Origin of the sequence: Corynebacterium hindlerae, from assembly GCF_014117265.1 — a bacterium.
GTDB lineage: Bacteria > Actinomycetota > Actinomycetes > Mycobacteriales > Mycobacteriaceae > Corynebacterium > Corynebacterium hindlerae.
Window position 1 is genome coordinate 1,032,531 of sequence record NZ_CP059833.1, and the last position, 57,671, is coordinate 1,090,201.

At 58.6% G+C, this 57,671-nt stretch carries 53 protein-coding genes, 1 pseudogene and 1 riboswitch (2 of these 55 cut by a window edge); of the genes and pseudogenes, 12 read left to right on the plus strand and 42 right to left on the minus strand.

The features are described from left to right. From HW450_RS05010 to HW450_RS05025, 4 genes are all read left to right on the plus strand, one after another. Nucleotides 1-1,178, plus strand: partial view of a DEAD/DEAH box helicase gene (locus HW450_RS05010; RefSeq protein WP_182386893.1) — the 3' portion only. Its footprint begins 793 nt before the window's first position; only the last 1,178 of its 1,971 coding nucleotides appear in the window; the start codon falls outside the window, past its left edge; its stop codon occupies nucleotides 1,176-1,178. Nucleotides 1,179-1,181: 3 nt separating this feature from the next. Next, complete coding sequence (locus HW450_RS05015; protein ID WP_182386894.1) at nucleotides 1,182-2,342, plus strand: GIY-YIG nuclease family protein; 1,161 nt, start codon at nucleotides 1,182-1,184, stop codon at nucleotides 2,340-2,342. Between the two features lie 72 nt (nucleotides 2,343-2,414). Continuing rightward, entirely contained in the window at nucleotides 2,415-4,160 is a 1,746-nt protein-coding gene (locus HW450_RS05020) for an RNA-binding domain-containing protein (protein ID WP_182386895.1), read from the plus strand. Then, nucleotides 4,157-4,408, plus strand: coding sequence for a globin family protein (locus tag HW450_RS05025; protein WP_182386896.1), 252 nt, complete (start codon nucleotides 4,157-4,159; stop codon nucleotides 4,406-4,408). Before HW450_RS05020 ends, HW450_RS05025 begins: the two co-directional genes overlap by 4 nt. A gap of 18 nt (nucleotides 4,409-4,426) precedes the next feature. Here HW450_RS05025 and tsaE read toward each other — a convergent pair whose 3' ends face one another. From tsaE to HW450_RS05040, 3 genes are read right to left on the minus strand one after another with little or no spacing between them, the layout of a single operon-like run. Next, nucleotides 4,427-4,909, minus strand: a complete 483-nt coding sequence (tsaE, locus tag HW450_RS05030) for a tRNA (adenosine(37)-N6)-threonylcarbamoyltransferase complex ATPase subunit type 1 TsaE (protein ID WP_182386897.1) — start codon at nucleotides 4,907-4,909, stop codon at nucleotides 4,427-4,429. Then, on the minus strand, nucleotides 4,899-5,990 hold the full coding sequence (gene alr, locus HW450_RS05035; protein WP_182386898.1) for an alanine racemase: 1,092 nt from the start codon (nucleotides 5,988-5,990) through the stop codon (nucleotides 4,899-4,901). The genes tsaE and alr overlap by 11 nt, the downstream gene beginning before the upstream one ends. Then, entirely contained in the window at nucleotides 5,977-7,329 is a 1,353-nt protein-coding gene (locus tag HW450_RS05040) for an NAD(P)H-hydrate epimerase (protein ID WP_182386899.1), read from the minus strand. Before HW450_RS05040 ends, alr begins: the two co-directional genes overlap by 14 nt. A gap of 246 nt (nucleotides 7,330-7,575) precedes the next feature. Here HW450_RS05040 and HW450_RS13230 point away from each other — a divergent pair. Beyond that, a pseudogene (locus tag HW450_RS13230) lies at nucleotides 7,576-8,753 on the plus strand (ATP-binding protein). A 156-nt stretch (nucleotides 8,754-8,909) separates the two neighbouring features. On the opposite strand, the gene glmS reads toward HW450_RS13230, so the two are convergent. Continuing rightward, the gene (gene glmS / locus HW450_RS05050; RefSeq protein WP_182386900.1) at nucleotides 8,910-10,775 is read right to left on the minus strand and encodes a glutamine--fructose-6-phosphate transaminase (isomerizing); all 1,866 of its coding nucleotides are present in this window, start codon (nucleotides 10,773-10,775) and stop codon (nucleotides 8,910-8,912) included. 136 nt (nucleotides 10,776-10,911) lie between these two features. On the opposite strand from glmS, the gene HW450_RS05055 reads away from it, so the two are divergent. Next, nucleotides 10,912-11,751, plus strand: coding sequence for a dienelactone hydrolase family protein (locus HW450_RS05055; RefSeq protein ID WP_182386901.1), 840 nt, complete (start codon nucleotides 10,912-10,914; stop codon nucleotides 11,749-11,751). Here the strand turns inward: HW450_RS05055 and HW450_RS05060 are convergent. The 4 genes from HW450_RS05060 to glmM form a co-directional block, all read right to left on the minus strand. Next, nucleotides 11,748-11,978: a hypothetical protein gene (locus HW450_RS05060; RefSeq protein ID WP_182386902.1), complete on the minus strand. Its 231-nt coding sequence runs from the start codon at nucleotides 11,976-11,978 to the stop codon at nucleotides 11,748-11,750. The genes HW450_RS05055 and HW450_RS05060 overlap by 4 nt on opposite strands. Beyond that, entirely contained in the window at nucleotides 11,972-13,375 is a 1,404-nt protein-coding gene (locus HW450_RS05065; protein WP_182386903.1) for a DUF2339 domain-containing protein, read from the minus strand. Before HW450_RS05065 ends, HW450_RS05060 begins: the two co-directional genes overlap by 7 nt. Further along, entirely contained in the window at nucleotides 13,363-13,686 is a 324-nt protein-coding gene (locus tag HW450_RS05070) for a hypothetical protein (protein ID WP_182386904.1), read from the minus strand. Before HW450_RS05070 ends, HW450_RS05065 begins: the two co-directional genes overlap by 13 nt. Before the next feature lie 98 nt (nucleotides 13,687-13,784). Next, entirely contained in the window at nucleotides 13,785-15,128 is a 1,344-nt protein-coding gene (gene glmM, locus HW450_RS05075) for a phosphoglucosamine mutase (RefSeq protein WP_182386905.1), read from the minus strand. 637 nt (nucleotides 15,129-15,765) lie between these two features. Between glmM and HW450_RS05080 the strand changes: the two genes are divergently transcribed. Next, nucleotides 15,766-18,942, plus strand: a complete 3,177-nt coding sequence (locus tag HW450_RS05080; RefSeq protein WP_407926276.1) for a proline dehydrogenase family protein — start codon at nucleotides 15,766-15,768, stop codon at nucleotides 18,940-18,942. Between the two features lie 154 nt (nucleotides 18,943-19,096). Here HW450_RS05080 and rpsI read toward each other — a convergent pair whose 3' ends face one another. The 7 genes from rpsI to eccCa form a co-directional block, all read right to left on the minus strand. After that, complete coding sequence (rpsI, locus tag HW450_RS05085; protein ID WP_182386906.1) at nucleotides 19,097-19,642, minus strand: 30S ribosomal protein S9; 546 nt, start codon at nucleotides 19,640-19,642, stop codon at nucleotides 19,097-19,099. Next, the gene (rplM, locus tag HW450_RS05090) at nucleotides 19,642-20,085 is read right to left on the minus strand and encodes a 50S ribosomal protein L13 (protein ID WP_182386907.1); all 444 of its coding nucleotides are present in this window, start codon (nucleotides 20,083-20,085) and stop codon (nucleotides 19,642-19,644) included. Before rplM ends, rpsI begins: the two co-directional genes overlap by 1 nt. A gap of 250 nt (nucleotides 20,086-20,335) precedes the next feature. Then, nucleotides 20,336-20,626, minus strand: coding sequence for a WXG100 family type VII secretion target (locus tag HW450_RS05095; protein ID WP_182386908.1), 291 nt, complete (start codon nucleotides 20,624-20,626; stop codon nucleotides 20,336-20,338). 18 nt (nucleotides 20,627-20,644) lie between these two features. Beyond that, nucleotides 20,645-20,962, minus strand: coding sequence for a WXG100 family type VII secretion target (locus HW450_RS05100; protein ID WP_182386909.1), 318 nt, complete (start codon nucleotides 20,960-20,962; stop codon nucleotides 20,645-20,647). A 113-nt stretch (nucleotides 20,963-21,075) separates the two neighbouring features. Further along, nucleotides 21,076-21,948 (minus strand): type VII secretion-associated protein, encoded by an 873-nt coding sequence (locus HW450_RS05105; protein WP_182386910.1) that lies wholly within the window; start codon nucleotides 21,946-21,948, stop codon nucleotides 21,076-21,078. A gap of 9 nt (nucleotides 21,949-21,957) precedes the next feature. After that, nucleotides 21,958-23,217, minus strand: a complete 1,260-nt coding sequence (eccCb, locus tag HW450_RS13075; protein WP_232843338.1) for a type VII secretion protein EccCb — start codon at nucleotides 23,215-23,217, stop codon at nucleotides 21,958-21,960. Further along, nucleotides 23,192-25,588 (minus strand): type VII secretion protein EccCa, encoded by a 2,397-nt coding sequence (gene eccCa, locus HW450_RS05110; protein ID WP_232843339.1) that lies wholly within the window; start codon nucleotides 25,586-25,588, stop codon nucleotides 23,192-23,194. The genes eccCb and eccCa overlap by 26 nt, the downstream gene beginning before the upstream one ends. Before the next feature lie 167 nt (nucleotides 25,589-25,755). On the opposite strand from eccCa, the gene eccD reads away from it, so the two are divergent. Together eccD and mycP are read left to right on the plus strand one after the other, a co-directional pair. Continuing rightward, a complete protein-coding gene (gene eccD, locus HW450_RS05115) occupies nucleotides 25,756-27,126 on the plus strand; it encodes a type VII secretion integral membrane protein EccD (RefSeq protein WP_182386911.1) in 1,371 nt (456 codons plus the stop codon). Further along, the gene (gene mycP / locus HW450_RS05120) at nucleotides 27,126-28,280 is read left to right on the plus strand and encodes a type VII secretion-associated serine protease mycosin (RefSeq protein ID WP_182386912.1); all 1,155 of its coding nucleotides are present in this window, start codon (nucleotides 27,126-27,128) and stop codon (nucleotides 28,278-28,280) included. The genes eccD and mycP overlap by 1 nt, the downstream gene beginning before the upstream one ends. A 353-nt stretch (nucleotides 28,281-28,633) precedes the next feature. Here the strand turns inward: mycP and eccB are convergent, their stop codons facing one another. From eccB to secY, 17 genes are all read right to left on the minus strand, one after another. Next, nucleotides 28,634-29,863, minus strand: a complete 1,230-nt coding sequence (gene eccB, locus HW450_RS05125; RefSeq protein ID WP_182386913.1) for a type VII secretion protein EccB — start codon at nucleotides 29,861-29,863, stop codon at nucleotides 28,634-28,636. A 72-nt stretch (nucleotides 29,864-29,935) separates the two neighbouring features. Beyond that, nucleotides 29,936-32,275 carry a DUF6541 family protein gene (locus tag HW450_RS05130; protein WP_182386914.1) on the minus strand — a complete coding sequence of 780 codons (2,340 nt, stop codon included), beginning with the start codon at nucleotides 32,273-32,275 and terminating at the stop codon, nucleotides 29,936-29,938. A 95-nt stretch (nucleotides 32,276-32,370) separates the two neighbouring features. Then, the gene (gene truA / locus HW450_RS05135; RefSeq protein WP_182386915.1) at nucleotides 32,371-33,237 is read right to left on the minus strand and encodes a tRNA pseudouridine(38-40) synthase TruA; all 867 of its coding nucleotides are present in this window, start codon (nucleotides 33,235-33,237) and stop codon (nucleotides 32,371-32,373) included. 12 nt (nucleotides 33,238-33,249) lie between these two features. Beyond that, nucleotides 33,250-33,987, minus strand: coding sequence for a ferric iron reductase (locus HW450_RS05140; protein WP_182386916.1), 738 nt, complete (start codon nucleotides 33,985-33,987; stop codon nucleotides 33,250-33,252). Nucleotides 33,988-34,190: 203 nt separating this feature from the next. Continuing rightward, nucleotides 34,191-34,973, minus strand: coding sequence for an ABC transporter ATP-binding protein (locus tag HW450_RS05145; RefSeq protein ID WP_182386917.1), 783 nt, complete (start codon nucleotides 34,971-34,973; stop codon nucleotides 34,191-34,193). Further along, nucleotides 34,970-35,971 (minus strand): FecCD family ABC transporter permease, encoded by a 1,002-nt coding sequence (locus HW450_RS05150; RefSeq protein WP_182386918.1) that lies wholly within the window; start codon nucleotides 35,969-35,971, stop codon nucleotides 34,970-34,972. Before HW450_RS05150 ends, HW450_RS05145 begins: the two co-directional genes overlap by 4 nt. 71 nt (nucleotides 35,972-36,042) lie before the next feature. Continuing rightward, nucleotides 36,043-37,119: an ABC transporter substrate-binding protein gene (locus tag HW450_RS05155; RefSeq protein ID WP_182386919.1), complete on the minus strand. Its 1,077-nt coding sequence runs from the start codon at nucleotides 37,117-37,119 to the stop codon at nucleotides 36,043-36,045. Nucleotides 37,120-37,156: 37 nt separating this feature from the next. Further along, a riboswitch (cobalamin riboswitch) is annotated at nucleotides 37,157-37,319 on the minus strand. A 255-nt stretch (nucleotides 37,320-37,574) separates the two neighbouring features. Then, the gene (gene rplQ, locus HW450_RS05160) at nucleotides 37,575-38,096 is read right to left on the minus strand and encodes a 50S ribosomal protein L17 (RefSeq protein ID WP_182386920.1); all 522 of its coding nucleotides are present in this window, start codon (nucleotides 38,094-38,096) and stop codon (nucleotides 37,575-37,577) included. Between the two features lie 65 nt (nucleotides 38,097-38,161). Then, complete coding sequence (locus HW450_RS05165) at nucleotides 38,162-39,178, minus strand: DNA-directed RNA polymerase subunit alpha (protein WP_182386921.1); 1,017 nt, start codon at nucleotides 39,176-39,178, stop codon at nucleotides 38,162-38,164. 96 nt (nucleotides 39,179-39,274) lie between these two features. After that, nucleotides 39,275-39,880, minus strand: coding sequence for a 30S ribosomal protein S4 (rpsD, locus tag HW450_RS05170; RefSeq protein WP_182386922.1), 606 nt, complete (start codon nucleotides 39,878-39,880; stop codon nucleotides 39,275-39,277). Between the two features lie 25 nt (nucleotides 39,881-39,905). Further along, nucleotides 39,906-40,310 carry a 30S ribosomal protein S11 gene (gene rpsK / locus HW450_RS05175; protein ID WP_182386923.1) on the minus strand — a complete coding sequence of 135 codons (405 nt, stop codon included), beginning with the start codon at nucleotides 40,308-40,310 and terminating at the stop codon, nucleotides 39,906-39,908. A gap of 3 nt (nucleotides 40,311-40,313) precedes the next feature. Continuing rightward, nucleotides 40,314-40,682: a 30S ribosomal protein S13 gene (gene rpsM / locus HW450_RS05180; RefSeq protein WP_156193765.1), complete on the minus strand. Its 369-nt coding sequence runs from the start codon at nucleotides 40,680-40,682 to the stop codon at nucleotides 40,314-40,316. A 212-nt stretch (nucleotides 40,683-40,894) separates the two neighbouring features. After that, nucleotides 40,895-41,113: a translation initiation factor IF-1 gene (infA, locus tag HW450_RS05185; protein WP_025251938.1), complete on the minus strand. Its 219-nt coding sequence runs from the start codon at nucleotides 41,111-41,113 to the stop codon at nucleotides 40,895-40,897. 187 nt (nucleotides 41,114-41,300) lie between these two features. After that, nucleotides 41,301-42,020, minus strand: a complete 720-nt coding sequence (locus HW450_RS05190; RefSeq protein ID WP_182386924.1) for a L,D-transpeptidase — start codon at nucleotides 42,018-42,020, stop codon at nucleotides 41,301-41,303. A 46-nt stretch (nucleotides 42,021-42,066) separates the two neighbouring features. Then, a complete protein-coding gene (map, locus tag HW450_RS05195; protein WP_182386925.1) occupies nucleotides 42,067-42,861 on the minus strand; it encodes a type I methionyl aminopeptidase in 795 nt (264 codons plus the stop codon). Nucleotides 42,862-42,927: 66 nt separating this feature from the next. After that, complete coding sequence (locus HW450_RS05200; protein ID WP_182386926.1) at nucleotides 42,928-43,473, minus strand: adenylate kinase; 546 nt, start codon at nucleotides 43,471-43,473, stop codon at nucleotides 42,928-42,930. After that, on the minus strand, nucleotides 43,470-44,792 hold the full coding sequence (gene secY, locus HW450_RS05205; protein ID WP_182386927.1) for a preprotein translocase subunit SecY: 1,323 nt from the start codon (nucleotides 44,790-44,792) through the stop codon (nucleotides 43,470-43,472). Before secY ends, HW450_RS05200 begins: the two co-directional genes overlap by 4 nt. Nucleotides 44,793-45,224: 432 nt before the next feature. On the opposite strand from secY, the gene HW450_RS05210 reads away from it, so the two are divergent. Next, nucleotides 45,225-46,460 (plus strand): hypothetical protein, encoded by a 1,236-nt coding sequence (locus HW450_RS05210; protein WP_182386928.1) that lies wholly within the window; start codon nucleotides 45,225-45,227, stop codon nucleotides 46,458-46,460. Between the two features lie 539 nt (nucleotides 46,461-46,999). On the opposite strand, the gene rplO is transcribed toward HW450_RS05210, so the two are convergent. The 10 genes from rplO to HW450_RS05260 all read right to left on the minus strand — a co-directional run bounded on the left by rplO (nucleotide 47,000) and on the right by HW450_RS05260 (nucleotide 54,452). Further along, nucleotides 47,000-47,446, minus strand: coding sequence for a 50S ribosomal protein L15 (rplO, locus tag HW450_RS05215; protein WP_182386929.1), 447 nt, complete (start codon nucleotides 47,444-47,446; stop codon nucleotides 47,000-47,002). 7 nt (nucleotides 47,447-47,453) lie between these two features. Further along, a complete protein-coding gene (rpmD, locus tag HW450_RS05220; RefSeq protein ID WP_182386930.1) occupies nucleotides 47,454-47,639 on the minus strand; it encodes a 50S ribosomal protein L30 in 186 nt (61 codons plus the stop codon). A gap of 3 nt (nucleotides 47,640-47,642) precedes the next feature. Then, the gene (gene rpsE, locus HW450_RS05225) at nucleotides 47,643-48,278 is read right to left on the minus strand and encodes a 30S ribosomal protein S5 (RefSeq protein ID WP_182386931.1); all 636 of its coding nucleotides are present in this window, start codon (nucleotides 48,276-48,278) and stop codon (nucleotides 47,643-47,645) included. Nucleotides 48,279-48,318: 40 nt separating this feature from the next. Beyond that, the gene (rplR, locus tag HW450_RS05230; RefSeq protein ID WP_182386932.1) at nucleotides 48,319-48,723 is read right to left on the minus strand and encodes a 50S ribosomal protein L18; all 405 of its coding nucleotides are present in this window, start codon (nucleotides 48,721-48,723) and stop codon (nucleotides 48,319-48,321) included. Then, a complete protein-coding gene (rplF, locus tag HW450_RS05235) occupies nucleotides 48,723-49,259 on the minus strand; it encodes a 50S ribosomal protein L6 (protein ID WP_182386933.1) in 537 nt (178 codons plus the stop codon). Before rplF ends, rplR begins: the two co-directional genes overlap by 1 nt. Nucleotides 49,260-49,273: 14 nt before the next feature. Continuing rightward, the gene (rpsH, locus tag HW450_RS05240) at nucleotides 49,274-49,672 is read right to left on the minus strand and encodes a 30S ribosomal protein S8 (protein WP_182386934.1); all 399 of its coding nucleotides are present in this window, start codon (nucleotides 49,670-49,672) and stop codon (nucleotides 49,274-49,276) included. A gap of 346 nt (nucleotides 49,673-50,018) precedes the next feature. Next, nucleotides 50,019-50,747 (minus strand): hypothetical protein, encoded by a 729-nt coding sequence (locus tag HW450_RS05245; protein WP_182386935.1) that lies wholly within the window; start codon nucleotides 50,745-50,747, stop codon nucleotides 50,019-50,021. A 64-nt stretch (nucleotides 50,748-50,811) separates the two neighbouring features. Beyond that, the gene (locus HW450_RS05250) at nucleotides 50,812-51,681 is read right to left on the minus strand and encodes a sugar ABC transporter permease (RefSeq protein ID WP_182386936.1); all 870 of its coding nucleotides are present in this window, start codon (nucleotides 51,679-51,681) and stop codon (nucleotides 50,812-50,814) included. Beyond that, the gene (locus tag HW450_RS05255; protein ID WP_182386937.1) at nucleotides 51,681-53,087 is read right to left on the minus strand and encodes a carbohydrate ABC transporter permease; all 1,407 of its coding nucleotides are present in this window, start codon (nucleotides 53,085-53,087) and stop codon (nucleotides 51,681-51,683) included. The genes HW450_RS05250 and HW450_RS05255 overlap by 1 nt, the downstream gene beginning before the upstream one ends. Before the next feature lie 135 nt (nucleotides 53,088-53,222). Further along, complete coding sequence (locus HW450_RS05260) at nucleotides 53,223-54,452, minus strand: extracellular solute-binding protein (protein WP_182386938.1); 1,230 nt, start codon at nucleotides 54,450-54,452, stop codon at nucleotides 53,223-53,225. A gap of 406 nt (nucleotides 54,453-54,858) precedes the next feature. On the opposite strand from HW450_RS05260, the gene HW450_RS05265 reads away from it, so the two are divergent. Beyond that, nucleotides 54,859-56,466 (plus strand): alpha-amylase family glycosyl hydrolase, encoded by a 1,608-nt coding sequence (locus tag HW450_RS05265; protein WP_182386939.1) that lies wholly within the window; start codon nucleotides 54,859-54,861, stop codon nucleotides 56,464-56,466. Beyond that, a protein-coding gene (locus HW450_RS05270) for a glycoside hydrolase family 13 protein (RefSeq protein ID WP_182386940.1) crosses the window boundary here: on the plus strand, nucleotides 56,466-57,671 show its 5' portion. Its footprint extends 483 nt past the window's final position; 1,206 of the gene's 1,689 nt are visible here — the first part of the coding sequence; its start codon is at nucleotides 56,466-56,468; its stop codon lies off the right edge, out of view. The genes HW450_RS05265 and HW450_RS05270 overlap by 1 nt, the downstream gene beginning before the upstream one ends.

A 57,671-nucleotide genomic window follows, 5' to 3' on the forward strand; every position in this document is an offset into this window, starting at 1 on the left:
TGAATTCTGGCGAATCCACCAAGGACAAAAACGAGGAGGTCGGAAAAATCCTCGACGTCATCGGTGACAACGTGGGGGTAGAGGAAGAGACCGGCATCATTCTAATGCGCCGGCGGGATAACGGCGAAGTGCTGCGCGTCGCCGACCTCGTCGATGACACCGACCACAAAGCCCGCGCCCACACACTTGCATACCTCACGGATGTTGCCTCGAAAGACCGGGACGCCGTAGACATCATCATCGCCCTGGGCATGGCCAAAGAAGGCTTCGACTGGCCCTATGCCGAGCACGCCCTGACCGTGGGCTACCGCGCCTCGCTGACCGAAATCATCCAAATCATCGGGCGCGTCACCCGCGATAGCGAAGGCAAAACCCACGCCCAATTCACCAACCTGCTCGCAGAACCAGACGCAGCCCAAAGCGAAGTCACCGTATCGGTGAACAACATGCTCAAGGCCATTACTGCCTCGCTGCTCATGGAACAGGTGTTGGCCCAGAACTTTAACTTCAAAGCCAAGCGGAGCGACGACGACAAATCTGAACCCGGTGTGTTGAAAATCAAGGGGCTGAAAGAGCCGTCCACCGACCGGGTCAAGCAAATCGTCGCCACCGACCTCAATGACCTGAAGGCAAAAATTCTGCAAGACGATACCTTCGCCCGCGCCGCCGTCGGCAGCGTCGACCCGGAAACCACCAATAAGGTGCTCATCCCGAAAATCATTCGGCAGCAATACCCGGACCTCACCGAAACTGAGGTGGAGGAAGTCCGCCAGCGCGTAGTGGTGGACTCGGTGATTAAAACCGGCGAAGTCCGCGAGGTAGGCGATAAGCGCTTCATCCAGATGGCGCACCAGTTTGTCAACATCGACGAGCTCAACATCAACCTGATTGACAAAATCAACCCTTTCCAGAAGGCCTTCGAAATCCTATCGAAGTCCGTGACCCCATCGGTGCTACAACTGATCGAAGACACCATCTACACCTCGCGGGTTGAGATGTCCCTGGAAGAAGCACTACACCTATTCCCGCAGGTCAAGGCATGGAAAGAGGTTAACCTCCGCGAACCCAACCGGCGCTCCGACAGCCCGGCAGAACGCAAGCTTGCCGACGCCCTCCTCGTCGTCCGCAAAGCAGTCGCCGACCGCAAAGCCGAACAAGCCGCCAGCCAGGAGAACTAGTCAATGTCAGATGATTCACTCCTCAGCCAACTCGACGCACTCATCGCCGCTGATACCGACGGCCTGCTTGACATACCAGACGAGCCCCGCCCCATCACCGAGCTCGACCGCCTGGTCCGGGCCTTTAACGAAGTCAACGACTTTTATGCCGAGCATGGCCGCGAACCCAGCGCAGATACCCTCGACATTGCCGAACGTAAACTCGGCGCGCGCCTGGTCGGCATTCGCAGTAGTTCCTCCAAAATCGCCGAACTGAAGGAGCATGACACTCACGGCCTGCTAGCGACCAAGGAAACCCCCACCAGCCTCGATGACCTCCTCACCGGAGGCACCTTTGACCTCCTAGCTGACCCCACCGGGCTCCTCGACGTCTCCACCCTGCCCGCACGTAAAAGCCCCCATGATGAGGGTGAACGCGCCGTTCGTATCAAAGCGAAAGACTTCACTGCATTCGCCGACCTCTTTAAAGCCAAGCATGAAGCACTTGCGGAGGGCACCTGGGCGCTAGGGAAGTTCTCCGGCGAACACAACATCCGGGAAGGGCGGTTCTTCCTCATCAATGGTCAACTGTGCTTCGTTGCAGAGGTTAAAGACATTAACCAAGCGCAAGGCGAAGTCAAGCCCCGCCTGCGAGTCATCTTCGAAAATGGCACCGAATCCAGCATGTACCGCGAATCACTGGCAACCAGGCTCTACGAAACCAACGGCCAGGCCGTCATCCGCACCAGCATCAGCGCCGACGAAATCGGAGACGCCGACGAAGAAACCGGCTACATCTACGTGCTGAAGTCCCTGTCGGACGACCCCGAAATCCGTACATTGGACAACTTGTACAAGATCGGCTTCTCCCGCGGGCCAGTAGAAAAACGCATCGCCGGCGCCGAAAAGAGCCCCACCTACCTCAAGGCACCAGTAAAGGTAGTGGCAACATACCGGCTGTACAACATGCGCCCCTCCGCCCTCGAACACCTCATCCACCGCGTATTTGCCAGCGTGCGCCTTGACGCATTCGTGGTGACCAAAGTCGGCGGCACTGTCCAAGCCACCGAATGGTTCCTCGCCCCACTGGAAGCGATCAACCGTGCAATCGAGCTAATCGAATCCGGCGACATTGTGGACTACGTCTACAGCCGGGAAATCGGGGACCTTATTCGATGCGATTGATATAACCGGAACAATCAAGCCTGTACTCAAAATAGAGTGCAAGTGAAGTGCATTGCACTATACTTTGAAATCATGAACTCCATCGACGTAGCTGCGCTGGTCAACGCACTAATTGAGAGCGAGACCGATACGTGGAATATTGAAGCCAAGGCCGCCTCCAAGGGGCTTCCCGGCTCCATTGATGAGACTTTGAGTGCATTTGCAAACATGCCCGAGGGCGGAACGATTGTCCTTGGAGTATCAGAAATCAATGGGATAGTAGGCGTCACGGGAGTGAGCAATCCCAAAGAGCTCATGGCCGCACTTGCCACCAAAGCGCGGGAGAGAATTGTCCCGCCCGTTCAGCTTGGAGCGGTAGAGACGGCGCTTGTGGATGGCGCCCACGTGGTGGTGTGCGTCGTACCGCCTCAGCCATCCGATCGTCGCCCGTTTCGGGTTGGTGCATATGGTCGCGCCTATACCCGCTCTGGCGATGGTGACCACCAGCTAGATGAGCAAGAAGAACTCTATCTGATAAGTCAGCGCTCCCAGCCTCTCGATGATCGGCAGCCGGTTGAAGGAGCGGACGTTGACAGGGATCTCATTCCCGATCTTCTTGAGCAGTACCTTGCCTCGCAAAAATCGGCAAGTACCAGGTTGCGGCAACTAAACCGAGACGAACTGCTTATCCGCACTAACGTTGTTGACCACGCCACGGGGGCACCCACTGTGGCTGCGGTGTATGCGATGGGCATCCACCCGCAGCAGTTTCTTCCACACACCAGCGTGAAGGCTCACGCGCGCCCCGACTCCGGTGGAAATCCACAAACCCGCCTCACGGACCGAGCTGAGTTCTCCGGGCCGGTTCCCGATCTGCTTTTCTCCGCAATGGAGTGGGTAAGTAAACACCTCATGCGGGGCGTGACCTTTGATAGTTTCGGACATGGGCACGATGCCAGCGAAATACCGCCAGTGGCTGTCCGCGAGATTATTGCTAATGCTCTGGTTCACCGTGATCTCTCCAGCGCCAGCACGGGCAGCTACCCCATGATCGTGAAGCTCCCAACCAAGCTCATTGTTGAAAGCCCGGGCGGCTTGTGGGGTCTGACGGAAAGGGAATTAGGCAAGACTAGCCCCCGGGCGCGCAATCCTGTGTTGTACAGGATGTGTTCCGCAATTACGTCCGAAGACGGAAAGCGCGTCGTCGAAGGTCACGCCACGGGTATTCCCGAAGTCACGCGTAGCCTCCGTGAGGCATTTCTTCCCGCGCCCTACTTCAAAGACGAAGTGATTAAGTTCCGGGCCATCCTTTCCTCATCCTCGATGCTCTCGCAGGATGACCTCTCCTGGCTCGCAACACTTCCCGGCGGCAACGGAATGAGCGTTGCGCAAAGGCATGCACTCGTTGCCATGAAACAGGGCAAGACTGTCTCAAATGCTGATTACCGATCCAGGTTCCCAATGGATTCAGTGCAGGCGCGCGGCGAGCTCCAAGAGTTGGTCCGCTTCGGCCTCGCCACAACGACCGGATCTGGCAGGTCGACGGAATACATGTTGGCGCCGCGTACCGACGACAATGCAGTCAAAACGAGTACACGCATCGAAGCGAAGGAGCTCTCGGACGACTCGGAGACTACGCGCCCCAAACAGCTGGTCATTGCGGCCCTCAGCAGGATTGGTGCTCCAATGAGGCGTAACCGAGTAGCGAAGGAAACGGGCCTGAAAGGAAACCATGCCTACCGAATCCTCAAAGAACTCATTGCCGAAGGCGTGGTCGGCTACGACAAAGATCCGGATGACAAGCGCGCATTCCGGTACTTTTTAAAACGCCCCCGATGAAGTGGCGGGGCGGAAGGCAGCATACTAGCTACCCAACCTGCGCGCTCGAACACCTCATCCACCGCGTCTTTGCCAGCGTGCGCCTTGACGCATCCGTGGTGACCAAAGTCGGCGGCACTGCCCAAGCCACCGAATGGTTCCTCGCCCCGCTGGAAGCGATCAACCGCGCCATCGATCTCATCGGATCCGGCGACATCGTGGACTACGTCTACAGTCGGGAAATCGGGGACATGGTTCGGCTGAAGTGATAATGGCCTAGCAGGCGCCTACCCCCGCCACTGCCAGCTGATGATCCGCGCCTCGGAGGTGGGATCCTCGGCCACCGCGGTTTCGCGGTCGACCTGCACAAATAAGTACTGCTGCGCGATCTGTTCCACCAGTCCCCCGCCCCATTCGGCAACAACCACCGAATCCAGCAGGTCCGTGTCCAAATCGAGGGAATCCAAGGCCCCTAAAGGGTCAGTCCCAGAATCTAGGAGCCGGTAGGCGTCCACGTGGATAAGTGCTGGGCCGCCGGCAAGCGGGCGGTGCTCGCGGGCGATCACGAAGGTGGGGGAGGTGACGCGTCCCTTTACCCCCATGCCACGCGCGATTCCTTGCGTGAGTGTGGTTTTCCCGGCCCCCAGGGGGCCGTCCAGGATGACCACATCCCCGGCTTCCAGGGCCTGCCCCAGCTCAACCCCCCACGCCTGGGTGTCGGCGGCGGTGTCGAAGCGTGCGGAACCTTCGGTGGGGAAACTAGCTTTCATTATGGCCTCCGATGTAGTGGCGCACGGTGCGGCCCTTTGGCCAGCAGGCAACTTCGTAGTTGATGGTGCCGGTGGCGTCGGCAAGCTCGGTGGCGCTCATGCCGCCCGCACCGAACAGGATCGCTTCGTCGCCTGGTGCAGCGGTGTCCTGTCCTAGCCACACCACAATCTGGTCCATGCACACCCGCCCAACCTGCGGGTAACGCTTACCATTGATCGCAACCTCCAGGCGGCCCTGGGCGGCGCGGGGCAGCCCGTCAGCGTAGCCCACCGGCACGATCGCATAGTTACCGTCATGTGGCGCCCACCACGTCAGCCCATAAGAAGTGCCCTCACCAGCAGCAATAGCCTTTACCAAGGTGAGGCGCGCCGACCAAGTCAGCGCCGGTTTCAAGCCATGATCGCGGCCCCGGATCGGCTCCAGGCCATAACAGATCAGGCCCGGGCGCACCATCTGATAGTGCAGGTCAGGGCGGGTGAGGGTGGCCGGGGAATTAGCCAGGTGGTTCACCGGAACCTCCAGGCCACACTGCCGGGCCAGGTCAAGGGCGCGTTCAAAGGCCGCGGCTTGGGCGTCGGTAGTGGGATCATCCGGATCATCCGCGCAGGCCAGGTGACTAAACAAGCCGGTCACCTGTACGGGCGAGGAGGCCAGCAGCTCAAAGCACTCCCGCCAGTGGGCCTCGGGCACCCCGGAGCGGTTCAGCCCGGTATCAACCTTCACCGCTACCGTGGCGCGCACACCGGCGTCTGCTACGGCGCGCGCATGCGCCATACTGGGGATTCCCAGCGAAATCCCGGCGGCAAGGGCCGCGCGGAAGTGTTGTTCGGGCGACCAGATCCAGGCGAGGATGGGGGCGGGCAGGTGGGCGTCGGCAAGCGCGTGCGCCTCGGCCAGCGTCGCCACCCCGAGCTGGTCAGCACCGTTTTCTACCATCACGCGCGCCACTTCGGCCGCCCCGTGGTTGTAGCCGTCAGCCTTCACCACGCACATCAGCTGCGCCGGCGCTACCCGCGCTTTAATCAGGCGGACGTTGTGCGCGATGGCATTCAGGTCAATGGTGGTGCTAAGCAAGTCCATGCTTAAGCATCCTAGTCCGCACCCCCGGCAACGCACGCGCAATGTCCCCCGCCACCACCGGGCCGCGGGCGCACGCCAGAGCGTGCAGCCTGCTTGCCGACGCCACTACCCCCACCTCCGGCCGCCACGCAATCGCCTTCCCCACCACCCCGGCCAGCACATCCCCCGACCCAGGCGTGGCCGCCCACGACGCCCCCGCCTCCACCAAGTACACCTGCTGACCATCGGTAACCACCGTCACCCGACCTTTCAGCAGCACCACGCACCGCAACTGGCGCGCCAATTCCTGCGCGCCCGCGACCCGGTCTGGCGCGCCTGCTGCGCCTGTTAAGCTCGCAAACTCACCCGCGTGCGGCGTGAGCACAGTCAGCGCTTGCCGATCTTTCACCAGCTGCCTCAGCCACGCATCCTGGCTCAGCTGCGTCAGCGCATCAGCATCAATGACCAGCGGAATATCTTCTTTCAGCAGGCGCGCAAGCTCCGCAGAAGGCCCAAGCCCCGGGCCGATCACCGCCGCATCCATCCGCCCCTGCCCTATCACCACCTCCGGCTGCGCCGCAATCACCTCACGCGTACATGGCCCCACATAACGCACCATCGACGACGTCGCCCGCGCCGCCGCCTGCACACACAACACCGCCGCCCCCGGATACTGCACGCTACCTGCATAAACCCCCAGCACACCCTGCGTGTACTTGTGGTCATGCGGGCCCGGCTCCGGCCACAGCGGAATCCCCGCACTATAGCCCCACGGCTTAGGCAGCGTAATGCCAATGTCCTTAACCACCACTCGCCCGCAATACTCCCAGCCCAGGATGTGGGCAGGCTTGAGGCCACCAAAAGTCACCGTGACATCGGCTTTAATGGCATCCCCTGCCACCAGCCCCGTCATCGGGTCCACGCCGCTCGGAATGTCCACGGCGATGGTGGGGGCGTGCGCCCTCAAGCTGCCGGGAAGCGTTAGGGCGCCGCGCGCGCCGATGCCGAGGATGCCGTCAATGATAAGGTCCGGGATGTGGCCGGGGGCTGACGCGCTCGACACCAACCGCGGATACTTGATCGCGCGGATCGCCGGGTGGATGCGGCTACCCAGCTGCCACACACTGATCTGCGCGCCACGTTTTTCCAGCTCAGCTGCCGCAAACAGTGCATCACCGCCATTATTTCCGCTGCCTGCCAGCACAAGAACTCTAGCGCCCGACACCTTCCCCAGCAGCTGCGCAGCCTCCACCGCTACCGCAAACGCCGCCCGCCTCATCAGCACCTGACCTTCACGAGCAATAAGCGGCGCCTCCGCCGCACGGATCTGGTCAGGGGTGTACAAGCCAATGTGCCTCATAGATACTAATGTAGCCCGGGCTATACTTGGCCGATCAGGGGTATGGGGCCGTGTGGGGTGTGGGCCGTTTGCTTAAGTTCTAGGGGCCGTGTGGGGGCGCTGCGCCGATAAATCGGCGGTTAGCGCGGTAACATGCAGGTCATGGCCATTAACTCCCCTGCTACTAGTGCTGCGAGCGATGCCGCCTATTTGATGCGTTATATCGATGTTGAGTTAGACTAGCTCGCGGGCGCGCCTGCTATCGCTATTGAGGGTCCGAAGGCCGTCGGCAAATCAGAAACGGCTGTTCGACGCGCAGATCGCAAGTACTATCTTGACCGTACTCATGAGCGGGCGATTCTTGAAGCCCAGCTGGATTCACTCCTAGTCGCAGATCAAACTATCTGTCTTGACGAGTGGCAGTATCTGCCACAGGCGTGGGATGCGGTTCGCAGGAATGTGGACAAGCAGGTAGCCACGCGTTATTTGCTCACCGGCATTGCTACGCCGCAGCAAGGCGTTGATTCCCACTCGGGCACGGGCCGCGTGATTAGTTTGCGGATGCGTCCTCTTGCCTTCTCAGAGCGCGCGGAGACAACACCGACTGTGAAGATTTCAGAGCTTTTCACAGGCAGCGCCACAATCGCAGGTCACACCGATTTCACACTTACTGATTACGCCGCCGCTATTTGCTCCACCGGACTGCCCGGGGTATATCGGCAGCCCGCCCGCCTACGCCGCCAGCTTATCGACGCCTACATTCAGCGCGTCATCGACCGCGACATCCCTGACCAGGGATTGCTGGTTCGCAAACCCGAATCGCTCCGGGCGTGGTGGGCGGCTTACGCGGCGGCATCATCGACCACCACTTCGTACACCAAAGTCTTGCACGCGGCATCTTCTAGCGACAGCGCCAAGATCTCGAAGGATGCCGCATTGGGTTACCGCGATATCTTGCACAAGTTGTGGTTGCTGGATCCGGTCCCGGCATGGTCTCCTAATCGTTCGCCCTTCAAAAAGCTTACCGCCTCGCCGAAACATCAGGTCTTTGATCCTGGAATCGCCGCCGCGCTGTTAGCCGTGACACCTGAGATGCTCGTTTCCCCAGATCCCCGCTCTTGGGAGCTTTTCGGCCAGCTTTTGAATCTTTGGCCACGCTCACGGTCCGCACTGCCGGGCAGGCGGCGGAAGCCGGGGTCTCCCATCTACGCACCCAGGGTGGGGCCCAGGAGGTGGACCTTATTGTCGAGCGCTACGACGGCAGAGTCATCGCCTTCGAGGTCAAGCTCAAGCCCACCCCCACGGATCGGAATGTCCGCCACCTGCACTGGCTTAGCCAGCACCTCGGCCCCCGCCGGGTGGACAAGGTGGTGGTCACCACCGGCACTGACGCGTACCGACGCCCCGACGGCGTCGCCGTGGTCCCACTAGCGCTACTCGGGTAAATGCGGGCCACATATTTCCTAACTAATTGTCCGCACTGGGGTGCGGAGCATCCCCCTAAGCAGCGCGCGGAAGAAATCTAGCATACGGATGGGACGAAAACCGCCAAAAAGATCCCATCCGAATGCCAGATTTACACACCACCCAGGAAACCCCTCTTATTCCACGGTCACGGACTTGGCCAGGTTGCGGGGCTTGTCAATGTCCTCATTGCCGCACTGGCGGGCAATCTCGGCGGCCAGGAACTGCAGTGGCACGGTGGCGAGCAGTGGCTGCATGATCGTGGAGGACTGCGGGATGCGGATGAGCCAGTTTGCGAATGGCTCCACGGCGTCGTCGCCCTCTTCCGCGATGACGATGGTCTTGGCGCCGCGTGCGCGGATCTCCTGGATGTTGGAGACGATCTTGGAGTGCAGCACTTTCACACCCCGTGGGGACGGAACAACCACGACAACTGGCAGGTCGTCCTCGATCAGGGCGATCGGGCCGTGCTTGAGCTCGCCGGCAGCGAAGCCCTCAGCGTGAATGTAGGCCAGTTCCTTGAGCTTCAGCGCACCTTCCAAGGCAACGGGGAAACCGACGCCACGGCCGAGGAACAGCATGGTTTTGATAGCGCCCAGCACGCGGGCAATCTCAGTGACCTGATCCCCACACTTCAGCACCTCAGCGATCTTGGCTGGGGTTTCTTCCAGCGCTTCCCAGATCTCCTTGATCTCGTCAGGGTACTTGGTGCCCTTGGCCTGCGCCAGGGCGAGACCCACGATGTAGTTCGCAGCGACCTGTGCCAGGAATGCCTTGGTGGAGGCAACACCGATTTCCGGGCCAGCGTGGGTGTACAGCACGGCGTCGGACTCGCGTGGAATCTGGGAACCGTTGGTGTTGCACACAGCGAGCACCTTGGCGCCCTGGGTCTTGGCGTGACGGACGGCCTCGAGGGTGTCGGCGGTCTCACCGGACTGGGACACAGCGACGACGAGGGTGTTGGAATCCAGAACTGGGTCGCGGTAGCGGAATTCGGAGGCCACCTCGATCTCCACTGGGATGCGGACCCAGTGCTCAATCGCGTACTTGGCCAGCAGACCAGAGTGGTAGGCCGAACCACAGGCAACGACGAAGACCTTGTTGATCGCCTTGAGTTCCTGCTCAGAGATGTTGTCCTCGTCGAGCACGATGCGACCGTCAACGAAGTGTCCCACGAGCGTATCGCGGACGGCATCTGGCTGTTCGAAGATTTCCTTCATCATGAAGGAATCGAAGCCGCCCTTTTCCGCCGCTGCCAAATCCCAGTCAATGGTGAAGGATTTTCCTTCGGCTGGGGTCCCATCAAAGTTCAGGATCTCGCAGGAATCAGCGGTGATGATCACGACGCTGTCCTGGCCGAGCTCAATAGCGTTCTTGGTGTGCTCGATGAAGGCCGCGACGTCGGACCCTAAGAACATCTCCCCTTCACCCACGCCCACGATCAGCGGGGTGGAACGGCGTGCCGCGATCACGGTGTCCGGGTGATCCGCATGAGTAAACAGCAGGGTAAAAGCACCCTCCAGGCGGTTCAGGACCTTCATAGCGGAGGCTTTGAAATCGCCGGCGGTGTCCCCGTCGTTGTAGGCGAGTGCCAGCAGGTGGGTCGCAACCTCGGAGTCGGTCTCGGACTTGAGTTCGATGCCCTTGCTTTCCAGCTCAGCACGCAGCGGTGCGAAGTTCTCGATGATGCCGTTGTGGACGATGGCAACCTTGCCGTCAAAGGAAAGGTGTGGGTGCGCATTCTGGTCGGTAGGGCGACCGTGGGTTGCCCAGCGAGTGTGCCCGATCGCGGTGGTGCCGGCGAGGTTGTCCGCGCCAACTTCAACGATGCGGTCTTCTAGGTTGGCGAGCTTACCAGCGCGCTTAACGACGCTCACTGCCCCCGCCCCATTCGCCACCGCGACACCAGAAGAGTCGTAGCCACGGTACTCCATGCGACGCAGCGCCTCGACAGCGATGTTCAGGCCTTGCTGCTTACCTACATATCCAACGATTCCACACATACAGCAGATTCTAAATGCAAAAACCCTATTGTCTTGTCATTCGGTGGCTAGTTCTTTCCGAAAAAGTAGCTTTTCCCAGGTCTCAGCTTCTGCTATCAGCTAACCTCAAGCCGGTTTTCCACTATCCTTAACAGGTGTGGCTGAGAATTTGAACAAACTCGTGAGCAAACTGTCCAAGCGTGGCCCGCACCGGGTCCTCGTCGGCGACCTGGAATATGCTGGTCTGCCAGGAAAGATTTATACGCCAGCAGAAGGAAATGGTCTTCCTGCTGTTGCGTTCGGCCACGATTGGATGACCGACATCAAGCGTTATCACGCGACCCTGCGTCACCTCGCTTCGTGGGGAATCGTGGTCGCCGCTCCGAACACTGAAAAAGGCTTTATGCCGGATCACCGCGGTTTCGCGGCAGACTTGGAGACGACTCTCCAGATCCTCACCGGAGTCAAACTAGGTACCGGTGCTGTGACTGTCGCACCGGGAAAGATCGGTTTCGCTGGCCACGGCATGGGCGCCGGGTGCGCCGTTTTGGCAGCTGCCGGACGCAATCACATCAAAGCGGTGGCGGCCCTTTACCCTGCTGCGACCTCTCCTTCTTGTGAGGACGCAGCTATGAACGTTAACGTCCCGGGATTCGTCCTAGGCCAAACGGAGCGCGACTTTGTCACTACCGGTAATCCGGTGAATGTGGCCGCTCGTTGGGCGGGTTCCTGCACATATCGCGAGATCGAGGGCGCAACCCAGCAGGGTTTCCCCGAATTGTCCTTCTCTCGGTTGGCCGTCGGTATGGGACGCCCACAGACTGGGGCGCAGGAAATCACCCGCGCATTACTCACAGGCTTCCTCCTGCACCGGCTGGATGGCCAGCACAAGTACTCTGGTTTCTCCAACGCGGAGGCCACGGCAAAGAAAGTCACCAGTTTTGACGCCACCGGGGTTCGCCTGAAGCTCGACGAGATCGAGCACACCGCCTTCTAACCGCGCTGACTCCGCAGCACACTCCGCACCGCAGTCGGTCGTCCCACTCGGGGGCCACGAGGCTGCGGTGCTGCGCTTATCGACGCCACAGGCTGCTCACTCACCGCCTTCCGCGCATTCGCTGCTGTGTTATTCGCTTGGGCAAGTTCAGCTTCAAAATCAGCCATGCGCTGCGCAGCCCGCTCACGGAATCGCTCCATCACCGTGTCAAAGTCGGGTTTCACCACGCACCTGCCTTTCGAGCCACACCGCTACTTGCCAGCTCTGGTTCCGGTGCCGGTGGTGGCTCTGCGACAACTGGTGGCTCCTCAGCAACCGGCGGTGGCGGAACGTGCTGCTTCGGTGGTGGCGGAGGCTCCTCAGCAACCGGCGGTGGCGGAACGTGCTGCTTCGGTGGTGGCGGAGGCTCCTCAGCAACCGGCGGTGGCGGAACGTGCTGCTTCGGTGGTGGCGGAGGCTCCTCAGCAACCGGCGGTGGCGGTTCTGCGGCAGGAGGAGCTTCTGGTTCGGGCGCAGCAACGCACTCCTCTAACGCGGTGATAATCACGCCGATGATGGCGACCATGATTCCAATTCCAAGGACGGCCGACAGTGGCGAGGAATCGCATTCCGGTGTGTCAGTTTCGGTCTCGCAATCCGCTGGCTCTTCGGGGACGTCCGCCGGTGCCTCGCAGTCCTTGACTGCAGGTGGTTCCACTGCCGAAGGTTCGACAGGTGCTGGCGTTTTAGGCTCAAATGTTGGTTCCGGAAGTTTCTCTACCGGTGGTTCCACAGTGGCAGGTTGCACGGGTGGCGCTGTCGGTGCAGGCGACACTTCCGGTGCAGTGGGCGGTGCCGGTGGCGTAGCCGCTGGCGTTGTCGCTGGTGCGGGGCCGGGCGCTGGGCCCGCCGGTGCCGGAGCCGGTGCCGGTGCAGGTGGCGCCGAAGCCGGAGCGACGTCGCATGGTGGCGCTGGTGGGCATTCCACGGGTTGTTCGCACGCGAGAGGTACTGGTTGGATATCTTCCCCGCAGATCTCGGAGCCCCGCTGGATGAGTTGGTTGTAAATGTCGGATACGCACGTGTCGCGTTCCGCCGCAATCCCTATTACCCCGCTTCCGCACTGGTTGATGAGCGAATCGGCGGCGGAGAGTACAGCGCGGTACTCCCTGGGGTGTTTTTCCTTATTGATCATTCGTAGCAACGAACACAGTTGTGACACCGTTGATTTGGTCTCTGAGCACAGTTTTTCGGCGCACTCCCCTGTGGTCTTTTCCACGTCGTCGAGCCGATCTGCTGCCTTTGTGGTGTCTTCGCCGAATTCCTCGGCTTTTTCGTCCGATGCGATCCAATCCCAGGCTTTGGAGATGAGCGTTTCCGTGATGGCTCCCCCGATGATGCCGACGAGCATGGCACCAATCTGCGGCAGAACTCGCCCGTTTTTCACTCCAGTTGCCCGGCCACCAGACGTGATGTCGGTCTGCTTTTTGCGCAGCTCATTGGTGTCAATGCCCGCTGTGCTGTTCAACGCTTCAGCTACTTTGTCGGAAGAATGCGCAGGGCCATTCCAGTCGGCTCCGGCGGCAACGCGTAAGGATTCAATTGCTTCGTCGTAAAGCCGCTGCGCTTTCTTTACTTTGCCCATGTCAGCCCCTGCTGCGCTACTGCGTCGAGTGCCGCTTCGTTGTGGGTGTCCGCCTCGCCCACGGTCGTAACGTCCCGGCGCGCTGCATCGGTCACCGCCACGGTTTGCTGCATGAGCTCGAGATTTCGCCGGTGCAGCGCCGAGTACACCTGATTCAAGGCAGCGCCGTGACCTGCGAAATCACGTCCGGCGGCCAGAGCGGAGAAGCCTGGCGTGATTGCTCGGTGGCGTGTGATTTCCGTTTCGGTGGCGTCGATAAGGCTGCGCAATACGTTGGTGCTTGCCAGCACATCGACCTTCAGATCGAACACAAAAATTCCCCCTGTGAAAAGTCAGATTAGTGAAAACCCCTTCACTATGTTTTGACTCTCCACAGGGGGCAAAAGGTTCCCTCGCGGCGAAAACTTTTTTACACGGCGGCCACAACTGCAGCGAGGCGACCTGCGATCCGCACTGCGGTATCGGCGTCTGCGGCTTCCACCATCACTCGGAAAATTTCTTCAGTGCCGGAGGCTCGGAGCAGGACGCGGCCGGCTTCCCCGAGCTCCGCCTCAGCCTCGGCGATCGCACTAATGACGCGCTCGTCCGACATAATGACGGATTTGTCCGTAACCGGGACATTGATGAGCTTCTGTGGCAGCACGGTCATCGCCCCTGCCAGAGTCTTTAGCGATGATGCGGTTTCCGCCATCCGCGCCATCAGAGTCAAGCCGGTGAGGATACCGTCTCCGGTAGTGCCATAGTCGGGGATCACCACGTGGCCGGACTGCTCGCCGCCCAGCGACAGGCTCGAACGACGCAGCTCTTCCAGCACGTACCGGTCTCCCACCTTGGTGGTCTTCACTTCAATGCCGGCATCTTTCATCGCCAGCATCAATCCGAGGTTGGACATGACCGTGGCAACGAGGGTGTTCTTCCGCAGCTCACCGTTTTCCTTCATTGCGATCGCCAGAATCGCCATGATCTGGTCCCCGTCGACCACGTTTCCGTCGGCGTCGACGGCCAGGCACCGGTCAGCATCGCCGTCATGGGATAAGCCAAGGTCAGCGCCATGCTTCACGACGGCCTTCTGGATCTGTTCGATGTGAGTGGAACCGCAGTCCTCGTTGATGTTGTACGAGTTAGGCTTGTTGTGAATTGCCACAACTTCGGCGCCAGCCACTGCATACGCTAGCGGACCAACCTCAGATGCCGCACCGTTCGCGCAGTCCACCACTACTTTGATTCCGCTGAGGTCCGTCTTCACAGCCTCGGCCAAGTGATTCAGGTACCGCTCCTGCGCGTCTGGGGCTTCCTCGATGACGCGTCCCACCCCATAACCAGTAGGGCCACAGTCCTGCATCGAGTTCATGACGCTTTCGATTTCGTCTTCGACCTCATCAGCCAGCTTGTGCCCACCGGCGGCGAAGAACTTGATGCCATTGTCTGGCATTGGGTTGTGGCTCGCGGAGATCATCACGCCCATGTCAGCGCCGTAGTCGTCGGTAAGGAATGCCACCGCAGGCGTAGGGAGCACTCCCACGCGCAACACGTCCACGCCACGCGACGCCATACCAGCCGATAGTGCCGCGGCCAGCATTTCTCCTGATACTCGTGGATCGCGACCCACCACAGCCGTTGGGCGTCTCTTAGAGCTACGGTTCTCTCTCGTGAGCACCTCTGCGGCTGCTTGTCCCAGGCGCAGCGCCAGGTTGACGGTCAGGTTTTCGTTGGCGAGTCCACGCACGCCGTCAGTTCCAAAGAGTCGAGCCATAGCTTTCATTATGCCTTGGGCCCGGCTTATTTCTGGTAGCCGGGTTGATTGGGGCGCGGGAGGGTGTTCCATGTTCAACGATAGTGCCGGCATTTTCTTTGCCAATCGCTGGGATTTCGCATCTCCCGCACCTAGATGCTTTTCCAGCCCCTACGCCCGGCGGGTTAAACGCTAAGCCCCCGACATTACGCCCCCGACAATGCCCCAAAATCGCCCCAATGAGCCCGAACTTCGGGCGGGTAATGTCGGGACCAAAAGAAACGCCGCCCCACCATCGACCAAAACGTAACTGCTGGGAATATTGGGGCAATTGGGGATGTCCTGGCTACCGCGTTGTCCCCGACAATACGCCCCCGACATTACGGCCCCGACAATGCCCCAAAATCGCCCCAATGAGCCCGAACTTCGGGCGGGTAATGTCGGGGACAACCCACAAACAACGCGACAAACCCCGCCTACCCCACCCAGACTAGGTCAATGTGAACCCCATCACTATATTAAAGGGGGGTGTTCCCATATTCTGGGAATGACCTACACCAACCTGTGGCAGCATCGCCACCACTGATGAGGTCACAGTGGTCACCACACCAGTACCTGCTTTCTAATAAAACACCAAGTTATCCCAAGGAGGCTAGCCTTGACCGACTCCCTTGCCACCGTTATTTCCCGCGCCGCTGACCAGGCATCCGCGTGGCACTCGTCGATTTCAGATGACAATCAGATTTCTGAAATGGTCCGTCATGAGGGCGGTATCGATTTCACGATGCGTTTTGTGGATAAGGTTGCTCGCCCCTCCGACAACACGGCAGCTGCGAAGGCCCTCAGCGAGCTTCCTGATCCGCCCGGATTCGTGAGCGGTATCGACCGCCTGTTGTTCAAGGCCGGGGCGCAGATCGCTCCGCTGCTGCCGAGCATTGTCATTCCGACAGCTAAGCGCCGGTTCCGCCAGCTGGTGGGAGACCTCATTTTGGATGCAGATGGCGAGAAGCTCAACAAGCTCCTTGACGAGGCCGCCCAGCAGGGCGTACAGCTCAATCTCAACCTGCTCGGTGAGGCTGTCTTGGGAGAAAAGGAGTCAGACAAGCGACTGGCAGACACCATCGAACTGGTGAAGAACCCGCGCGTATCGTACGTTTCTATCAAGGCCTCGTCGGTCGCCGCGCAGCTGAATCAGTGGGACATGGAGGGCAGCTTGGAGCGCCTCAAGGATCGTCTGCGTCCGCTGTACCGCGCTGCACGAGACAATGAGGTTTTTGTCAACCTGGACATGGAGGAATACAAGGACCTCCAGCTCACGGTGCGCCTGTTTAAAGAGCTGCTCAGCGAGAATGAATTCCACACCTATCACGCAGGCATTGTGCTCCAGGCTTATCTGCCAGACTCCTTCGCAGCGCTCCAGGAGATCACAGAATTCGCCCGTGCCCGCACTGAACAGGGCGGTGCCAACATCAAAGTGCGCTTTGCTAAGGGCGCGAACCTGTCGATGGAAAAGGTCGAAGCTGAGCTGCACGACTGGCCACAGGCCCCTTACCTGACCAAGCACGAGGTGGACGCGAACTACTACCGGATGCTTGACTACGTGCTCCAGCCGGAGAACGCTGACGCGATTCGCATCGGCGTGGCCAGCCACAACCTGTTCACCATCGCGTTTGCTAAAGAACTGGCCAAAGAACGTGGCGTGGAAAAACAGATCGACATGGAAATGCTACAGGGCATGGCGCCAGCGATCGGTGAGGAAATCCTCTACACGCCAGTGGTCCGCGCAGAAGACTTCGACGTCGCCGTCTCCTACCTGGTGCGCCGCTTGGAAGAAAACGGTGCTGAGGAAAACTTCCTTCACGCCCAAGCCGTCGGCGATTTCTCGGGTCAGCGCGATGCGTTTCTCCGCGCTGTAGCGGACCGGTGGAATGTGCGTGACACTCCGCAACGCGATCAGGACCGTGGCGTCGATAAGCAAGCGCGTTACTCCACTGGCGCGTTCCGCAACGAACCCGACACCGACCCGGCGTTGCAGGCCAACCGCGAGTGGGCCTTGCGCCACCTCGCCACAGACCCCGGCCCGACGCAATCCCCGCTGGTCACCGACCCGGCCGTCATCGATGAGGCCGTGGCCCGGGCCCGCGCGGCCGCCTCGCCGGATAACCGCGTGGAACTGCTGCTTCGGGCTGCGGATGCACTGGCACGGCACCGTGGTGATTTGGTCTCGGTCATGGCGCATGAAGCGGGCAAGACGGTCGACCAATCGGACCCGGAGATTTCCGAGGCCATCGACTTCGCCACCTACTACGCCTCTTGCGCCGAACAGCTCGATGACCGTTTCACCCCGCACGATGTGGTCGTGGTGACCCCGCCGTGGAACTTCCCCGTCGCTATCCCCATGGGTGGCGTGTTCGCTGCCCTGGCAGCTGGTGCGCGAGTGATTTTGAAGCCCGCACCACAAACCTTGCGCTGCGCCGAGGTGGCTGTGGCTGCCCTTCGCGAGGCAGGCATCACCGAGGACATACTCCAGATGGTCAACGCCGACGAAGCCGAAGCCGGCAAACGCCTCATCTCCCACCCCGATGTGGACTGCGTGGTGCTCACCGGTGCCTCCGAGACCGCCAAGCTATTCCGCTCCTGGCGCCCAGAGATGAAGCTGCTGGCGGAAACCTCCGGTAAGAACGCCATCATCGTCACCCCGCACGCCGACCCTGACCTCGCGGTCGCCGATGCCTACAAGTCAGCCTTCGGCCACTCCGGCCAGAAGTGCTCCGCCGCCTCCCTGCTGATCCTGGTGGGCGACTGCGGGCGTTTCAAGAGCCAGCTTGTCGACGCCGTCTCCACCCTCCGCGTCGGCCGCGGCACCGACATCTCCACCACGATGAACGGCCTCATCGAAGCCCCAGGCGAAAAACTCAAGCGCGGCCTCACCAAGCTGGAACCGGGAGAGTCGTGGCTGCTCAAGCCACGAGAAATCGAACCTGACCTGTGGACCCCAGGCATCCGTGACAACGTCCAGCCTGGCTCCTGGTTCCACACCACCGAGTGCTTCGGCCCCGTCACGGGCATCATGTACGCCTCCACGCTGGAAGAAGCCATCGAATGGCAAAACTCCACCGGGTTCGGACTCACAGGTGGCCTGCATTCCCTCGACGAAGACGAAATCGCCTACTGGCGCGAACACGTTGAAGTAAGCAACGCCTACATCAACCGCGGTATCACCGGTGCGATCGTGGAACGGCAGTCCTTCGGCGGTTGGAAGAACTCCGCCATTGGTCCTGGCGCCAAGGCTGGTGGCCCGAACTACGTGGCACAGTTCGGCACCTGGACCGACGGCACTTTGGAGCCGCTATCTGGCGTGTCCCTGTCGCCTGAGGTCACGCGCCAGCTGCGCGCCTCTTCCCTGTCAGATGAGGACCTCACCTGGGTCACCCGCGCCGCCGAGCTGGACGCACAGGCCTGGGCCACCGAGTTCGCCGTGGAGCACGACCGCGCGGCACTGCGCTGCGAATCCAACGTGTTCCGCTACGTCCCGGCAGAGTCCTACCTGTACTACGCCTCGGACTTGTCTCCGCGCGAAGAGTTGCGGCTAAAGATCGCAAGCACTCTCACCGGGGTGCCTCTGGTTCGCCTCACTGCTCCGGATTTCCCAGCGTCCTCCCGGATCCGCATCATCGGCACCGCGCCGGATTCCTTCCGCGTCAAGGCCGCCGAGAACGGCTCCTACCTTGCCGAAGGCCCACTGCTTGCCGACGGCCGGATCGAACTGCAGCTCTTCCTCAAGGAGCAAGCAATCTCGCAGACTATGCATCGCTTTGGGGTGCTCTTGAAGTAGGGATTGCGCGGCGGGATTTAGCGTACGGATGGTACTTTTCAAGCCTGGATCGTCCCATCCATACGCTTGATTTCCCCCCCTCAAAAACTAAAACACCGCCCCAGCCCCGATGGTGTTTCGGGAGGGGCGGTGTTTCGCGTAAGTACGAAGCGTATTAACGCTTGGAGTACTGAGGTGCGCGACGTGCCTTGTGGAGACCAGCCTTCTTGCGCTCGACTGCACGAGCGTCACGGGTGAGGAAGCCAGCCTTCTTCAGGGCTGCGCGGTCAGCTGGGTTGTAAGCGTTCAGCGCGCGAGCGATCGCGAGGCGGAATGCGCCAGCCTGGCCGGTTGGGCCACCACCGGTGAGGTTTGCGTGGATGTCGAACTGGCCTTCGCGGTCGATCAGGACCAGTGGGGCCTTGATCAGCTGCTGGTGCAGCTTGTTCGGGAAGTAGTCTTCCAGGGAGCGGCCGTTGCACTTGAACTCGCCGGTGCCTGGCACCATGCGGACGCGGACGATGGCGCGCTTACGACGACCGACGGTCTGGATTGGGCCGTCCATCTCGATAGGAGCAGCAACAGCTGCTTCTTCGGTAGGCTCTGGGGCTACGATGTCGCCGATGGTGTTGGTGAACTCTTCGGTAGCAGCGGTTGCAGCAGCGATGTCTGCAGCGTCAGCCTGAAGATCCTGGTTCTCGGTTACGTTCTGTTCAGTCATTACTGTGCCACCTGCTTGATTTCGAAGGTCTCAGGCTTCTGAGCAGCGTATGGGTGCTCGGAACCTGCGAAGACGTGCAGCTTCTTTACGGAAGCGCGGGTCAACTTGTTGTGCGGCATCATGCCCTGGATTGCCTCGAAGACAACGCGCTCTGGGTGCAGTTCCATAGAACGGCCCAGGGAAAGGGTCGTCAGACCACCTGGGTAGCCAGAGTGGCGGTAACGGAACTCGGTGTCGCGCTTGTTCGCGGAGATGTGCACCTTGTCAGCGTTGATAACGATGACGTGGTCACCGCAGTCAACGTTTGGTGCGAAGTATGGCTTACGCTTGCCGCGGAGCAGGTCAGCAGCGGTAACTGCGAGGCGCCCCAGAACCACATCAGTAGCGTCAATGACGTACCACTTGCGGGTTACGTCACCGCTCTTTGGGTGAAAAGTAGACAAAATGACTCCTTATAAGTCTGTCTAGGAACTGCCAGCCAAGACGCGTGCGCACAAGATCCGATTCGGCGGCCGGTGGAGACCCGAACGGCTGCTGCCCCTTGGGGCTGCACACACAGACAACCAATCCTAAAACATGAGTGCCTAAAAGTGAAAATCGCGCCGGCGCCACCCGCACTCGCCTTCCACAACGAGTAGTGTGCGGGTGGCGCCTGCGCGAACAGCAGACCCCGGTTGATGGTTGGTAGTAGGTTTAGCCCCAGCTTGCTGCGGCCATGCGGTTGATGTCGCTCATGCGGTCGTTTCCTTCGCGGACGGTCTTGGAGATCGTCGCGAGGATGGTGTTGAGCTCGTTCGCGGCGCGATCCCACTTAGCCTGAGCTTCATTGTAGGCCGTCGCGGAGTCACCTTCCCAGGATGTCACCATGGGCTGGAGTTGGGACTTGAGGCCGTCGAGAAGCGAGTTGATGCGGCCGGAGGTGGCGTTGATGTCGGCTGCTGCGTTTTCGATTTCGCCGAATTGGTACTTGATCATGCTTTCCATGGTTTCCCCCTGTTGGTGTTAGAGCGCGAGGCCTTGGGCTTCGATGTTGTTGAATGCGCTGGCGTTTTCGGCTTCCATGCCGTCGAAGTTTTTCGCGTTGTGGCGGATGTTGTCGGCGATGGCTTGGAGTGCTTCGTGCAGTTCGCGTGCCGAGGTGTTCCAGCGCTCCATCAGGCTGTCAAAGCTGACTTGTGCGTTGCCGGCCCAGCTGCCGCGGAGACCGTCGACGACGCTGCGCAGCCTGGTCAGTTCCCCTTGTACTTCATTGTTGGTGCCATCGACGCGCCCGGCGGCGGCAACCATGACATCAGCTTCAGTCCTGAACAGTTGAGTCATTTCTGTGATTCCCCCGTATGAATGGTGTGTAGTGTGGGGCCAATTTTTTTGCCCTCATTATGTTTAGACTCCGCGAGCGCCCGAAAAGGTTCCATTATTTTTAAAAAAAGTTTTTAGCTCAGGCCCAAGCTCTCTACTGCCATGGTGCAAGCTGCTTTTTGCGCGATGGTGGGTTCTCCCTTGCTGTGACAACCGACGCTGAATTGTTGCCCAGCGGTAACCCACACAACCCAGGCCACAGTGCTGCCGTCTCCTGGGGTTTCGAGGTATTCGACGGTGGGGTCGTTGGGGCGCAGGTTCCGCGTTACTCTTTCTTCGAGTGTCGGGTCGCTGGCCACCATACTGGATATTTCGGTGCGGATGGCGCCTGCGTCGACGCCGTAGGTGTTATCGACAGCAATGAGGATTCTCATGTTGGGGTCTTCTCCTGTGGCAACAAGGATGCCGTCTTCCCGGGGCCCGATGCGAAACCCCGGCGGCAAGGTAAGCCGGACGCGTTCGTATTCCATCACCACCCCATGGGAAGGCGTGGGCGAAGCGGTAGCCACGGGGTTTTCCGCCCGCGCGGTGGTGTGTGGCTGGCTATCAATCCCCCACCAACTCAACACCAAAACGGTAATGATCACCAGCGCGACGGCGACATGGAACAGGCTCACCGTTGGCAACGCTGCTTTACGACGTCCCTTGGTTGGTCTCCGGATCGCCTTCGGCGCCTGGTGGTCTGTTTCGACTTCATCAGCGTTGTAGGCTGCCACGGACTTGTTCAGGAGTGTGCGGGTGAGGACTTCGACGGCCCGGTCTGGCCCGGTGATCGCGACTTCAATGTCGGGCCAGACCCCGTCGGCCATGACTTTCAGCTGGTCAACGACGGCTGCTACCGCCCACCCCGCCAGGATCCCGGAGCAGGGCAGGTCGTATCGGTGTATTTGTTCCTCTGCTTCGAAGATGGTGGCGTTCTCCAGCACCGTCACCGTGATGAGTTTCATGGTTCTTCCTTAGGTTTGCGCTACGTGGCATGCCCCGATCGTGGTGCCGGCGACGTGCCACACACCGCGGCCTGGGATTTGCTTGGTTGGTTTGATGCCGAAGATGCGGCCTTCGTCTGGGTCGGCGTCGAGAAGCAGCACGCTGGGCGAGTTATCTTTGACGGTGGCGAAAAACGGGGTGTACAGCGCGCGCCCAATACCGCCTGATTTCCTAGCGACGACAATGTGCAAACCAATGTCACGGGCGTGCGGGATGAGCGGAATGAGTGGCTGCAATGCGCCTTCCGCAAGCAGGTCATGGTCGTCGATAAGCAGGTAAATCTCCGGCCCTGACCACCACGACCGGGCGCGCAGGTCGGCGGCAGTGACGTCAGCGCCCGGCAGTCGGCCCTTGAGCGTGGTGGCGGCGCTGGCGACTGCCTGGCTGATGGCGTCCGTGGTGGCGCCGTAGGCTGCGACCATGTCTGCGGGGAAGGCGTCGAGGTGGCTGCGGCGCGGGTCAATAACCACCAAGCGCGCGACCTCCCGCCCGAGCTTGACGACGCCACTGCCCACCGTCCTCATGAACCCCGTCTTTCCGGAACCTTGCCCGCCAATGCACAGCACATGCGGTGAAGATTCCGGGTCCCACCCGAGCGCACCAAGACTGGGGCCACCCACCCCGAAGGGGATGCCCGGGCAGTGCCCCGCCTCGGCCACCGCCAAGGACACGGGCAGTTCCTTAAGACGCGGCACCGGAGGCAGGTTCGTGCTACGCGCCGCCATGATGACATGCCCGACATCCTGGTTGGTGGAATACGCCACCAGGATTGATTCGCCCTCATTGCTCAGCCCTCTGCCCGGCTTATCCGAGAGCTTTTGTTGCGCTTTGCGGTCAATCACTGAATCCATCGGCTCGCCGAGCTTGAGCTCTATCCGGGTGCCCAGCAAGTCTCGGATCGCGGGGCGGATCAGGTTCCATCGCGGTGTACTGAGCAACAAATGGACCCGCGCCGCCAAACCATCAGATGCGATGGCGACAAACGAGTCATAGAGTTCCTCAAAATCGCTGCTCACCACGTGCCAACCGTCCACCACGAGGAACGTGTGGCCCGGCTGCGGATCATCGATGAAGCTCCGTACTTCGTCCACTACACGTCTTACCTTCTCGGGATCATTTTTGTGTGCGACCCCAGCAACGTGAGGCATGGCCGCCATCGCGCCCAACTCCGTACCCGCCAAGTCGAGGATGTAGCACCGCAGATCAGCAGTGTGATGGGGTGGCAGCAAGTGACAACACGATGCTGCGCAGCGCCGTCGTCTTGCCGGAACGCGGACCACCGCACACCACGGCGTGCCCGGCGCCGCCACTTAAATCCACCACGAAAGGGTCCTGCCGCTGGTGGAACGGCCGGTCCACCATACCGATGGCGGCCTGGCACATCCCCAGCTCATCAGCCACCCCGGCCAACGGCAGCTGGTCCGGCAGTGGAGGCAACCACATTTGGTGGGCATGCCACCGCACCTGCTGGCCCGCAGCCACGATCACCTTAATCAACGCGCCCAGCACCGTCCGAGAAGAATCCAACTGGTATTGGGCCTCCTCCGGTTCCGCGATATCAGCAGCACTGCAAAACAGTTGCACGCCCAATTGGTCAGTGTCGGTTCCCACCACGCGGACGGGAACTGGTCCGGACACATAACTCGCTTGGAACCTAGTGACATCATTGGCATCAGACTTAATGAACCCAGCGCCCGGCGTCGCCGGAAGATGGTACGCATCCACCACGCCCAACACCTGGCGGGACTCCGACGCCGAAAACGTCTTGAGCCCAATGCGGTAGGAAAGGTGCGAATCCAAGCCCCGCAGCCGACCTTCTTCCAGCCGCTGGCTGGCCAGCAACAGATGCATATGCAACGACCTGCCCAGTCGGCCGACCGCCACAAAGAGATCCGCAAAATCCGGGTGCTGGCCCAGCAGCTCAGAGAACTCATCCAGCACGATCACCAACGCAGGAAGGGGCGGAAGATGCGGATGGGTGCTCTCCCGAGCAGTCTGGTACTCGCCTACATTGGCGAAATTCCCCGCTTGCCGCAACACCTCTTGCCTACGCGTCAGCTCACCGCTAATCGCCTCATGCATGCGCTCCACTAGGCTCGATTCATCCGCCAAGTTGGTAATCACCGCGGAGGTGTGGGGCAAATCGTCGAGTCCTAAGAAAGTAGCGCCACCCTTGAAATCGACCAACACAAAATTGAGTTCCTCCGGGGAGTGAGTGAGCGCCAAGGACAGCACGAATGTTTTCAGCGCTTCGGATTTGCCACTGCCAGTCGCCCCGATGCACAGCCCATGAGGCCCCACCCCGCCGTGTGCGGATTCCTTAATGTCCAGGTACAGGGGCGCACCTGATTCGGTGACTCCGATCGGTACGTTCAACCGTTGCTGCGCGCTCTTGCTCGGCCGCCACAGCTGTTCAGGGCGTAATTCTTCCAGTTCAGCGATGCCGTGCAGACCTAAGAAATCGAGGGAGCGGGTCGCGGTAGCTGCGGGGCGTCGATAAGCGGTAAGCGTGCGGGCGCAGTGCAGCGCCGCAGCCTCACTGAGAACGTCTGCCGCGCCGATATCCTCCAGCCCGCCTTCCGTGTGCACCGTCAGCGTCCGCGCTGAATCCGCGCCAACCGTCAGCCACAGCCCCTCAGTGAGGGCCCACTCCCCCACCTCGCTGTACTCGTGGTGACCGAGCGCAACGATGGTCGTCCACTGCGGATTATCCAGCTCAGTACTAATGTCGGCGGTGTCGTCTGCTATCAGAATCCGAAAGCGGGCGGATTGTGGCTCCCGCGCATGGGGCAACCACTTTGTCCAGGCCAGCGAGTCCCCACGTGCCTCAATCCCGACGCACTCCGGACCGTGATGAAACGCCAACTGGATAATCAACGCGCGGGCCAGCTCACCCGCCATCGGCCCAGCCACCCCGAGGTAACGAAACGCCTGCAGCTGCACAGCCACCGGCATATGCGGCACTGATCCCACCGAGCGAACCGTATGCCGCAACGACACCGCACACACCGGGTCCAGGTCCTCTGGAGCTCCAGAATCTGGCACTACCACTGGGGTACATAACGCAGTGGTTCCCAGCCCCAACCGGACTTCCAGCGCATCAGGATCATCGGGATTGCGCTCCCACAACCGCCGGGTTCCCACCATTGCCCCAAGCAACGCCGGGTCCGGATGTTTGTGCACCTCCGCGGCCCGCTGCGCTGAGGCATTACGGACCGCGGAATCCCGCACCGCACTCAAATGCCGCAGGTAGGCACGGCGAGTTTCATCAATATCGTCGCCCGGTGGAGAGCCGAACATGGTGGCCATGCTCATCAGCATCATGACGGGAAACATGAGCATCATCGGGTGAGCCTGCCCGCCCGCCGTGATCATCAGTGCGAGCATTCCGCCGATGGCCACGAGCATGATCACTGGCATGAGTATGCGCACCAATGGCATGGGCTGTGGTTTTGACGCCGGAGGGATTTTCTCCGTGTGGATGGATCCGCTTGGTACGGGTGGCGCGGGTTCACGCTCCGCCATACTGATCGGCGCAATCACGTATTCTGGTTCGAATTCCAGCTGGTCATGAAGTGGTTCGAGCGACGTCGATGTCATTATTCCCCCAGGTTGAGTGTTTGATTCCACGAGCTTCCCCCGAAGCTTCGAGTGGACACGGCGCCAAGTTTAGGCCATGCTGAGCGTATCCGCAGTCACAGTTGTGGCGCTGGTGCACCAAGGGGGTTGATGCACCAAGGCTTTCGGTTTCGCAATGGGGGTTCGTTTTGACCGCACCGCATCATCTGACCACGTCATTTCGCATTACTTGCCGGTTCGAGGTGGGCGAGTTGTCCTCGACGCCGCCGAAGTCAGTGGACGTGACCGTTCCGGCCTCGTCATCGCTGGAGGAAGCCCTCCCGGAACTTACGGAACTCGCCGGAGCACCCATGATCTCTGTTCCGTGGCTGGCACGAACGGTGGCTGGCACCCCGGTAGACATGTCCGTGCCACTTCCCCACGCTGGAGTCACACACGGTGATGTCCTGGTGTTTTCCCCATGGGAGGACATCGATCCGCCGCTACGTACCGACGCCGCCGAAGCCCTTACTGACCTTGACCTGTCCTTTTCCGCCCACGGTCTCGCCGCGTCCACGGCGCTGCTAGGGCTAGTCAGCTTGGGTTTTCTCTCACTGACGGCCGCACTTCCCACTGTCACGAATTCCGCGTTGTTGCTGCTTTTGCTGGTTCTCGCTGGGTGCGTGGCGGCGTGGCTGCGAACTGCTGCGCCAGAGGAAAATCTGTCGGCTGGAATGTTTGCTCTCGCCCTCCCGTTAGCTTCTGGGACTACGGTGTGGACATTGGTAGCGGGCAGCATGGGGCCAAGCGATCCAGCACACGTGGGATGGCTTGCCATCGCTTCGGTGGTGGCGGCACTGGTCACCGCGTTGTTTCTGTGGTGGGTGACAAGACCAGGGCTGTCACTTGTGGTATTGCTGTTCACGGCTGCCGCGATCGTGGTGGTGGCTTCCGGTGTCCTCATTGTCTCGGGGAGCACGCTGTCCGCTGCGGCGGTTGCCGTGGCGGTGTGTTTCGCAGTGCTGTTGGCGTCGCCTCAGCTTGCGACCGTGGTGGCCGGGTTGAAGGTTCCAGCGCTCCCGGCTGCCGGGCAGGATTTGCGGGTGGCTGATCAGGCCGTCGATAAGCCTGTGGAGCGGGCGTGGCGTGCGACCAGGGTGCTGGACGGGGTGTGTTTAGGTGCTGGGGCGGTGGCGGCGTTGGCGCTGCTGTATCTGGGGTGGCGCACCCCCAGTCCTGGATTTGTGTGCGGTTTTGCGCTGGCAAGCAGCATTGCGGTGGCATTGCACGCGACGAGGCACCGCAGCACGCCAGCGATGTGGGGTCTGTGGTTGTGGTTCCTCGCCGGGCTGGGAGCGGTGGTCTTTTCCGGGCCGGCGGCCGGGCCGGGTGGGGCAATCGTGGCGGTGGTGGCGATGATGCTTGGGCTCACCGCACCACTGTGGGCGCACCGGATCCGGGGGCTGTCACCAACGGTATTCAACTGGCTGGAGCGTGGGGAGACGCTTGCCCTGGCGGCAGTGTTTCCGCTGGCAGCCCACCTCGCCGGGCTTTTCGACGCCATTAGAGGCCTCGGCTAATGCGCACCCTAGTACTACTTTGTATTTTCGCTGTTCTGGCGGGTACCCCTGCTCCTGTTGCGTTAGCAGCCGAACCGGAATGCCCCGCCCCGATCCCGGCGCAGGCCCCTCACGGTTCCCCTCCCGCGGAACTTCTGCTCGCCCACCGGTTCGCCACCGGCGCAGGGGTGAAGGTGGCGGTGATCGATACCGGTGTGGCTCCCCATCCCCGCCTCGGCCAGGTCGCGGACGGTGGGGACCTCATCGGCACTGGCGAAAGCGGCGGGGCGTTTCACGACTGCGACGGCCACGGCACCATCGTCGCCGGGGTCATCGCCGCCCGCCCCGCACCGCAGCATGACGACGCTCTCCTCGGCATCGCACCCGACGCAGAGATCATCGCGATCCGCCAATCCAGCAGCGTGCTGCGCTCCCCTGCCCGACCAGAAGAGTCAGCGGGGACCATCGCTACCTTGGCGGATGCGTTGCACCGCGCCGTTGATATGGACGCTCACGTGATCAATGTGTCCCTCGCTTCCTGCGTCCCCGCGCACCTCGCAGGTTCCCTCGACGCCCGCGTGCTCGACGAAGCCCTCCTCCGCGCCGAGCACAGTGGCGCCGTGGTCATCGCAGCTGCCGGAAACATCGGCACCGCCTGCCCAGCAGGATCCATATCCTACCCAGCGCATTCTCCCACCGTCATCGCTGTATCAGCGTCCGAAACAAGCCACGACCTGGCACAATACTCACTCCCCACCAGTGGGACACCATACTCAGCCCCCGGTAGAGTTCCGGTAGGACTAAGCCCGCACGGCGAAGGCTTCGCCACCGGCATGCACCATCAAACCCAGCAACAACCATTCATGGGCACCAGCTTCGCCGCCCCAGTGGTGTCTGGCGTGGCGGCACTCCTCACGCAGCGCTATCCCGAGGACACGCCCGCCCAGCTGCGTGCCAGACTCACAGCCAGCGCCTCACCTGGAACAGGACACATCTCATCCACCACCGCCCTTACTGTTATTATGGGCGAGGCCTACCACCAGCAAGTATCACTAACGCAGCCAGCGGAACCCGACATGCGCATTCAGCAGCGCGCGCTCACGTTTCTACTCATCACCGCCATCGGGCTCGCGAGCCTCGGGATCCTACTGGCAGCGTGGCGCAAAATGATGTGAAGGGCTGGGTTTTTGAAGTCCTATGACGATAGTGAAATGACGATGATCCCTGGATACCAGTCTCTTTCATTAAGCTGACCTCGAAGCATCGTCAATCCAACATCGTCATTTCCCAGAAATGCCCCCTTCACCCGCCACATGGCCCGTGGAACCCAACGCCGACGCACTCCCCCTGGCACAAGAACACATGACGGCCCACCACTATTGCCTTTAGACGATAGTGAAATGACGATGATCCCTGGATACCAGCCTTTTTCATTAAGCTGACCTCGAAGCATCGTCAATCCAACATCGTCAAAACCCCTGAAACACCCGGAACACCCCTTCACCCGCACACTTCCCCGAAAGGGCCCCTACCCTTGTGGCTTCAGGGCAGCAGTGTGAGATAGTTCCGCGCCGCGCGGAAGTAACGCGAGTATTGGCCAGGGTGCGGTTTGGGGATCAACGACGCCGAGCGCCGTAGCATCCGCCGGGGTGGCTACCGTGTGGGTTACTCCGTAATCAGTGACTAGCACGATCCCATTACCAGTATCGACACCGATGGCGCCGATGCTTGGGCCCGAAAAGCGTGTTGCAGTTGCTTGACCTGCGAGTGAGATACCGTGTGGCGCAGGTTCGCCAAGCCCGACTCGGCCGTCTGCGCGTACCCAGACGTGTGTTGGTGTTTGCCATTGCACCGTGGCAAGGGGAAGTTCGGCGACAACGCGCACGGCGTCAGGGTACTCGGGCAATGCATGAGACGGAACGGGGCGTTGCACAACCCCAAGGTCGGTGGCGATCTGGGCTTGGAGGCCGGTGAGGGGTACGAGCCCGTCGTGGCGCAGCAGCCAGTATTCCGTGCCGGTTGCGATGATGTCGCCGGTTACTTCTCGGTAGGGAGGCAGTTCTGTCACGGCAGACAGCAGTTGGGCTGGTGGTCGCCACATGGGTGTGTCAATGGTAATGCCGAGGCGCCGGCGGATGCTGCGGCCGAGTGGGGTGTCGTCTGGCGGTAGCTCGGCTCGACCCGCGGTGGTGATGACCCAGGTTCTTCCGTCGGCGTGGGCGAGGAGGCCCTGGGCGTCGGTAAGCGGGGCGGGGGCGGTGCCTGCAACAACGGTGACGTCGCTGCCGCTGTGCACCGCCGACCAGGTGTGGGCGGGCTGCGGGTGCGGTGCGATCACGCCCGGCGCGCCCAGGATTCCGATGGGAGCGCCCCGCTGCTGTCCGTCGAGCACTGCGGCCGACGCCTTCGTCGCAGCTTCCGGCTTACCGACGACCAACCTCGCCGAAGCCTCATTCGCCACCGGGTGGAGCGCTGTTCCGCTGTCACTGGGCAGCCGGACGTACAGCGCACCATTTTCGGTGCGAATGATGGGCGCATCCCCAGGATCCGCCGCTGGGGCGAACAGTGCGAGTGCGCCGGAGCCTACAGCGATGATGGCCACTCCGATGAGACCAAAGAGAGCGGCGCGTTTCCGGGCACCTAGTGGGTCGGAGATCATCCTGGTGTCGCCGAGAACCACGCCATGTTCTACTCGCCGGACTAGAAATTTGTGTCCGCTGATTTGCGCTTTGGTGGTGGACGAAATTACTCCGCTCACGGCCTTCCCCCCTTTTGTGTGACCGATTGCTTCGTGTTCACACCTTACCGGGGGACTGTGGCGCTCGCAGTGCTACTGGGATGGTGGTGCCGGCGGTTTGTCTTGTTGTTCGGCAGCTACAGAGTCCCCGGTTTTCACACCGTCGGCATCGAGTCCTTTGAGCTTGTCACGTTCCACGAGCCATTCGAAATGGGAGTCGCGGCCGCGGTGCGGGATGGTTGGCCGGTGGATGTACGGATCGTTGTAGTCTGCCCAGCTGGTGTTCTTCCCGGCTTCGCCCTTGGTGCGCAGTGGTGGCAGTTTCTCTGGGGAGTTGCCCGGCTCGCGAAGTTTCAGGATCTCTTCGTCAGTAAACGCGGCGTTGACGGCGTAGATGATCACCTGGTGGTCCTTGTACACCGGGGTGACGCCTGGGGTGTTGATCAAGCCGGTTTCGAAGTCGGGGCGAGGTGCCTGGAACCACCAGAAGTTTGGTGGGGAGATGTAGATGTATTTCACGTTCAGTTCGCGGGCCGCCACATCAACACGGTTCGCTTCATCAGGAACGTCAAAGTTGCCTTGGCCGAGTCGCATCGGGTGCCAGAACAGGCTGTTGGTGTTGGACTCGATGGTGGTGTTCGGCCACAGGTAGTGCTTGTAGAACGCCGGCAGCCGGTTGTAGGCGTACATCCAGCCGCTGCCTTCGTCGGGGTTAGAGAAGATCGTGCCGTCGTAGGCGTGTGGTTGCTTGGCCAGCCAATCGAAAGCCTTGAAGTCCCGCTCGTTGACCAGGCGGCCGTCGCGGGCGGAGTTGATGGCCCACGCACTGCCGCGCTCCATGCCGGTGCGGACGGTGTCCTGGATGACATACGCTGCGCCACCGCCAACCAGGACCGCCAGAGCACTAGTGACCACCGTGTACTTCTTTAGTGGGCCACCGGTGAGCAGGCGAATACCCACGGCAATAGCAACCGCTGCGAATGCGACGGTGAACATCGCTGCCGGCATGACCAGACGGTGCCCGGTGTTGTAGTGCAGCGCACCGATCATCTCAAAGTATTTGCCCCACGTGTTGCCAAATGGACGCAGTGAGTTAACGGTGAAGCACACACTAAGGAACCAGAACACCGGGGCCCACAGGTTACGACGCCACAGCACGAGCACCACTGCGCCTGCGCCAGCGATCCACACCCACGGGGACACATTCAGCTCGAAGGAAACAGCGTGCCGGGTGTTCATGAAGATCGCAGTCTTCCAGGCCTCCACCAGGCTCAAGTCCTCGGTGGCGGTGAAAGCTTTCACTTCCTCAGATTGCTCCGCGCCAATGAGGATCTGTGGCAGCAGCGCCACCACTCCAACCAGGCCGGTAACGCCGAGCAATGCGACGTCGCGAAGCCTCCAGCCAATATGTCCCTTCACACTGGCGGGCTTACGCGCAGGCACCCACAGCAAATACAGCAGCCACCACAGCGCCAACCCGAGTACCACGATTGTCGCCGCGGAAGGGTGCATCTGCACCATTCCAATGAACGCGAGCGCAGCGAGGAAACTGCGGATCGGGCTATAAGGAACCGTCATGAACAGGGCCAACACGATGCCACTTGTCGCGACCGCCGCCACATAAGGCCAGGCCCCCACGTAGAGGCCAATCCAGTGGAGGACCGGGAAGCCACCAACAATGAGTGGTGCCAACGCAGCTGCGATTTGCGCTGTGATCCCCCGGCGCCCGATCAGACGCCAGGCAATCAGCCCCACAGAGATCGGGAACGCCACAGCTGGAATGACGATGCCGGTGAGATTCGTCGCTGCGATCGGTGAGATGTTCGCCAGCTCTGCCAGCAGAGCCGCCCCTGCGTGCCATGCCGTCGGGTAGTACATCTTTGCCAGGGTCTCAGTGTTTTGCAGCTCACCCATGCGGGTCGGCGAAACGATACCCGTTTCCACCGCGTAGCGCACCACGCTGGCATGCCAGTGCACATCCCAGCCCTGGAAAATGCTATCCATCTTCCCAGCGGCATATCCGAGTAACTGCAGCGACCTGTGCAAAATGTACGCAATCCCACCGGCCATACCGAGGCCCGGCAGTATCCAGGTGGGATCCAGGAGGGTTCCGGTGCGCCAGTCACGCCGCGGTGCAGGCTGCGTGTCGTCGCCTTCGGTGGTGAGGCGGGCGGCGCGGCGACGTCGGTAAGCAAAAAATGCGCCATTCCACACCAACGCCAACAGCGCGAGACCAGCGGTAAACAGCGCCACCGACTTCGCGTTAAACGTAATGGTGGTGAGGCCAAACGCCCACGCCGCCAGACCATAAATGCCGAAGGTCGCTGGGAGTGACGCCGCAACAGCCCACTGGCCACGCGCACCCGATAGCCACGCAACAATCAAGCCTGGAACGGTGAACACCGCAACTGCTATCGCTGCTGCGCTGACCATACCCATTAACCCACCTTCACATTTTGCGCCGTATTAACCTCAGTAATCTTAGGCCATGTCGGGGGTAATCCCCGGCAAGGGCGCGCTGTCACAGGTCACGGAAGAGTCCGCAGCCCGCGTGTCGCCTCCGCCCGCGCCTGCAAATCACTATCCGCCGGGTAGTCCACCCCCACCAACGACAACCCATGCGCCGGCGCCACTGGCACTTCGGAACAACGCTTGTCCATCGTGAGCAGCCCCGCGACAAACCCAGTATCGCGGCGTCCCTCGCCCACTGTCAGACACGTCCCCACCAGCGATCGCACCATCGACCAGCAGAACGCGTCAGCACTCACATGGGCTTCGTACAACAGTGGCTCCTCCGCAGTGGACACATCATGCCACTGGAATACTTCCAAGTCCCGCACCGTCGTCGCATTTGGCTTCGCTTTGCACAGTGCCGCAAAATCATGCAACCCCACCAGAACATCAGCTGCTGCCTGCATCTTCGCCAGATCCACCGGCTTTGGCCAATGCGCCGTGTCACGAGCCCTGGTCGGCAACGCCCCAGCGGGATCAGCGCTCACCCGATACACGTAGTGACGGCGCAGCGCCGAAAACCTGGCATCGAATTCCTCTGGGACAACACCACACCTCTGAACGCGAATGTCATCCGGCAGCAAGCGCGCCAACCGACGAACAAGTCGCGACGGATCACCATCGATCGTGCGCTGCGCCAACGCCTGCTTACCGACGCTAAAGTGCGCTACCTGTCCCCGAGCGTGCACCCCAGCATCCGTGCGCCCAGCCACAGTCAGCTGAATCGGCTCCCGCAGCACCATCGTCAGCGTGTCCTCCAGCACCTGCTGCACGGTGCGTAACTCCGGCTCGCCCTCCTTCGGAACCTGTCGAGCCCACCCGTGGAAATCGGTGCCATCATAGGCAAGGTCGAGGCGAAGTTTCACTGAATCTGAGCTGTCCATGATGAAGCTATCTTACTGGTCTTGAAGCAACTGCAGGAAACGCTGCTGCCGCTCCTGAGGCGAAATCTTGCTACACCACGAACAATACTTCCCATCCTTCGCCGCATACCAATGGCAACACGATGTCCGCTCAAACTGGAGCTGGGTTTTCTCCCCCAGTGTCACGAGCCGATAGCTCCCACCCCTTTCCAACTTCGGGTGTGCAGCCGCCACCTGCTCCGCAAGCGCCCGCACCCGAGCCAGCTCCGCAGAATTATGTGCCTGCAACGAAAGTTTACGAAACGCCCCCGCAAACCCCGCTGCCATATTCCCCCACAAATTTGGCATCCCAGGGCCACTCACCTTCGAAATCACTTGTGCCAACGGCTCAAGATGCTGCCCGACCGTCATATCAACGACAGCTTTCGGATCCGCGACCGGCCGCACGTCTAGGTTCTTCAGAATCAACGTATCGGGACTCCCCTCCCGAAACCGCATCGCACAGTTAGGCATGGATACATCCAGCACGCTGTCATGCAACACCAACGCCGCCACAGCTGCACCGCAAACCCGGTGGCAATAACGCTGGAAAACCAATGAACCAGCGAAACGATTTGGCTCAAGTCCTCGCACGGCAGCATGAGCGCCCACCATTGTTGCAGCATCGGGCAATGTGGGATCACACAGCCTGCTCGCCACAAAATCCTCTTGTCGAAAAGGCTCCACCCGGACGCTAAACGCACCGCCTAGCCGATTGATGTCAGCAATCACTGTTAGATTCCTTCACTGTTCGTTGCTCGCCTCCCCTGCAATCCCCGGGAAGCATTTCCCGGATCTCGGCAACTTTCCAGGCTTCACTTTTGCTAATTTGGCATTTCTAGCCCGAAACCCGAGGTTCACTTCCCGGGTTTTACAGAAAACCCCACCCACACACAACAAAAAGCCGCCCCGCCGATGGGTATCAGCGACCATTGTTAGCTTCCTTCTCGTTTCGGCAGTACCGCACGCCATGGTCGCCCGAAATGACTCACATCTGCGACATCCCCGAATAGTGCCCTCACCACATCAGCCGTTAGCACATCAGCTACATCACCGGAGTGTTGTATCGTCCCATCAGCTACCACGGCGAGCCGGTCACAATAAGTGCCCGCCAGGTTCATGTCATGCAACACCACAGCAATAGCTTTTCCACAGTCATGAGCAAGATGACGGAGCAGATGCATAATCTCTACTTGATAGTGCAAATCTAAATTGTTTACTGGCTCATCTAGTAATATGCACTCAGTGTCACGCACCAGGGCACGCCCGATGAGTACACGCTGAATTTGGCCACCAGATAACTCCCTCACTTTCCGAAACAGCAGGTCAGAAAGATCAAGCTGATGTGCTACACCAAGCACTGCCTGCTTAATGTCGTACCGAGCTTCCTTTTCGTCCGCACCTAAAGCCAGCGCGGTGTAAACCGTCAGTTCGTTCCCCGAAGTTTCAGCTTGTTGCGGGACATATCCGATGTGCGTTGCTCGAACCCGAGGTTTTAGCTTCAATACATCTATTTCCCCGATCGACACTGCACCCGATGCTGGACGCAAAATACCGCACACTGCTTTTAACAGCGTCGATTTTCCCGCACCATTTGGCCCGATAATGCCCGTTACCTGACCGGAAGGAACTGTAAGCGTCGCATCACGCAAGACCAGCACCCCTTTTCGGCTATGCCTTACTGCAAGTCCTTTTACTGCTAATCCCGTGATCGTCATCGCAGTTCCTTGCGATTTTCTCGTAAAATGAGCCAAAGAAACATGGGAACACCGACGAGCGAAACCATGATTCCTACCGGAATAATTACAGGGCTGACAACGGTTCTGCCTGCCAGGTCTGCCAGAAGCAGGAGAAGCCCACCGATCAATGCTGTCAAAGGCATACGAACCCGCTCGTCATGTCCGATAATCATAGATGCCAAATGAGGTGCGACCAACCCGACAAACCCAATAACCCCAGTCACGCTGATAATTGATGCAGAGATAACGGTAACCCAGATCCCAGACTCTACCCGGATCCGGCGCACTGGCGTTCCTAACGCTAACGCTGCTTCGTCTCCGAGCGCTAATCGGGCTAATTTCCCGCCATTGATCAGCACATACGCTAAACCGATAGTGACGATAACTGTCAAGTAACCGATGTGTTGCCAAGTAGCTCGCCCTAAATCACCAAAAGCCCAATACAGGATGGGACCGAGCTTCTGTTCGTTGGCCACATACTGAAGTCCGGAGGTTAGTGCGGAAAACAGGTAGCTAAGTGCGATACCTGCCAGGATCAACGCAGCCGCACCCCGATGCGCACCAGCAGAGATACTGACTACCACTATCGAACACGCGGCCGCCGCAACAAAGGCGCACAACGTGATAGCTACTCCTTGGGACCCTGCGATAGTCAAGCCAAAGAAAATGGCCATCCCGGCACCGAAGGCTGCAGCGTTTGATATTCCAGTGGTAAACGGACTTGCCATCGGATTTCGGGTGATGATCTGCATCACGGCGCCACACAGCGCGAGTCCAGCCCCTGCGATGATTGCAATGATGGCCCGAGGGAGTCGAATTCCTGAAAAAATGACCCATTCGCCGTAATCCAAAGTGCGCGCAGGCAACCACCCAGGAGGAAGTAGGGTGGCCAAGAGCTCAATAGAATTGAACCCCGCTACGCCATTAGTTACCGATATCCAGGAAACCGCGAGCATCGCGATAGTGAAGAAAACCAAGATACCACTGGATTTCAGTGCTCTTCGCCGTAGCTCGCGGTTAACTGATGAATTCGCCCGTTGTGCCATTACTAGTGGTGGGCGTGGTATGTGTGTCCGTCTACCGGCTTCGCGTTTTGTAGTTCCAGCCAGCGGTTGAAAAAGTCATCTGGATTCACATCAGCCATTTGCTCTGGGTATAGCCATTTTGCCACGTATACAGTGCCAATAGCCTTGCCGAGGCCACCCCCTAGGAAACCAGTCATAAAGTACAACTGATCATTAGCCACAGCGTTGAGGTTGTTCCAACCAGGTCGGGCCATCATTTCCTCGGCGATGCTTGGGAACTCAGTATCAGCCGGCGGCGTGTACACACCGGTGTTCTTCAGTGCACCACCGGAAGTTACTTTTAGGATCAGGTCGGGGTTGGTCTGCAGGATATACTCTGGATCTACTGTATCGCCCGTAGCTGGCTGATCTGCGAAAATGTTGACGCCACCAGCATTAACGATCATGTTATGCCACCCGTCGTTGGATGTACCCGGGAATGCCGTGGTGAACGGGTCACCGTATTCCCAATACACGGTTTTCCTTTCAGGTGCTTTTTCTACTCTTTCCTTCACCAAAGCGAGAGTTTCTTCATAAAACTTGATCAGTTCTTCTGCTGCAGGTTTGTCGTTAAACAGCTGCCCCAAGATATCGATTTGCTTGTCCAAAGCTTTGTTATCCCACCCGGTGACAACAACGACCTTAATTCCAGCTGGCTCAAGTTGCTCTGCATAACTTTCGTAGTCAGCATTTTTGGGCAGCACTAGTGCATCCGGGTGCAAGGAAATGATTTTCTCGATATTGAGGTTGCTCTGCCCCTTACCAATAACGTTGTCCGGATCGAACTGCGACCAATACGCGCGGTCCTGCGCGGTATTGGTGTCCACAGATACAACCTTCTCAATGTGTCCCATCGCACGAATCAACTCACTGTTGTAGCGGTTCGCAACAACAATCTCGTCAACGGGTTCGTCAAAGGTAATTGTGCGGCCAGCGTCATCTGTAACCTGCACCTGCTTATCGACGCCTTGAGGTGTCGAAACAGTTGGCGCAGAGCATGCAGAAATAGCCAGTATCAAACTAGCAAGAACACCGATAATCCGGTGCGGAGAATTTTTCACTTGTGTGACTCCTCGGTCCAAACTATCAAGCAGCGCCTATAGACGTCTGCCGCTGGCAGGTACTCGGACTCAAGGCACATAATTGAGTGATCAACGCCTCTAGTTATGTTCCTTTTACCGTTGCGGGACAGTTCTGGATTTGCACCAGATTCCCCTCTTCATGCCTCATACGGAAATCAACCCCCGTTAAGGACCAGCGCTTTCACCATACCGGATAAAAGAGAGGCTTTTGAACGAGAGGCACCAATTAATCTTTTAGCCTCACAGACCTCCCCTACAATCCCCGGGAAGCATTTCCCGGATCTCGGCAACTTTCCAGGCTTCACTTTTGCTAATTTGGCATTTCTAGCCCGAAACCCGAGGTTCACTTCCCGGGTTTTACAGAAAACCCCACCCACACACAACAAAAAGCCGCCCCGACGTTCATGACGGGACGGCTTTTCAGGAGCTGAGAATTACTTCTCGGACTTCTCCTCGGCTTCGGCCTCTACTGCCTCAGCTTCAGCAGCTGCGTCAGTAGCGGTGTCTGCCTCGACCTCTGGAGCGTCCTCTACAGGAGCTTCTTCAGCCTTCTTGGAAGCAGCTGCGCGGGCTGCGCGGGTAGCTTCAGCGGAAACGGTCTCTTCGAGGACCAGGGAGATCTGGGCCATAGGAGCGTTGTCGCCCTTACGGTTCTCCAGCTTGATGATGCGGGTGTAGCCACCAGCACGGTTCTCGAACTTAGGAGCCAGCTCGTTGAACAGGTAAGCAACAACTTCCTTGTTCGTGATGAGCTTAGCTACGTTGCGTCGGTCAGCAATGGTGCCGGCCTTAGCTTTGGTGATGATCTTCTCTACGTATGGACGCAGAACCTTTGCTTTGGCATCGGTGGTCTTGATTGCGCCGTGCTCGATCAGCTGAGCAGCCAGGTTAGACAGGATCTTACGCTGGTTGTTAGCCGAACCGCCGAGACGGGCGCCCTTCTTAGGGGTAGGCATTGTTGTACTCCTCGTGTACAGGTTTATGAGCGCAGGCTCCCGGATGGCGGAAGCCTTAGGGCGTTTTACTCAGAATCTTCCGGGTCAAAGTCGATGAACTCGCCGGTTTCGGCGTCGTAGCCTTCGATCTGGGTTGGGTCGAAGTCTTCCGGAGCGTCCTTCAGGGTCAGACCCAAGCCGGCGAGCTTGATCTTGACCTCGTTGATGGACTTCTGGCCAAAGTTGCGGATATCCAGCAGGTCTGATTCGGTGCACTCAGCGAGCTCACCGACGGTGTGGATTTCCTGACGCTTCAGGCAGTTGTAGGAGCGAACGGAGAAGTTCAGATCCTCAATAGCCATGCCGTAGGCTGCGATGTGCTCAGTCTCCTGTGGAGATGGGCCAATCTCGATACCTTCGGCTGCGGTGTTCAGCTCGCGTGCGAGGCCGAACAGTTCAACCAGGGTCTTGCCTGCGGAAGCAAGGGCATCACGTGCGGAGATGGAGTTCTTCGTCTCGACATCGATGATCAGCTTGTCAAAGTCGGTGCGCTGCTCAACACGAGTAGCTTCCACCTTGTAGCTGACCTTGAGCACTGGGGAGTAGATCTGGTCAACAGGAATGCGACCGATCTCGCCACCGCCAGCGTTGAGGGTTGCTGGGACGTAGCCGCGGCCACGCTCAACAACCAGTTCGATGTCCAGGCGTCCCTGCTCGTTGAGGGTAGCGATGTGCAGATCCGGGTTGTGGATCTCCACACCCGCTGGAGGCTGAATGTCACCTGCGGTGACGACGCCTTCGCCAGACTTGCTCAGGTACATGACCACTGGCTCGTCAGAGTCAGAGGACAGCACAATGCCCTTGATGTTCAGGATGATGTCGGAAACATCTTCCTTCACGCCACCGATGGTGGTGAACTCGTGGAGCACACCGTCGATCTTGACGCTGGTCACTGCTGCACCAGGGATGGAAGACAGCAGGGTACGACGCAGCGAGTTACCGAGGGTGTAGCCGAAACCTGGCTCCAGTGGTTCGATGATGAAGCGAGAGCGTGCTTCGTCAACGTATTCCTCGGTGAGCGTTGGACGCTGTGAAATGAGCATGAACTTCTCCTTATGTGACGCCCGCTATTTGACGCCAGTAGGCAGTTATGGACTGTGGTGCTTGCCGCCACCAGGTTGGTGGCGAAAAGCGAAAGATTACTTGGAGTAGAACTCGACGATGAGCTGTTCCTGGATTGGAACGTCGATCTGAGCGCGCTCTGGCAGCTGGTGCACGAGAATGCGCAGGGTGGATGGAACGACCTGCAGCCATGCTGGGACGACTGCGTCGACGAGGTTATCCTGAGCCTCTTCGAACCAGATCATCTTGCGGGACTTCTCACGAACATCGATGATGTCGTACTGAGAAACCTGGAAAGAAGGAACGTTGACCTTCTTGCCGTTCACGGTGAAGTGACCGTGGGAGACAAGCTGGCGTGCCTGACGACGGGTGCGTGCAAGGCCTGCACGGTAAACAACGTTGTCCAGACGACCCTCGAGCAGGATCATCAGGTTGTCGCCGGTCTTGCCTGGGCGACGGTTTGCTTCAGCGTAGTAGCGACGGAACTGCTTCTCCATGACGCCGTAGGTGAAGCGAGCCTTCTGCTTCTCCTGCAGCTGGAGGAGGTACTCAGACTCCTTGATGCGAGCGCGGCCAGCCTGTCCCGGAGGGTATGGGCGACGCTCGAATGCCATGTCTCCGCCGACGAGGTCGACACGGAGGCGGCGGGATTTACGGGTTACAGGGCCGGTATAACGAGCCATAGTTTGTTACTCTTCCTTTCCCTGATTAAACGCGACGGCGCTTAGGCGGACGGCAGCCATTGTGTGGCTGTGGGGTGACGTCGGTGATGGAACCAACCTCAAGACCCGCGGTGGACAGGGAACGGATTGCAGTCTCACGACCAGAGCCTGGGCCCTTGACGTAGACGTCGACCTTCTTCATGCCGTGCTCCATTGCCTTGCGAGCAGCGTTCTCGGCAGCCAGCTGAGCAGCGAACGGAGTGGACTTACGGGAGCCCTTGAATCCGACGTGGCCAGAGGAAGCCCAGGAGATAACAGCACCGGATGGGTCCGTGATGGACACGATGGTGTTGTTGAAGGTGGACTTGATGTATGCGGCGCCCTGCGCCACATTCTTCTTTACGACGCGACGGCCAGTGCGGCGCGCGCCAGTGCGTGCTTTAGGAGGCATTTCTTACTTCTTCTTTCCTGCGATCGTCTTCTTAGGACCCTTACGCGTACGAGCGTTGGTCTTGGTGCGCTGACCACGAACTGGGAGGCCACGACGGTGACGCAGACCCTGGTAGGAGCCGATCTCGATCTTGCGACGGATGTCGGCTGCAACCTGACGGCGGAGGTCACCCTCTACCTTCCAGGTGGCTTCGATAACGTCACGCAGAGCAGCGATCTGCTCGTCGGTGAGGTTGTCGGTGCGCAGGTCAGGAGAGATGCCAGTCTCTTCGAGCAGCTTGGCAGCACGGGCTGGGCCGATGCCGTAGATGTAGGTAAGTGCGACTTCCATGCGCTTGTTGCGTGGAAGGTCAACACCAGCTAGACGTGCCATAGTGGTACGTGCCTTTCCGGTTGTTGCGGTGGTTTTCTCCACATTCATCCCTGTCTCATAGCACTTCACCCGGGCGGATGAGCCGGGAAGTGGGCTACGCAATCACAGGGCTCCAGCCACCGTAGCCGGAGGTAAAAGAAGTGTTTGTCTGCTGCGCTTATCGACGCACCAGAGCTGCAAAACACCTGGAATGTGAAGGCGAATAACTTTGTTTACTTGTAGCGGTAGACGATGCGACCGCGGGTCAGGTCGTATGGAGACAGTTCCACTACGACGCGATCCTCTGGAAGGATACGAATGTAGTGCTGACGCATCTTGCCCGAGATGTGGGCAAGTACCTTGTGACCGTTGTCTAGTTCGACACGGAACATTGCATTTGGCAAAGGCTCGATGATCTTGCCTTCAACCTCAATAGCGCCTTCTTTAGCCATATCCTCCGCTTTCCCTGGCACTTCCAAGTACAAAATGCCTGGTAGATGTCACTTTCCCTTGGGTGGGAAGGTGGGTGAACGCACGTGTACGTACACCAACGAACAAGGATACCGGCTGGTTACCATAAAAAGCAAGACCGCATCCTAAAATAGGGTGCGGTCTTAGGGCGTGTCGGAAACTGAATAGTTAGTAGACGTAAACCATGTCGCCGACCTGAAGGTCATTGAAGAACACTGCCGAGTCCTCGTAGCGTAGGTGGACGCAGCCGTGGGAGAGCCAGTCGATGCGTCCCGCATGGAATGCGACACCGTCGTTAGTGAAGTACACCGCGTTTGGCATCGGCGCATTGTCAAAGATGTAGGAAATTTCATCCTTAACTTTACGGGTGACATGGAAGTTACCTGACGGAGTCTCCCAACCTGGCGCACCGTGCGACACAGGTACCGGCCCGTATGTAACTTCCCCACCGTGCTGCAGCCAAGCCCGGTTGCCAGCCTTGTCCAGGCACACCCGTGCCTGTGGCGGGCAAGATCCGCGGTCAATGTTCGCCTCTGGTGCAGGGGCTGGCGCAGGGGCGGGTGCCGGTGCGGGTGCTGGCATCTTCGATTCCAGCAGCCCCGGGAACATCACGCGGAGGTTGTCGTCGGCAGCCTTGCGGAGTGCGTCACGCTGCGCTGGTGGCAAACCTGCGGTGGAGTTGTAGACAGCGTTACGCGCATTCCATGCGGCTTCCGCGGCGAAGTCGGTAGATCCGGTCTGCAGTTCGGAGGAACCAGGGACCGAAGAACCTGGAATGACCGGGGCTGCCATAGCCGGTTGCAGCATGACAGCAGCGGCGGCTACAACCGTCGATGCGGCGATAGCCACGCGACGCTGGAAAGCAGAAGGCTTACGGTGCTTGTTCATAGTCAAGGAGTATAAGGCAAGCTCCAAGAAAATTCCCAACTAGTAGTTATTTTCGTGGCGTAAGAATTCGTGGACCGTGCGCAGTTGCAGCAACGGTATGTTCCCAATGGGCAGCAAAAGAACCATCTAAGGTGACCACTGTCCAGTCATCTTCCAGCACAGCTGAGTCCTCCGTACCGAGGGTGAGCATTGGCTCAATTGCCAGGACAGATCCCTCTTGGATGAGGGGCCCTCGCCCTGCCTTACCCTCATTGGGAAGGAACGGATCCTCATGCATGGTACGCCCAATACCATGTCCGCCGTAGCCGTCTACAATCCCGAGCTCAACCCCGAACTTCTGCTCCGCTTTTCTGGTCGCCACCTCTAGCGCGTGGGACACATCTGTCAGGCGATTGCCAGGAACCATAGCTTTCAGGCCTTCCATAAGGACCCACTCGGTCGCCTGATTCAGCTTTTGCACGTCCTCGTCTGCTTCGCCGATGCAAAAGGACCATGCTGAGTCCCCTACCCAACCGTCGAAAGTGGCGCCACAGTCAATGGAGACCAAGTCGCCTTCGGCGAGGACCGTGTCATTTGAGGGAATGCCATGCACGATCACGTCATTGACCGAGGCACAGATAGATCCTGGAAAGCCTTCGTATCCGAGGAAAGTGGGGATGGCGCCGGCTTCCCTGATAGTTGCTTCGGCTACCTTGTCAAGGTCGAGCGTCGTAACGCCCGGGCCTGCTGCGGCTTTCACTGCCTGCAATGTACGCCCGACGATCTCTCCTGCCGCTTGCATCGCGTCTAGCTCGCCGGCAGTTTTGGCGGCAATTTTCTTGTTCTTTTTCCGAAATCCCATGGTTCCTACTTAAAAGTAAAAAGCCGACTGCACTAAAGCTACAGCCGGCTTGAGCACTGGAAAAGTTTACTTTCCGAGGGCTTCCATCGTACGGGCGTTGATCTCCTCAACGGTGCCCTCTGCTTCGATGGCGATGATCTGGTCACCGTAGTGGTCAATCAGCGGGGCGGTCTCATCACGGTAGACACCGAGGCGAGTGCGAATGGTTTCCTCATTGTCGTCTGCACGGCCACGGGCAAGCATACGCTCGACGACGACGTCCTCAGACACCTTGAAGTTCACAACACCGTCGAGTGAGACACCCTTCTTTGCCAGCAAGTCAGCAAGGATGTCAGCCTGCCCCACGGTGCGTGGGAAGCCATCGAGCAGGAAGCCGTTGGCAGCATCTTCCTGGTTCAGACGATCTTCCACCATGCGCGCGGTGACATCGGTAGGGACAAGCTTGCCGGCGTCGATGTAGGACTTAGCTTCAACACCAAGCGGGGTGCCCTCGCCGATGTTCGCCCGGAACAGGTCGCCGGTGGAGATGTGTGGCACGCCGAGCTTCTCGGAGAGAATGGCTGCCTGGGTACCTTTGCCTGCGCCCGGAGGGCCGAGGAGTACGAGTCTCATTTCAGGAATCCTTCGTAGTTGCTTTGGAGTAGTTGACTCTCGATTTGCTTGACCGTGGTCAAGGCAACGGAAACGAGAATCAGGATTGCAGTGCCACCGAATGGTGTAGCGTTTGCCGCACCGGAGTTAACACCAAGATCCATCATGATGTTTGGCAATACCGCAATAATGCCAAGGTACAGCGAACCGACAAACAGCAGGCGGTTCATGACAAATCCGAGGTACTGCGCGGTTGGGCGTCCTGGGCGGATGCCCGGGATGAAGCCACCGTACTTCTTCATGTTATCTGCTTGCTCATTCGGGTCGTATTGAACGGAGACGTAGAAGTACGAGAAGAAGATGATGAGCGCAAAGTAGCCCACGATGTACTGCCAGGACGATGGGGTCTGCAGGTATTGGATGACGTTGCGCTGCCACCAGTTGTCCGGCACCACAGCAGAGCCGGAGTTAATGATCTGGGTGATGAGCACGGGGACGTACATCAGGGAGGACGCGAAGATCACGGGGATCACACCGGCCTGGTTGACCTTCAGCGGCAGGTAGGTGGAGGTGCCACCGTATTGACGGCGACCAACCATGCGCTTGGCGTACTGCACTGGAATGCGGCGCTGGCCCTGCTCGATGAAGATCACGCCGACGACCAGGATCAAGACGGCGAGGAGCACCAGACCGAAGACGGTAGCACCCGAGTTCCGGAAGATGTTCATCCCGTCGGCAGGCAGGCGAGTGGCGATGCCAGCGAAGATCAGAAGTGACATGCCATTACCGATACCGCGGTCGGTCATGAGTTCACCGATCCACATCACGAGGACAGCACCAGCAGTCATCGTCACAACAAGGATGATGAGGTCAAAGATATTGCGGTCCGCCTTGAGCACCTCCACGCCCTGGCCTAGCAGCTGCTGACGGTCAGCGAGCGCGACGATGCCGGAGGACTGCAACAGCGCCAGGCCGACGGTGAGGTAACGCGTGTACTGCGTCATCTTCGTCTGGCCGGACTGGCCTTCCTTCTTCAGTTCTTCGAAGTGTGGAATAACTACGGTGAGCAGCTGGGTGATAATCGAGGCCGTAATGTACGGCATGATGCCGATGGCGAAGATCGACAGCTGCAGTAGTGCACCACCGGAGAACAAGTTGATCAGTGAGTAGACACTGTTCTGTTCCTGGGTCAGCTCACGCAGACGTCCCGCGATGGATGCGTAATCAACACCTGGCGATGGTATCTGAGCACCGATGCGGTACAGAATGATCATCGCGATGGTGAACAAGATCTTCTTGCGAAGATCGACGTCCTTAAACGCTGAGATAAGGGCGGACACATATCCTCCTGGCACCCGTTTTCTCTGTTGGGAAACCGGGCTCGGTGTAAGTAATTTTTATCGGCTCGCACAGTAAAGCACACGAGAGACATTCAACACGGCAACTTTACCAGCTGTTCGGTTCTAAGGAAATTATCGGCCTAAGAATTGGTGACCCCTTCTTAGATACCACTCGTCAACCAGCCAAACATTTTCTACCATTTCTCTTCACAGATTACGCACCTGAAGTTTCCTTCTTTTCTTGTCGAACACAGCTCACCCTGACCGTCGTCCCCAGCACAGAAACAAGTGAACAGCAACGTGACGGAAGGCGAGGGACACACCCGATACCCCCATCCGCTCCGGGGAATTTACCATATTTACAAAAGTTAGGTTAGCCTTACCTCGCTAGCTGTTCTGCTACATTCTCATTTTTCGAGAGGACTTCCAGTTATGACGCGATCCCTCGCCCAACGTATCGCTGTACTTACCGTCGCTACAGCGATACCACTTACCAGTGTCGCAGTTGCCAACGTTGCAGTACCTTCGCTTGCTGTTGCGCAGACCGCAGATGCAATGCCAAACAAGTACTTCAGCACACCCGCTGATGATGCTGACCAATTCTTGGGTGAAGTTAAAACATTTCAAACAATTTCCATGTTGCGACACACGTACCACGAGGCGGCCCGCAACCAGAAGTACGATTCATGGCCCGCTTCGGAAACCATCAATGAAATTCATTGGCGGTCAGAGCACGCTTGTTTTGCTGCCAAGGCTCGACTGGCGCTCGCTATTTTGAAAGCTGAAGGTGACCTAACTGCACGCCAGCTAGACTTGGCAAAAGTAGGTGTTGACCTCATAGAGTCCGAAAAAGCTGTACCGGTTTTAACTGCCGCTACGGCTGCAGCGTGGGAGTTGAGCACTAATGCTGAGGCAACGGACGAAAAACGTGAGGGAAAGCACGCTCGTCACATGATGTTTAACGAAGGTCTGGGCGAGCTCAACCGCATCGTCGAGATTTTAAAGGATGGCGGCGAGCCAACAGAGTACGATGCCTTCTCCATCATCGATTGGGGAGTGGATCAAAAATGGGTAGACAAGGCCCGCGAAACAGTGCACCCAGGAACCGATGCCGACAAACTTAAGGTCTACCGAGCAGGTGACAAACTAGCTGTCGATGGAGAAGCCCTCCATGACTCTGCAACTCACAACCGGACGGTGCTGTCCGCCCGGTTCGGTATCTTTTCTGGACTGGAAAATACTCCAGCGCCTTCTGCGTCCATCCCTACTTCGGTTGCAAGCACCCCGGCCACCGCAACCGCCACGGTGACCAAACCAGCGGAAACCACCGCAACCGCCACGGTGACCAAACCAGCCGAAACCACCGCAACCCCCACGGTGACCAAACCAGCCGAAACCACCGCAACCCCCACGGTGACCAAACCAGCCGAAACCACCGCAACCCCCACGGTGACCAAACCAGCCGAAACCACTACACCGGCCGATAGTAAAAAGGTCAATGTCACGCCTGCCGGTGAAAGTACGGAAAAGCCATCGGGCAAGAAGGAAACTTGGTTCTCGAAGCTGTTTGGCCCAATCATGGCTTTGGCTGGATTCATTGGTGTCATTGCACTGTTCTCACCGGTAAAGGATGCGATTCGTAACGCAATCCATTCCTTCCTCCGTTAGCTCGTTTTGGGGCATAGAGCGCGTTTAGTTTGCTTTTCCCAGAAACAGCACTGAATAGCTTTTACGGGATACCAGAGCGGGCTAGTGACAAGTTCTGTGTTAAACGGCCTGCTCAAGATAGGTAAACCGGTGCGTTACATTCCTTTGTGTTTTATGAACGCACGAACTTCTTCGATACCGCACCTGTGTGAGCAGGTGCGGTTGTTTGTCTTCGGCGTCAAAAGTCACACCCATACCAGAAGGTCAGCTACGCGCTATTGGTTACTACACCTCTACTGCCGTTTGAGGCCATAACCTTTTGTATTCTCTATCACGTGGGCCTAGGCTGATGGTGTGCCGATGCGCGACGATGCTCGACAGGGTGTGCTACCACAACCGACCACCAATACACCATCGGCATGGCGAAAAATTACGGTGCCGACCGGACACACTTTTTGCTACTTAACCCCCTATTTAAACCAGAAAACACATACTCTCTATCAACTAAGTCGGCCCCAACCCTAATAGCAGGGTTGGGGCCGACTGTGACGTCTTAAGTCTTATGCCTCGGTGACGGAGCCGCCAGCGGCTTCAATCTTCTCCTTGGCAGACTTGGAGAACTTGGTTGCGGTGACGTTGAGCTTAACGCCCAGGTCGCCGTTGCCCAAGACCTTAACTGGCTGGTTCTTGCGGACCAGGCCAGCTGCGACGATGTCAGCGATGGTGACGTCGCCGCCCTGTGGGAAGGCCTTCTCCAGATCCGCAACGTTTACCACCTGGAAAACGACGCGGTTAGGGTTCTTGAAGCCCTTCAGCTTAGGCAGACGCATCTGCAGTGGCATCTGGCCACCTTCGAATGCTGCAGAAACCTGCTTGCGAGCCTTGGTACCCTTGGTACCGCGACCTGCAGTCTTACCCTTGGATGCTTCACCGCGACCAACGCGGGTCTTAGCCTTGTTAGAGCCCGGTGCTGGGCGCAAGTCGTGGAGCTTAATTGGTTCGCTCATTGTTTACCTACTCCCCCGCTACTTCTTCGACGACGACCAGGTGACGAACCACGTTGATCAGACCGCGGACCTGAGGGTTGTCAGGACGTACGACGGACTGGTGGATCTTACGAAGGCCGAGGGTCTGCAGCGAGTCCTTCTGGTTCTGCTTGGCACCAACGATGCCCTTAACCTGAGTAATCTTGAGGGCCATGATTTAAGCCTCCTGTGCTGCGCGAGCGCGCAGGATACGGGCTGGGGTGACCTCTTCGAGGGACTTGCCACGGCGGGCAGCGACCTCTTCAGGGCGAACCAGCTGCTTGAGAGCGGCCACGGTTGCGTGGACAACGTTAATAGCGTTGTCAGAGCCCAGGGACTTGGACAGCACGTCCTGAACGCCGGCACATTCCAGAACTGGACGTGCAGCGCCACCAGCGATAACACCGGTACCAGGAGCTGCTGGGCGGAGCATAACTACGCCAGCTGCTGCTTCACCCTGAACTGGGTGGGTGATGGTGCCAGCGACCATTGGGACGCGGAAGAAGTTCTTGCGAGCCTCTTCAGCACCCTTCTGGATTGCTGCTGGAACTTCCTTGGCTTTGCCGTAGCCAACACCGACCATGCCCTGGCCGTCACCAACGATGACGAGAGCGGTGAAGCTGAAGCGACGACCACCCTTCACGACCTTGGACACGCGGTTGATAGTTACAACGCGCTCGATGTACTGGGAGCGCTCGTCCTGCTGGTTGCGGCGATCGTCACGATCCCGGCCGCGACCGCGGCGCTCGTTGCGCTCGTTGTTGTTGTTTTCGTCGGCGGAGCGTCCGCCGTTACGCCGTTCACGTCCCGGCATTACGCGATCCTTCCGTTGATGTTCATGGTTGCGGTGATCATTAGAACTTCAGACCACCTTCACGTGCGGCGTCAGCCAGAGCGGCGACGCGACCGTGGTACTGGTAGCCGCCACGGTCAAAGACCACAGCTTCGATACCAGCAGCCTTAGCGCGCTCAGCGATGAGCTTGCCTACCTCGGCGCCACGTGCCTTCTTGTCACCGTCGAATGCGCGGATTGCATCTTCCATGGTGGAAGCGGCAGCCAGGGTACGACCAGCGAGGTCGTCGATGATCTGCACGTGCATGTGGCGGGAGGTGCGGTGCACGACGAGACGTGGGGTCTCGGCGGTGCCACGCAGGTTCTTGCGAATGCGGAAGTGGCGACGGGCACGAGCCTCGCGACGGCGAGTGGAGATGTCCTTGCCAATTGGCAGACGCTTGTTTGCAGTATTCTCGTTGCTCATTACTTACCCGTCTTTCCGACCTTGCGGCGGACCTGCTCACCCTCGTAGCGGATGCCCTTACCCTTGTATGGGTCATCCTTGCGCAAACGACGGATGATGGCAGCGATCTGTCCGACCTTCTGCTTGTCAATACCTTCGATCGAAAGCTTCGTGGTGCCATCAACAGCAAACTTGATGCCTTCTGGAGCTTCGATCAGAACTGGGTGAGAGTAGCCCAAGGAGAACTCGAGGTCCTTACCCTTCAGCTGAACACGGTAGCCGACACCAAAGATTTCCATCTTGATGGTGTAACCCTTGGTGACGCCCTCAACGAGGTTGTTCACCAGGGAACGAGACAGGCCGTGCAGAGCGCGGCTCTTGCGGTTATCGTCTGGGCGGGTAACGACGATCTGGCCGTCCTCAACCTTCACAGCGATAGGAGCTGGGACGTCAACAGAGAGGGTGCCCTTTGGGCCTTTAACCTCTACGTGCTGGCCGTCAATCTTGGTCTCAACGCCAGCTGGGATGGCGATAGGATTCTTACCAATACGCGACATGTGTCAATCCTCCCTTACCAGACGTAGGCGAGAACTTCTCCGCCTACACCCTTCTCGGTAGCCTGACGGTCGGTCAGGAGGCCCTGAGACGTGGAGATGATAGCCACGCCGAGGCCGCCCAGAACCTCTGGCAGGTTGTTAGCCTTGGCGTAAACGCGCAGGCCAGGCTTGGACACGCGACGAACGCCAGAGATGGAACGCTCACGAGCAGGGCCGTACTTCAGGTCCAGCTTGAGGGTCTTGCCCACCTTCTCCTCGGAGACGGTGTAGTCGGCAATGTAGCCTTCCTGCTTGAGGATTTCGGCAATGTTGGCCTTCAGCTTAGAAGAAGGCATAGACACGGAGTCGTGGTACGCATGGTTAGCGTTGCGCACGCGAGACAGCATGTCTGCAATAGGGTCAGTCATGGTCATAGGTGACCTAGAACCTTTCTCGTTGCGGTTCCCTTACCCACCCGGCGTTATCAGCTTTTCTACCGGCCACTGCCGCTCACCTGAACTAAGTAGCCAGGGAGCTCGCTGCCTTGGAATATGCTGGACGCATTGGGCGGGGGGCCTACAACAAAGTAGGGAAAACGTACAGTGTGGCACTTAAAAACTCGCTTATTTGGGCATGCAAAAGAGCAACGATTTAAGTCCAGGGTGTCAGAGTACCCGATCGCACGCAGTTTTCCAAATATGATATGTGCAGCTTGTCGACGGCCATTGCCGGGCGTCTGAGCTCACCAGCGGCGACACGATTGTGGGGCAATGGGCGTCGTTAAGCAATGCCCACCAGGGCAGCGCCGACCACCTGGAGGAACGGGTATAGCAGTGCGTACTTCACGCATGCCGGCGTGGCAGGCGGCGCTGGATGTGGCTGCCGGAAATGCAGAATGATTGCAGACAGCGCGGGCACGATCAGCATGCTGGCCCCCAACACGCCAGCAGCATAGACCATCCGATTTTCTCTGTCCCACAGCGTGTGAAACACCAGCAGGAACGCTAGACAGGCCAGCCCCAGCGGCACAACTCCGAACCGCGTACCCAGTGCGAGGGCCACTATCCAAAACGCAGCCGCAACACACACGAAAACAATCATCGCTGCGCGGGCGCCAGTGCCGATCCCCCGCGACCGCTCAACTGCGGACAGGACAATCAGGCTCACGAAGATGGCCCATACCGGGTTCTGCGAGGCCATCGACATCCACGTGCCGTGGTTCACGATGTCATAAGGAACCTCGCTGATGGCAGCCACCGCCAGCGAGGCCACCATCAGTTCCCCGTAACCGAAACCGTGACGCTGCAGGAAGACCAGCAACCAAGCCGCAAGAGGAATCGCGCACCAGGAAAGCAGTTCACACAGCACCCCGAGCGTCAAAAAAGAGAGACTGAGATTCTCGTAGCCATTGTCGGCCGGGCGGATAAGCACCATGCCCGCCACCCCGAGGGCAACGAACACCGCCACCCACAAGGCCAAACCGCGGACTGTCACTGACCGCTTGTTCACAGTCTCTCCCTGTTTTTCTCTCGGCTACCCCTTCACGGCTCCAGACATCGACTCCTGGTAGCGGCTACCCCTTCACGGCTCCAGACATCGACTCCTGGTAGTACCGCTGCATCAGGATAAACAGAATTGCAATCGGAATCGAAACGCACACCGCGCCCGCTGCAAAGCGAGCAAACCAATCATAGATGTACTCCTTCTGAAGCATTTTCCACAGGCCCAAAGACACCGTGTAATGCTCCTGCGTCCTCGCAATAGCCTTCGCCAGCACGAAGTCCAGCCATGGAGTCAAGAAGGACACAATAGATTGATACACAATCATCGGCTTCGAAATCGGCAGAATAATCTTGGTGAACACCTGCCAGCGGGTGCAGCCATCCAAAATCGCGGCCTCATCAAGGGAAATTGGAATGGTATCCATGAATCCCTTCATCACATAAAAGCCCATACCTGAGCCGGCCGAGTACACGATAATCAGCGCGATATTAGTAGTCCACCCCTGGGTAAGGCCCATCGCTTTCAAAATGAAGTAAATGGCGACAACGGCCATGATGCCAGGGAACATACCCAAGATCAGGGCGATGTTCATGTACACCTTACGGAACCGGAACCGCAGTCTACTGAGCGAGTAAGAAACGAACAGCACGAAAACCACGCTGATCACGCATGTGAAGCACGCAATAATAAACGTATTAATGAACATGCGGGGGAAGTTCAGCACCGTTTTGTCAGTAAACAGCGCCACGTAGTTATCGAATGTGTACTCTTCCGGGAAGAATGTGCTGGCGTACGGCGCCGTATTCTTGTTGAAGCTTTCGGCGAATACCCACACGATCGGAATAACCCAGATGATCGCCAGCACTGCAAGGAAGAGGTGAACAATCACATCGGTGACTTTCCGAGCTCTCACCATGTTTCCTGAAGAATTTTTACTCATCACTGGAATCCTTCCTCATTCCGGTAAGAGCCACTCCTACGGTAAGTAATCAAAGCCACAATGGAAAGGACCAAGAAGGTCAAAATACCGATCACGGCACCGACGTTGTAATCACCCTTATCCACCGTGAGCTTGTACAGCCACGTAATCAAAAGATCTGTCTTACCAGCAGAAGCGCCGACTGGGGTCGGGTCGCCACCCGAAAGAAGATAAATCACGTTGAAGTTATTGACGTTGGCAGTGAACGTAGTGATGAGGTACGGCGTCATCACAAAGAACATGTAAGGCAACGTGATATTGCGATATGTTTGCCACCAGCTCGCGCCGTCGATACGAGCAGCCTCGTACAGTTCACCCGGAATATTCTGCAAGATACCGGTCACCTGCATCACCGTGTACGGAATACCGATCCACAGGTTGATAATAATAACGGTGACACGGGCCCATGTTGCGTCGGTAAAGAATGGCAAACTGGAATCGATCAAACCGGCGTCGATAAGCAGGCGGTTAATGATGCCCTGCGGCTGTAGCATGCTGTGCATGACCAACAGCGTCACGAACATCGGCACGGCCACCGACATGGAGAAAATCGCGCGCCAGAATGCTTTTCCGCGTGTAGTTTTGCGCTCAATAAGCATGGCCAAGAACATGCCAAGGAAATAGTTAAGGAACGTGGCGAAGAACGCCCACACCAGCGTCCACGACAACACCGATAGGAACAATGACAGGTTGACGTCGCCACCAGTGTTGGAAAAGACCGCTTTGAAATTCTCAAAACCAACCCAGTCAAACTTCTGCACGTGCTTAGAGTCATAGCTGGTAAACGCCATGCTAATCATGAACGCGAGGGGCAGCACCGTGAAAATCACAATGCCTAGAGTTGGCAACGACATGAATAGGATAGGAGCGTCCTCGTCTTTGAGCGCCGCCAGATCCTCCCGCAGCGTGCGGGCACGCCCATTCTTTTCCACAAACGTTTGAGCTTTAAACGCACTACGGAGGGCCACCGTAGCAAACCACACAAACGCCAAAATCATAGCGATGGTCACGATGCCATCGAGCAACAGCACCACCGATGGTTCGCTATTTTGGTAAACCCAAAAGCCGTCGACTTTGGTTCGTGTTGCTTCACCAGTTCCAAGACCAGGAAGCTCTTTCAGTGCACTAACTCCCTTGGCAAAGAACAGATACAACGCCACAACTTCAATAGCAAAGAGCGCGATGCCCTTCACGTATTGCTTGCGGAGTACATTGCCCAGGCCAAAAACCACCACCGACAACTTGGTGATGAGGTCGCCTTCTCGCCATGATCGGGTCACTGTGTATTGATCAAGCTGACTGGGCACTCGCCGCTTCTTCGGAGCAGCCCCAGCTTGAGGAACTTGCAGTTGACTCGCCACAGACATGAGCCAACTTCTCCCTTCTCACATTGCAATGTGTTGGATTAGTGAGCAGCCACGCTGCCCTGAAAAGGTAGAGATATACGATGAGCCCGAAACTAAGTCCGGGCTCAACACTCTCATCAGTTAGGCAGCTACCAGCTACTTCAGTGCGCCAGCCCAGGCCTCAGTCTTCTCTGCGGCATTAGCCTCAGTGACTTCACCGTTAGTCAGTGCCTTCGCAAAGTTCTCGGTTGGGTTCCAGAACTGAGACATCTCCTTGATGGTTGGCTGCAGGATGGCAGCCTTGGAGACGGTGTCGAACAGAGCAACTGCTACTTCATCCTTAGAAACCGAGGCGTCATCCTTGAGGTTCAGGTCAGAAGGAATCACACCAGTGAGCTCGTAGTGAGACTTCTGGGATTCGGTGTTTGCCAGGAAAGCAGCGAACTGAGAAGCGACCTTAGCGTTCTTGGACTGTGGGTTGTAGCCCGTTGCCTTGGAACCGGAGAATGCCTTCAGCTGAATATCCTTACCGTTCAGCTTGTAGGTAGGAAGAGCTGCGACACCGAAGTCATCGCCCAGGGCTTCGCGAGCGTTCTTGGCATCCCAAGAACCGGAGAACACAACGTCCACGGAGCCGTTCTTCATACCGCCGATACCAGAACCATCAACGTCGTTGACAAAGTTAGGGTTCTTCACCATGTTGGACAGGTACTTAGTTACATCCGCAGCGCTGTTGCCCATATCAATGCCGGCAGCAGCGTCGTTACCGGAGGCGCCAAAGAAGGTTGCGCCTGCGCCCGCGTAGAAGGCCGGGAGGTACCAGGAGTTGGACAGTGGGAAGGAGACCTTCGCCTTTTCCAGCATGGTGTCGAGAGACTTGACGTCGTCAACGCTGAGCTTCGACTTGTTGTAGTACATGAACCAGGTGTTTGGCTCAAGCGGGACACCGTAGGACTTGCCGTCCTGCCCCTTGATCGAGTCTGCGATGGTGCCTTCAGCCTGCTTCTCCAGTTGGGCCATGCCGTCATCGGAGAGCTCGCCTACTGCGCCAGCGTCAAGCAGGGAGCCGAGCTGGTCGTTGGCGTAAATGTACACGTCAGCCGCAGCACTTGGGTCCTGGTTGACGGTGACACCTGCGTCTGCTGGTGACACTACGTTGTTTTTCCACGTGATCTTGAGATCCGGGTTTGCCTTTTCAAACTCTGCTTCAACATGCTGCAGCCAGCCGTCATTGCCGCTCTGATCTTCCTGGGAGGACCAAACGGTGAGCTGAACGTCACCGGAAGCGGATCCTGCGGAGTCACCAGAGTCAGAACCGCCAGAGCAGCCAGCCAATGCCAAGGTCGTTGCGGCAAGTACGCTGATTAGTTTCTTGCTTTTGAACATGTACGGATAGTCCCTTTCTGCACGAACAAGCGAGAATGTCCGCCCATGGCCCTTGCACACATACGCATACACAAACGGACATTTTCGAAGTACTAAGTTTCACCGTAGCCTAAACAGCGACTCTGATATATAGATTTTTGATGATAGTTATTTCACACCGGTTACAACCAAAACAAACATGACTACAACCAGCAGTTATTGTTTGTTCCCCAGCTCCGCTCACTGACTCAAAGCCTTCAAAAATCCCCCAAAGTAGGTATCTTGACCGGTAAAGACAACTATCAAACCCACTTATAACCATGGTCGCCGGCCAACAAAATATGTTTTGTCCAACACAAACCCACTTTTAGTTGCGTTAGTTCCCGTAACCTGTGGCCAGATGACGTCAACCTAAGGACTACATACGATGACACAGTCGAACCAATGGGTAGAAAGCGCAGTGTTCTACCAGATTTACCCTGCTAGCTTTGCTGATTCGAACTCAGACGGCATCGGGGATCTACGCGGCATCGTAACGCACCTGGACTACCTTTCCAGTTTGGGTATCACCGGAATTTGGCTCAACCCATGTTTTGCCTCCCCATTCAAAGATGGCGGCTACGACGTGGCCGATTACTACTCGGTGGCACCGCGTTACGGCACCAACGACGATCTCATCGCCCTGTTTTCCGCTGCACACGAACGCGGAATCAAGGTGATCCTCGATCTTGTTCCCAGCCATACCAGCGAGCAGCACCCTTGGTTTACGCTTAGTTCCGAGGCGACACCCAACGCATATTCGGACCGCTACATCTGGACCTCGCATGCGTTCGATCACGGCGACGGCATGCCGTTCATCGGCGGGGAAACGCCCCGCGATGCCACCTACATCCTGAACTTCTTCAAGTCCCAGCCGGCCCTAAACTATGGCTTCGCCGAGATCACACGGCCCTGGCAGCAGCCTATCGACGCCCCGGGCCCCCTAGCGAACCGGCGAGCGATGGCTGATGTGCTCAAGTACTGGCTCGCACGCGGAGCCGACGGGTTCCGCGTGGACATGGCAGATTCACTGGTGAAAAACGACGGCACCGACAAAACCACAACCATCACCGTGTGGCAAAACATCCTCGCCGAAGTAAAAGCAGAATTTCCCGATGCCTTCTTCGTTTCAGAATGGGGCAAACCATGGCAAGCGGTCGAGGCTGGTTTTGACGCAGATTTTTACCTCGACTGGCGTGGGAATGGGTACAACCACCTCGTGCGTAACACGGACACTGCGCTCGATAGAGTCAATGACCTTAGCTTTTTCAACTCTGACTCTGAATCCACCGCGCAAGAATTCTTGGACTGCTACCTGCCGCAGCTTGCCCAGATCCAAGGTCGTGGCTTTTTCAGCCTGATTTCTGGTAACCATGATTGCCCCCGCCTGGCACCTCGCCTCAATGAAGCGGAACGAAAGCTGTTCTTCACGTTCCTGCTCACGATGCCCGGCGTCCCTTTCATCTACTACGGCGACGAAATCGGGATGACCTACCGGCAGTTGCCCACCCACGAAGGCGGTTATGCACGCACCGGTTCCCGAACCCCCATGCAGTGGGATAGCGACAAACTAAACTTTGGTTTTTCTGACGTGGCAACAGATTTGCTTTATCTGCCGGTAGGGGATGATCCTGCTGTCAGTGTTACCAGCCAAGAAGGCGCCAATGGCACGATGTTGGAAACCGTGCGCAGCTTGATTGGGCTCCGGCAGCAGCATCCTGCATTGGGAGCATCCGCGAACGTCGAGTTCTGCAGCGAGGACGGCCACGATGAGCCCCATCCGAAGCTGCTCAGCTTCCTACGAAGCACAGCAGATGAAACGCTTCTGGTGGTGATAAATCTGCACCACCACGTAGTCAAGCACCCTATTGTCTCCGGTGCCGAGCGCCCTATCTTCAGCACAGGTGAGCTTCCAGAGATCGGCGAGTTCTCAGTAGCCGTCCCTGCACTCACCGCCGTCATTTTGTCCTCTTCCCAGGGAAAGGATCGTTCCTAATGCGTAAGCACTCACCCGACCAATGGTGGCAGCATGCCGTTATTTACCAGATCTACCCCAAGTCTTTCGCTGGAACGTCCCAGCCGCACGGTGACATCGCAGGCATTAAATCGCACCTCCGCCATGTCGCTGATCTGGGCGCCGACGCGGTATGGATCTCCCCGTTCTATGTCTCCCCGCAACGTGATGGTGGCTACGACGTAGCGGACTACCGCGATATCGACCCCATGTATGGGACCCGCGCAGACGTGGAAAACCTCATCGATTACGCTCACAGCATCGGACTGCGCATCATTTTCGATTTGGTGCCCAACCACACCTCTGACCAGCACCCCTGGTTCCAGTCGGCGCTCGCCGCAGGACCAGGTTCCCCAGAGCGTGACCGATACTGGTTCCGGCCTGGCCAAGGCGACAACGGCGAGCTGCCTCCCAACGACTGGGAATCCGTTTTCGGCGGGCCGGCGTGGACCCAGGTGAAGGCGAGGCCCGATGCCCCAGGGTCTGCATGGGAATCGGATACCTCCTGGTACCTGCACATGTTCGACACCAGTCAACCAGATCTATTTTGGGATAACCCTGAGGTTCGAACAGAGTTTGAGAGCATCCTGCGGTTCTGGTTGGACAGAGGCGTGGACGGTTTTCGGGTGGACGTGGCTCACGGCCTGTGCAAGTCACTCGACCTTCCCAACTGGCAGTTCCACTTTGAGATGGTCGAGGGCACCACTGACGACGACGTCCCTCCCCCACCCATGTGGAACCAACCGGAAGTCCACGAGATTTACCGCAGCTGGCGCACCGTACTGGACGAGTACGGCGAGGACAAACTCCTCGTGGCTGAGGTCTGGGCGGACACTCCGGAAAAGCTGGCCGAATATGTTCGACCCGATGAAATGAACCAGGCCTTCAACTTTGATTTCCTCGCCAGCCTGTGGAACCGCTCAGATCTGCAGAACGTGATCGACTACTCCCTACGGACGCTGGAGCATACCGGCGCACCGGCCACGTGGGTGATGTCCAACCACGATGTAGTACGAGCCACCTCACGCCTAGGCTTGGATATTCCTGGTGCTCGGCCCAATGGCATTGGTGCCACCGACCCACAACCTAACGCTACGCTCGGGCGGCTACGTGCCCGAGCGGCACACACATTGATTAACGCCCTGCCGGGTTCCACCTACATCTACCAAGGCGAAGAACTCGGGCTC

Excerpts from the sequence above, each read along its gene's own strand:
- HW450_RS05015 (WP_182386894.1), top strand. The coding sequence starts at position 1,182 with ATGTCAGATGATTCACTCCTCAGCCAACTCGACGCACTCATCGCCGCT.
- HW450_RS05020 (WP_182386895.1), top strand. The coding sequence starts at position 2,415 with ATGAACTCCATCGACGTAGCTGCGCTGGTCAACGCACTAATTGAGAGC.
- HW450_RS05025 (WP_182386896.1), top strand. The coding sequence starts at position 4,157 with ATGAAGTGGCGGGGCGGAAGGCAGCATACTAGCTACCCAACCTGCGCG.
- tsaE (WP_182386897.1), bottom strand. The coding sequence starts at position 4,909 with ATGAAAGCTAGTTTCCCCACCGAAGGTTCCGCACGCTTCGACACCGCC.
- alr (WP_182386898.1), bottom strand. The coding sequence starts at position 5,990 with ATGGACTTGCTTAGCACCACCATTGACCTGAATGCCATCGCGCACAAC.
- HW450_RS05040 (WP_182386899.1), bottom strand. The coding sequence starts at position 7,329 with ATGAGGCACATTGGCTTGTACACCCCTGACCAGATCCGTGCGGCGGAG.
- glmS (WP_182386900.1), bottom strand. The coding sequence starts at position 10,775 with ATGTGTGGAATCGTTGGATATGTAGGTAAGCAGCAAGGCCTGAACATC.
- HW450_RS05065 (WP_182386903.1), bottom strand. The coding sequence starts at position 13,375 with ATGGGCAAAGTAAAGAAAGCGCAGCGGCTTTACGACGAAGCAATTGAA.
- glmM (WP_182386905.1), bottom strand. The coding sequence starts at position 15,128 with ATGGCTCGACTCTTTGGAACTGACGGCGTGCGTGGACTCGCCAACGAA.
- rpsI (WP_182386906.1), bottom strand. The coding sequence starts at position 19,642 with ATGACTGAACAGAACGTAACCGAGAACCAGGATCTTCAGGCTGACGCT.
- HW450_RS05095 (WP_182386908.1), bottom strand. The coding sequence starts at position 20,626 with ATGGAAAGCATGATCAAGTACCAATTCGGCGAAATCGAAAACGCAGCA.
- HW450_RS05100 (WP_182386909.1), bottom strand. The coding sequence starts at position 20,962 with ATGACTCAACTGTTCAGGACTGAAGCTGATGTCATGGTTGCCGCCGCC.
- HW450_RS05105 (WP_182386910.1), bottom strand. The coding sequence starts at position 21,948 with ATGAAACTCATCACGGTGACGGTGCTGGAGAACGCCACCATCTTCGAA.
- eccCa (WP_232843339.1), bottom strand. The coding sequence starts at position 25,588 with ATGACATCGACGTCGCTCGAACCACTTCATGACCAGCTGGAATTCGAA.
- mycP (WP_182386912.1), top strand. The coding sequence starts at position 27,126 with ATGCGCACCCTAGTACTACTTTGTATTTTCGCTGTTCTGGCGGGTACC.
- HW450_RS05130 (WP_182386914.1), bottom strand. The coding sequence starts at position 32,275 with ATGGTCAGCGCAGCAGCGATAGCAGTTGCGGTGTTCACCGTTCCAGGC.
- truA (WP_182386915.1), bottom strand. The coding sequence starts at position 33,237 with ATGGACAGCTCAGATTCAGTGAAACTTCGCCTCGACCTTGCCTATGAT.
- HW450_RS05145 (WP_182386917.1), bottom strand. The coding sequence starts at position 34,973 with ATGACGATCACGGGATTAGCAGTAAAAGGACTTGCAGTAAGGCATAGC.
- rplQ (WP_182386920.1), bottom strand. The coding sequence starts at position 38,096 with ATGCCTACCCCTAAGAAGGGCGCCCGTCTCGGCGGTTCGGCTAACAAC.
- HW450_RS05165 (WP_182386921.1), bottom strand. The coding sequence starts at position 39,178 with ATGCTCATTTCACAGCGTCCAACGCTCACCGAGGAATACGTTGACGAA.
- rpsD (WP_182386922.1), bottom strand. The coding sequence starts at position 39,880 with ATGGCTCGTTATACCGGCCCTGTAACCCGTAAATCCCGCCGCCTCCGT.
- rpsK (WP_182386923.1), bottom strand. The coding sequence starts at position 40,310 with ATGCCTCCTAAAGCACGCACTGGCGCGCGCCGCACTGGCCGTCGCGTC.
- rpsM (WP_156193765.1), bottom strand. The coding sequence starts at position 40,682 with ATGGCACGTCTAGCTGGTGTTGACCTTCCACGCAACAAGCGCATGGAA.
- infA (WP_025251938.1), bottom strand. The coding sequence starts at position 41,113 with ATGGCTAAAGAAGGCGCTATTGAGGTTGAAGGCAAGATCATCGAGCCT.
- HW450_RS05190 (WP_182386924.1), bottom strand. The coding sequence starts at position 42,020 with ATGAACAAGCACCGTAAGCCTTCTGCTTTCCAGCGTCGCGTGGCTATC.
- map (WP_182386925.1), bottom strand. The coding sequence starts at position 42,861 with ATGGGATTTCGGAAAAAGAACAAGAAAATTGCCGCCAAAACTGCCGGC.
- HW450_RS05200 (WP_182386926.1), bottom strand. The coding sequence starts at position 43,473 with ATGAGACTCGTACTCCTCGGCCCTCCGGGCGCAGGCAAAGGTACCCAG.
- HW450_RS05210 (WP_182386928.1), top strand. The coding sequence starts at position 45,225 with ATGACGCGATCCCTCGCCCAACGTATCGCTGTACTTACCGTCGCTACA.
- rplO (WP_182386929.1), bottom strand. The coding sequence starts at position 47,446 with ATGAGCGAACCAATTAAGCTCCACGACTTGCGCCCAGCACCGGGCTCT.
- rpmD (WP_182386930.1), bottom strand. The coding sequence starts at position 47,639 with ATGGCCCTCAAGATTACTCAGGTTAAGGGCATCGTTGGTGCCAAGCAG.
- rpsE (WP_182386931.1), bottom strand. The coding sequence starts at position 48,278 with ATGCCGGGACGTGAACGGCGTAACGGCGGACGCTCCGCCGACGAAAAC.
- rplR (WP_182386932.1), bottom strand. The coding sequence starts at position 48,723 with ATGAGCAACGAGAATACTGCAAACAAGCGTCTGCCAATTGGCAAGGAC.
- rplF (WP_182386933.1), bottom strand. The coding sequence starts at position 49,259 with ATGTCGCGTATTGGTAAGAATCCTATCGCCATCCCAGCTGGCGTTGAG.
- rpsH (WP_182386934.1), bottom strand. The coding sequence starts at position 49,672 with ATGACCATGACTGACCCTATTGCAGACATGCTGTCTCGCGTGCGCAAC.
- HW450_RS05250 (WP_182386936.1), bottom strand. The coding sequence starts at position 51,681 with ATGAGTAAAAATTCTTCAGGAAACATGGTGAGAGCTCGGAAAGTCACC.
- HW450_RS05255 (WP_182386937.1), bottom strand. The coding sequence starts at position 53,087 with ATGTCTGTGGCGAGTCAACTGCAAGTTCCTCAAGCTGGGGCTGCTCCG.
- HW450_RS05260 (WP_182386938.1), bottom strand. The coding sequence starts at position 54,452 with ATGTTCAAAAGCAAGAAACTAATCAGCGTACTTGCCGCAACGACCTTG.
- HW450_RS05265 (WP_182386939.1), top strand. The coding sequence starts at position 54,859 with ATGACACAGTCGAACCAATGGGTAGAAAGCGCAGTGTTCTACCAGATT.